Below are 56,880 nucleotides of genomic sequence, written 5' to 3' on the forward strand. Positions count from 1 at the left end.
TACGGGGATCGAATGGATCACGGTTCCGTACGTCGCGCCTATTGCGGCAGTTCCAGATGTCGCGGAAAGCGAAACGGAGTGGCTGATCGACATCGGCCCGTTCTTTGACCGTTTCGATGCTTCCGGCGCATCCACAATGAGCATCCTGAGTAGTGTCGATGTTCAAGTGCAGGCGCTGGTCAAGAACGTCATGGCGCGCAAGTGGATTGACTTGAAGCGCGCCGATCTACCGCAGATGATGGACTTGCTCATCTCGAAAGGTCTGCTGACGGCGGAGCAGAAGAGCTACATCCTGATGACGCCGTTGGCGCCGGAAGAAAACCTGGCACTGCGTAGACTTTATTTCTCTTAGGATCCCGCCATGAAGATCGCCTTCTACAAAGGACGTACGCGCCTCTTCAATCGCTTCGTCAGCTGGTGGACTAGCGGTCCCTACTCGCATGCCGAAGCGGTGTTCGATGGCTTCCGCGAGCTGAGCGGCCCGGTCCTCTGCGGATCGTCATCGTTCCTGGATGGTGGCGTGCGGCTGAAGATGATCGAGCTGCAGCCGGATCACTGGGATGTGATCGAGGTGCCGTCGCTCGATGGGTCGCGCGCGCTTGATTGGTTCCATGCGCACCTGGGAGCCAAGTACGACGTGATCGGCTTGTTGTCGACGTCGTGCCCGATCCGGCAGGACGGGCGCCGCTACTTCTGCAATGAGGCGATCGGTACCGCCGGCGGCTTGCGCGACGCCTGGCGGTTCAATCCGAATAGCTTCGCGCGGATCTGCGAGCTGCTGCCCGGCAGCAAGTGGGTTCGGGGCGGACCAGTCGCCTAGAAACAGATTCCCACCCATCCATCAACCGAACCGCCGCAAGGCGGTTTTCTTTTTGGTGCCCGCATGCTCAGCGACGAAGAGAAAGCCCTTATCAAAGATCTGTCGGATCAAATCTCCGCCATGCGTGGCGAGCTGGCCGATAACACCCGCAAGACAGACCAGATTCTCAAAGGCTTTCCGCAGGGGGATCCGGATGGCCATCGACGGTATCACGAGGAGGTGATCCAGAAGATGGCCGACAACCGCAAGCTCCGCCAGGATCTGATTACCCATCTCGCCAAGACCGGCTCATGGCTGGCATTTGCCGGGGTAGTGACGATCCTTTTCAAATACTTCAAGGCTCAAATCTTGGGAGGGTAATGTGAAAAATTCAAATCGATTCGACAAACTGCGCATGGTGCAATGGCTGCTGCTGTCCGTGCTGGCATATGTGCTGGCCACTGCCCTCGCCGGCATTCCGACAGGCATCGAGCCGGAGGCGGGATTGTGGCCGCGCCTGCAGACGATCCTCTGGAAGTGCGGACATCTGAACCTTGCCGCGTACATCGGCTACTGGATCGACCGGCGTGCGTTTCACACGCTGCGCATCACCCGCTCCAGCCATCCGACAGAACAGGTCCGGCGCGCAATCATCATCGGCGCCACCATGTTGGCGTTCGGGATGGCGCTATGAAGACGGCCTATCAACGCAAGGTCGGCCTGTTCCGGATCTTCGCGAACGCGACTTTGGCGATCGTCGCGGTGCTTTGCATTGCGGCGATTGTCACCAGTCCCGCGTTCGGTGCAGACGTCTGCACGCGCTACGCGGCAATGGTGACCCGCGAGGCGCAAGCGGTGAACGGGATCAACACACCGGTACCGATGTTTCTCGGCCAGATCCGGCAGGAGTCGACGTGCCGGGCAGATGTCACCGCATCGGACAACGGCCGCGGGCTCGCCCAGTTCATGGACGGCACCAGTAGGCAGGTTGCCAGCCTTTACCCGGAACTGGGTCCGCCGGATCCATACAACCCGCGCTGGGCGATCCGCGCCCTGATCCGTTACGACACATGGATCTACAGCCGCGTGAAGGGCAGGAATGCCTGCCATCGATGGGCGGCCGCACTCAAGGGCTACAACGCCGGGCCCGGGTACGTGCAGCAAGCGCAAGCGAAGTCGCCGGATCCGCTGACCTGGTTCGGCGTGACCGAGTTCGTGCTGACCAGGCAGAGCCCGCAAAACTTCGAGTACAGCCGGACGTATCCACACAAGATCCTGTTCAAGCATCAGCCGCTCTTCGCGGCATACGGAACGACGATCTGTCTACCGAGGCCGACAACATGAATATCCCGACATTCTTGCTGGATCCGCGCTTCTGGCTGGCGATCGTCATCTGGACCGCCGCGGTCGCTTTCGTCTCACACGATCGCGGCGAGCGCCTGGCGATGAAAGAGGCCGAGCGCAAGGAACTGAAGGCCAGCGTTGGTGCGCTGGAAGACAAGATCCGGATCGATGCCGAGACGCGCGAAAAAGAGCGTCGACTGGTCCGGATCCTCGATAACCGGTACGACAAGTACCAACAGGAGGAACTCGATGCAAAAGCCAAAGCTGATCGCCTTATTGCTGATCTGCGCTCCCATGTTCGCCGGCTGTCCATCCCCGTCAGTTACGCGTCTTGTGCGGCCGGAGCCAATCCAGCTGCCGGCGCTGCCGGCGGATCTAGCCAGGAAGGACGCGCCGACATTACTGCAGGAGCTGGAGAGTTTCTTGTCCGTCTCGCCGATCGAGGCGACACAGCCATCCGAAAACACGCCGAAGTAGTCGACCGCTACGAGCTGCTGCGCCAAGCCTGCACGCAAGGTATCCCTGCGGAGGTGACGCCATGAAATGGTTGCTGATGCTGTCGTTCATCATCTTCCTGGGTGTGGCGCTGGCCGGAAAAATGATCTGGGACCGCAGCTATGGCCCGAGTCGGCCGCTGGAAGCGCTCGGCATGTGTGCTGTGGGACTCCTCGGCCTGCTGGGCACCGTGCTTGCGGGAATTGTTGGTTTCTTCTTCTGAGCGCGGCGCAGTAAAAAGACAGAGCGCCTGTCCTGGTTGTTGGAGCAACCAGGATAGGCCTCAATCCACTGAGTAAGCAGTGAACCAAGCCAAGGCTCTGCCACCTCGCGAGGCGGGCCGGATTCTAGCACATTGAAAAGGTTCACAATGGCAACACCGATCATCCCCTGGATCGGCGGCAAGCGTCGTCTTGCTGACCGGCTCATTCCCCAATTCCCTCCCCACATCTGCTACGTCGAGGTGTTTGCTGGTGGAGCGGCTCTCTATTTCATGCGGCCGCCGGCACCTGTCGAGGTTATCAATGATGTCAATGGCGAGCTGGTCAACCTGTATCGCGTGGTCAAGCATCACCTTGAGGAGTTTGTCCGCCAGTTCAAATATGCGCTGTCCAGCCGGGATGTCTTCAAATGGCTGCAGGACACGCCGCCGGAGACGCTGACCGACATCCAGCGTGCCGCGAGATTCTTCTACCTGCAGCAGCAGGCATTCGGCGGTAAGGTTGAGGGGCAGAACTGGGGCACGGCAACAACGGCGCCACCAATCAACCTATTGCGGATTGAGGAAAATCTATCTGCAGCGCACTTGCGCCTGGCGCAGGCCTACATCGAGAACCTGGACTGGGCGGCGTGTATCGATCGCTACGATCGGCCGCATACCTTCTTTTACATGGATCCGCCGTATTGGGAGACCGAAGGGTACGGCGTCGCGTTCGGACTGGATCAGTACGAAAAGATGGCGGGCAAGCTGCGGAGCATGAAAGGCAAGGCGATCGTCAGCCTCAACGACCATCCTGATATCCGGCGGATCTTCGCTGGTTTCCAGATCGATACGGTACCGATCCAGTACAGCGTCGCCGGCGGCGGAAAAGCCGTCGACCGCCAGGAGGTGGTTATCTATAGCTGGAATCGAGAGAGCGAACCTGCCGGATTATTCTGAGCGGGATATACTGATGTTTTGTACAGTATATTCCCATGGAATCCGAGCAAACCGAGATCGTCTATTTCGTCCGATATTTTGACCCGGTACGGAAGAAGCGGGTCACCACATCGTACAAGTTGACCGAGGCGGAAGCGCGGTCCAGATACGGTGTATATGAACTGGTCCTTCCGTCGCGGGAGACGCGCAAGATTGGTGGGGATTGCATGCGCGATTCAGCTGCGCATTTTCATACTGGAAGCCCGGATAAGCGATAGAAATGCCGCATCTCATTCTTTTCTTTTTGGAATTGAGTGATACGGAAGTGATACGAGGTCGGCGCTAAGCCAATGTTTATGCGGGATTTCTCCCCTTGAACTACGGCGAGACGCTGAGAAGCGGTGAAAGTGTTTTTCACCACGCCCGAGATTATAGCCGAGACCGTTCCATAAATAACTTTCTGTTCGCCGCTATCGGTACAATGCGTGCTTCATTTCCTTCTTCGGGTCCGCGCTTCCTGCATGGAGGCGATTTTGTTTATGGCAGTCATTTCACTTTCTAACGCCCAGCTCGCCTTCGGGCATGTCGCATTGCTCGATCATGCGGAGTTTTCTCTTGAACCAGCGGAGCGGGTCGGATTAATCGGGCGCAACGGCACCGGCAAGTCGTCCTTGCTGAAAATAATTGCAGGTATTTCCAAGCTGGATGACGGCTTGCTCGTGATGCAGCAAGGGCTGAAGATTGCTTATGTCGAACAGGAGCCGCAGTTCGCTCCCGACCTCAGCGTATTTGATGCGGTCGCCGCTGGCATGGGAGAGTTGCAGGGCTTGCTGTCTGAATACAACACGCTGACGGAGCGTCTGGGCGGCGAGAATGACGATGCCGTGATGGATCGCATGCATGCCATTCAGGCAAAACTGGATGCCGCCGATGCATGGAATCTCTCCAATCGGGTGGAAACCATCCTGGCGCGCCTCAATCTGGACAAGACGGCGCTGATGGGGACCTTGTCGGGCGGCACGCAAAAGCGCGTGGCGCTGGCTTGTGCGCTGGTCAGTGCACCTGATGTGCTGTTGCTCGACGAGCCGACCAATCACCTCGATTTCACGTCCATCCTCTGGCTTGAGGGTCTCCTGCGTGATTACAAGGGAAGCATTCTTTTCATTACCCACGACCGTTCATTCCTCGATAACGTGGCGACACGCATCGTCGAACTTGATCGCGGCAGACTGCTTTCGTTTCCCGGCAATTTCAGCGCCTATCAGGCACGCAAGGCGGAACAGCTTGAAGTCGAAGCGATTGAAAACGCGAAGTTTGACAAATTTCTTGCGCAGGAAGAAGTCTGGATCCGCAAGGGCGTGGAGGCACGCCGGACACGCAACGAAGGGCGCGTCAGGCGCCTGGAAGAGCTGCGCCGCACCCGCAACGCGCGACGAGATCAACAAGGGCAGGTCAAGCTTGATGTGTCGGCCGGCGAGCGCTCAGGCAAGATCGTTGCGGAGCTGACCGACATCGAAAAACGTTACGGCGACAAAGTCATCGTGCGTGGGTTTAGTGCGACCATCCTGCGCGGCGACAAGGTCGGCCTGATCGGGCCGAACGGAGCTGGCAAGACGACGCTGCTGAAGCTCATTTTGGGCGAGGAACAACCCGATGCCGGCACGGTCAAGCAGGGAGCCCGCTTGCAGATTGCCTACTTCGACCAGATGCGCGCGCAATTGAATGAGGAAGCCAGCCTGGCCGATACCATTTCGCCCGGCAGCGACTGGGTCGAGATCAATGGGCAGCGCAAGCACGTGATGACGTATCTCGGCGATTTTCTGTTTGCGCCGGAACGCGCAAGATCGCCCGTCAAATCCCTCTCGGGTGGCGAGCGCAACCGCCTGCTGCTTGCGCGGCTGTTTGCCAAGCCGGCCAATGTGCTGGTGCTGGATGAGCCGACCAACGACCTGGACATCGATACGCTCGAGTTGCTGGAAGAGCTTCTCGAAGACTATAGCGGCACGGTCTTCCTCGTCAGTCATGACCGCATGTTCCTCGACAACGTCGTCACGCAGGTGATCGTCGCGGAAGGCGACGGCCTGTGGCGTGAGTACATCGGTGGCTATAGCGATTGGGAACGCGTACGCGCATCGACAGCGCAAGCACCGGCGAAGTCGGCTCCGAAAGCGGAAAGCAAGCCAACAGCCAAGGACGCTGCACCCGCCGCGGCAAAGGCGAAGAAGCTGAGTTACAAGGAGCAGCGAGAGCTGGAAAGCCTGCCGGGCGTGATTGCTGCCCTGGAGGTCGAACAAAAAGCCATCTCCGAACAGTTGGCCGATCCGGATCTGTATCGTCAGCGACCCGAGGAAGTGCAGCGACTCAACCAGCGATTTGCCGAGATTGACGAACTGCTGATGGAAAGTCTCGAGAAATGGGAGGCGATCGAAGCCAAGGCGAAGGGTTGATGTCTTGGCTTTGTCGCGGGGTCAGTCAGTTCATGCGCCTGCTGGCATCGCGTAATTCGGGTAATTTGCTGCGTAACAGTTCGGCGTCAGGAGCGTACGGCCGCTCCGCCAGATAAGCTTCCAGATCGTCGAGTGCCGCCTGCGGGCATTCAAGATTGGCATAGGCCAGCCCTCGGTCGCGGCGTTCGGTGATCTCGTCGGGCAGTAAAATCAGCAGACGCTGTTGTACGCCCAGCACCCGTTGCCATCGCATGTGCTCGACAAACAGCGTCTTCAAATTGCGCAGCATGCGCACCAGGATTTCGCGCGGATGGGCTGCGTGCAAATAATAGGAAAGCGGAATCGCTCCGGGATAGCTCTGCTGCTCGAAGTAGGGTTCCAGCCGCTCTTCCAGGTCTTCGCGCGACAAGCTTGCGCCATTGAAGGGGTCGAGCACAATATCCCCGGACTGTACCGACAGCTTCATCAGGAAATGACCTGGAAAGGAAATGCCTTTCATGGTCAAGCCGATCTGCTGCGCCAACTCCATGTACAGCACTGCCAGGGAAATAGGAATGCCGCGGCGCGTGCGGATTACTCGGTGCAGGTAACTGTTATCCGGGTCGTAATAATCGTTGATGTTGCCACCGAAGCCGAGCTCGCGGTAAAAGAAGTGATTCAGCATGCGCAGCTTCTGCACGCTGGAGGCGTCCGATGGGAGTCGCCGTTGCAGTTTCGCTGCAAGCGTGTCGACCTCTACTTGTGTCGCTTCCAGATCGAGCTGTGGATCGACATCCTGTGCGATAGCCAATGCCGCCTCGAACAGCGGAATGGAATCGTCCTGTTGAACCAGCGACGCAAAGTAATCGAGAGATTTGATCACCATACAATAGCCATCATAAACCATCGTGCCGTCAAATAAAGGCCGGGATAGAAATCGAAGGCGATTTTAGATAACGGGATCAGTCCGACACGCGTTTGAAATCACGCAGGCGGAAGCCCATGATAAAAAGTGCGCCGAAGTATGTTACTCCGCATGCAAGCATGACCAGAGCCAGCGCGCCAACTCGATGGAGGGGATTGGCGCGCAAAGCCACCCAATCGAAGTGTCCGGCAGTCCAAAGCGCGACGCCCGCCAGCAAGAACAGTGCGCCTGCCAGCTTGGCGAGAAAGATGCCCCAGCCTTGATGGGGCACATAAATTCCCCGCTTGCGCAATCCCCGGTACAGAAACGCCGCGTTCAAGCAGGCACCCAGGCCAACCGAGAGCGCGAGCCCCGCGTGAGCCAATGTCGGTACGAACATCAGATTCATCAACTGTGTCGCGATCAGGACGACGATGCCGATCTTCACCGGCGTTCTGATGTCCTGCTTTGCGTAGAAACCCGGTGCCAGAATCTTGACGACGATCAAGCCAATCAATCCAACTCCATAGGCCACGAGCGCCCGACTGGTCATGACGACTGCCTGGGTGTCGAACTTACCGTAGTGGAACAGGGTTGTGGTGAGCGGCTCGGACAGAGTAGCAAGTCCGACGGCAGAGGGAAGCGCCAAAAGAAAAGTCAGGCGAAGACCCCAGTCAAGCAAAGAAGAATATTCCGCATGATCGCTGTCCGCATGCGCCTTCGACAGGTTGGGAAGGAGAATCGTCCCAAGCGCCACGCCGAGCAAGGCTGTGGGAAATTCCATCAGTCGGTCAGCATAGGTGAGCCAGGAAACGCTGCCACTGGCAAGGTGCGAAGCGATATTGGTGTTGATGATGATGCTGATCTGCGCGACGGAGACGGCAACAATGGCAGGCACCATTTGCCGCAGCACGCGCTGCACACCGGGATCCTTCAGGGCGAACGTCGGATTGAGCCCAATACGAGGCAGCATCCCAATCCTGAGCAGGGCTGGAGCCTGAATTCCGACTTGCAGAACTCCGCCCAACACAACCGCAAATGCCAATGCGTAGACCGGCTGTGCGAGATGAGGGGCCAGAAACAGGGAGGCGGCGATGAATGAGATGTTCAGCAGTACCGGAGTAAATGCCGGAATCTGGAATTGCCGCCATGTATTCAGGATGCCGCCGGCGAGTGCGACAAATGCCATGAACCCAATGTACGGGAACATGATGCGCGTCATGACGACAGAACTCGTAAACGCTTCCGCGTCCGATTTCAGTCCGGTAGCAATGAAATACACGACGATCGGCGCGGCCACGATCCCGATAATGCAGGTGAGCACCAATGCCCACATCAACACAGTCGCGACGTGATCGATCAGATCCTTGGTCGCAGTTTCCCCTTTCTGGTTCTTGTACTCGGCAAGAATGGGGACGAAGGCCTGGGAAAATGCGCCTTCCGCAAACAGGCGGCGCAACAGATTCGGGATGCGGAAGGCAACGTTGAATGCGTCCGTGTAGGCTGATGCGCCGAATGCGCGCGCAATAAGGAGTTCTCGCGCCAGGCCCGTTACCCGCGACAGCATCGTCATGCCAGAGACGGTGGCAAGCGTTTTATGCAGATTCATGGTGCGCAATTATAGCTGCTGGGGTCCCGTAATCCGGGGCATAAATGGACGCGGTTGTGTAAGCTTTTATTTCCGGTGGAAAATCGCTGCATGGCGACCTGCGCGCCGCTTCTTGGTCTGTTTTCCGGGGACGCTGATCTCAGAATATTGGCGATTGAAACGTCCAATTGCTCATTTTCCAAAAAAACGCTATAATCCGCAGCTTTACAGAATTCCGTCTCGCAGACCGCGAACGCAATCCGATTTCGTTTTAGGAACTATTCATGGCAAATACCGCACAAGCGCGCAAACGTGCTCGTCAAGCAGTCAAGCAAAACGCACACAACTCCAGCCAGCGTTCGACGCTGCGCACGGCAGTCAAGGCCGTCCGCAAGGCGATCGAAGCCGGCGACAAGGCAGCAGCTACGCAAGTATTCCAGGCTTCTATTTCGACGATCGATCGTATTGCCGACAAGAAGATCATTCACAAGAACAAGGCCGCTCGCCACAAGAGCCGTCTGGCCGCTGCCCTGAAGGCACTGGCTGCGTAATCAGCAGTTGTCCTGAGAGCTGTTCGCCTCAGGAAGCGAATTAAAAAACCCGGGTGACGATGTCACGCGGGTTTTTGTCGTTTGTGCGCTGGAAGTTCAAGGCCGGTGGATTGCAACATAAATAATCCACTCGGCCGTGCGAATGCATTCATTTGATCCGCGCCAGCTACCGAACCTTGTTCGCGTACTGATTTAGCGGGGAAGCCCGTCGATTGCGCTGCCCGGCTTGATGTTCTTCTGCTTGAACCACCCGAGATTCATTTCCAAAGCATAGCGAACCGGCTTTTTTGCACAGTGCGAATCGGTGGTTTGTGGTTGCATGTCTTCGATATTGACGATTTTGCCACTGTCGTCGATAAAAGCTACCGACAGCGGAATCAAGGTATTTTTCATCCACATGCATACGCCAGCCGGTGCTTCGAACAAGAATACCATCCCTTCGTTCGGCCCCAGTTTCTCCCGGAACATCAAGCCTTGCTGACGCTCTGCATCTCTTGCAGCGACTTCCGCCTTGATGAGGTGAATTCCCGCGCTCAATGAAATTACCGGAAATTTCATCGGCTGCTGGCTTATCGCAGATGGGCTGGCAGTGACAAGAGCGGCGGCCAGTAAGGCCGAAACCGAAAAGAGTGGTCTGGAAATCATTTGGAGTTGGCGGCAAATTAAAACGCTTCAGAAGCTTATCCGATAACAATGCAAAACGCATCGCAACAGTTGCGCGTCCGGACTTTGCATTATCCTCGCCATGAGGCAGCGAAATTACAATAAAAAAGGCAGGACAAGCCTGCCTTTTTCTTTCACGAAAGCGTGAATTAGTTCGAAGCGGCCGGAGCTGCAGCGGCTTTCTTTGCTTTCTTGGCTTTCTTTGCCTTTTTGACTTTCTTGGCTTTCGGAGCGGATGCCTCAGCCGATGCAGCAGCCGGAGCGGAAGCAGGAGCAGGATCAGCAGCGAAGGCGGAAGCGGCGAACAGACCAGCGATCAGAGCGGCGATCAGGTTTTTCATTTTATGTCCTTCAAATTGGCATGTTGATAAAAACGGTGATTCTGTCGAATCAATGTGAATAACGAAGTGCAAGATTATTGGTTGACAGAGTTCTCCGGGAAATTTTCAACAGGCCCGAAAGTCGCGGCCCATGGCTATGTCAATTGTTTTGCTGCGCGACTCTTGTCAACGTTCCCTTTTTTCCAGCTCTGCGGCTGAGACCTCGCGCCATTCGCCCGGCCAGAGCGGATGTGTGGCCAGGGAAAAGGGTCCGATCGCAATTCTGATCAGCCTTAAGGTCGGCAGGCCGACCGCCGCGGTCATGCGACGAACCTGGCGGTTTTTCCCTTCCGACAGGGTGATTGCCAGCCAACTGGTTGGCTTGTTCTCGCGCTCCCGGATCGGCGGGGCGCGCTTCCATAGCCACGACGGTGGTTCGATTTGCCTTGCCTCGCAGGGCTGAGTCACGAAATCGCCCAAATCCAACTGTCCCCGCAGGCGCAGCAATGCTGTCGCATCCGGAACGCCCTCCACTTGCGCGATATAGGTTTTCGGCTGTTTGCTGTCAGGATGGCTGATGCGATGTTGAAGTTTTCCGTCGTCGGTGAGCAGGAGCAAGCCCTCGCTGTCCGCGTCGAGCCTGCCCGCCGGATAAATCCCGGGAATATCCAGATAATTTGCGAGTGTCTCCCGGGTAGGATGTGGTGAAAACTGGCACATCACCTGAAAGGGTTTGTTGAAGAGAATAAGTGACATGCGCTGGCGATTCCGGGTAAAAGTGCGGCGCTATTTTACGCTTTGTATATTGGCGCATTAGGAACTAACCTGTAGATCCGCGCCGGCGTCCGCCGTTTTCCGGATGCGAGGAACGTGTTCCGCTCAACGCGGCCAAAGGAAAATCACTCGATTGACAACTTGATAAAAATATTGCCAATGGCAAAAGTTATGGCATCCAGTAAAATAGTAGTGCATAATACGAAATGCTGTCTTATGTCTTATATAAGACTGAGAGTCGACTTTAAAACAAAAATTTAAAGTGCAACCGCCTTCTTTTCCTCCTCAACCCCCGGAGCCTACGATGTATCAACATATCAAAGTGCCTGCCGAAGGCAACAAGATCACCGTCAATGCCGATTTCTCGTTGAATGTTCCCGACAATCCGATCATTCCTTATCTGGAAGGTGACGGCACTGGTGTCGATATTACGCCGGTCATGATCAAAGTCGTTGACGCAGCTGTTGCAAAGGCATACGGCGGCAAGCGCAAGATCAGCTGGATGGAAATTTTCGCAGGTGAGAAGTCGACCAAAGTCTACGGCCCGGATGTGTGGCTGCCCGACGAGACGCTGAAGGTGTTGAAGGATTATGTTGTTTCCATCAAAGGCCCGTTGACCACCCCGGTCGGCGGCGGCATCCGCTCGTTGAATGTGGCGCTGCGTCAGGAACTCGACCTGTACGTCTGTTTGCGTCCGGTGCGTTACTTCAAGGGCGTGCCTTCGCCGGTACGCGAGCCGGAGAAGACTGACATGGTGATCTTCCGCGAGAACTCGGAAGACATTTACGCCGGCATCGAATGGCAGGAAGGCACCGAAAACGCCAAGAAGGTAATCGATTTCCTGATCAAGGAAATGGGCGTCAAGAAGATTCGCTTCCCGGGGTCGTCCGGTATCGGCATCAAGCCGGTCTCGCGTGAAGGCACGGAGCGCCTGGTCCGCAAGGCAATCCAGTACGCGATCGACAACGACAAGCCGTCGGTGACCATTGTCCACAAGGGCAACATCATGAAGTACACCGAAGGCGGCTTCCGCGATTGGGCCTACGCACTGGCACAGAAGGAGTTCGGTGCGCAACTGATCGACGGCGGTCCGTGGTGCAAGTTCAAGAATCCGAAGACCGGCAAGGAAATCACGGTTAAGGACTCGATCGCTGACGCATTCCTGCAGCAAATCCTGCTGCGCCCGAACGAATACAGCGTGATTGCCACGCTGAACCTGAATGGCGACTACATTTCCGACGCTCTGGCTGCACAAGTCGGTGGTATTGGTATTGCTCCTGGCGCCAACCTTTCCGACTCCGTCGCGATGTTCGAAGCGACTCACGGTACCGCGCCGAAGTACGCCGGCAAGGATTACGTGAATCCGGGCTCGCTGATCCTGTCCGCAGAAATGATGCTGCGTCACATGGGCTGGGTTGAGGCTGCCGACTTGATCGTCTCTTCGATGGAAAAATCGATCACGTCGAAGAAAGTGACCTACGACTTCGCGCGCCTGATGGAAGGCGCAACACAAGTGTCGTGCTCCGGCTTCGGTGACGTCATGATTTCGAACATGTAGTTCGTTCGATGGAAGAACAAAATGGCCGGAGCGATCCGGCCATTTTTTTATCCTTTTACTTGATCTGGGTCTGTTCCAGCGCGAAACGAATCAGGTCGGCTTGACCTTCAATACCCAGTTTACGCTTGATGTTGAGGCGATGCGTTTCTACCGTGCGCACGCTCAGGCTCATGTCGCGCGCAATATGCTTGTTCGATTTTCCCGTCGCAATGCACTTCAACACCTCACGCTCGCGGGGTGTCAGCAGCAAAGCGGGGGGCATAGGGCGGGACAGTTGCTTTGCAAGGCCGGCGCTGTAATAGATTCCGCCAGACATGACGGTGTCAATGGCCGTGATAATGTCCATCGCCGGGGCATCCTTCAGTACATAGCCGCGCGCTCCTGCCTGGATTGCCTGCATGACATATTCCGCCTTGTCATGCATGCTCAGCATTAATACCGCGATCTCGGGATATAGCGTGTTAAAGCGGCCGGTAAGCTCAATGCCGTTCATCCCCGAAAGATTAATGTCCATCAATGCGATGTCGATCATCTCGGTCGCAGCGTGTTGTAATGCCTCGTCTGCATTGCCAGCTTCGGCCACGATTGTGAAATGCGGTATGGTTTCGAGGCGGGCACGCAAGCCGTCCCGAACCAGGGGATGGTCGTCGATCAGCAGGATGTGAACATACGGTTGACTAAGCATTTTTTGATTTACATTCGATACAAGCTGGCGGTTACTCGGGTGCCTTCAGCGGATGAAGCCAGATTCAAGCTGCCCCCGACGGCATCAACCCTTTCATGCATATTGCGCAATCCGATGCCGCGCTTGGGATGCTGCGCGACGCCGGCGACGTCGAAGCCGATGCCATCGTCGGAAATAATGAGTGCGACACTGGACTTGTTGCCAATCAGCCGAACGTTGACGTTCTTTGCGCTTGCATGCCGTTTGATGTTGGTCAGTGCTTCCTGAGCGATACGGAATAGTACTGTATTCGCCACGTCGCTCAGCCCGTCAACCGAGCCGTCCGAGCTGAATCGTGTCGTGATCGCGGTGTGTTCGCTGAATTCCTGAACGAGATGGTCGAGCGCTGCCGCCAGTCCGAGATCATCAAGCAAGGCGGGTCTAAGGTCGTGCGAGATGCGCCTGACCTCACCTAACACATCATTGAGTTGTCCGGCAGCGCGGTCGAAGGATGATCTTGCCAGTTCCGGTTGTGCCGCATTGGCGATCAATTTGGCAATTCCCGACTCAACCTGTAATTTGATCGATACCAGCCACTGGCTGATTCCATCATGCAAATCGCGCGAAAGACGTGCGCGTTCCTCTTCTTGTGATCGCACCACGCGTTGTGCCAATGCGCGCAGCTTGGCATCGGCAACCCGGTTTTCGCTGATATTCAATGCTAGGCCGGAGAGTCCTATTGCGAGTGCGCTAGCGATGGCAATACCGGTAATCCAGATCATCGTGTTATCGATATTTCCCGAAATCTGTGCATCGATCTTTGCGAGGGCGGCGTCGACATCGTCCAGATACAGCCCGGTTCCAAGCATCCAACCCCACCGTTCAAGCTCGACCACATAGCCGAGCTTGGGCGCCATCTTGCCCGACGATGGTTTCTCCCATAAGTAGCGCACGAATCCGCCGCCCGCCTTTGCTTGAGCAATCAGCCGCTGTATCGTCGGGCTGCCGCTCGGGTCGCGAAGGTCCCAGAGATTGCGCCCAACCAGTTCCGGCTTGCGAGGATGCATGAGATTGCGACCCTCAAGATCATAGAGAAAGAAATACCCGTCGTCGCCATAATCAAGTGTCGCCAGAATCGCTTTCGCTTCATTTAACGTCGCTTCGTCATGCCGGCCCGATTGATAAAGATGCTCGATGGAGCGGGTCGCAAGCACAACAAAATGCTTGAGCTCCGCTTCCTTGCTGGCCAGGTAAGCCGCCTCGACCGAGGCGCGCTGTTGATGCGCCAGGAGCGTCGCTTGATAGCGTACCGCAAGCGCAATCGCAAACAACGCAACGATGAGCGGAGTGATTGCGAGCAGCAGAATTTTTTGCCGGAGTTTCATGAAGCATTACTTTACAGCTATTTTTGCTCGTGGCGATCATTTGCGGCGACGAAGGGCTCACGCGTGATGGTGATTGCTACGAGCAGCTTGTAAAGTTATCACGGACCGCAGGGCCAGTGCCGATACGCAACGAATGGATCGGGCGAGAGCGAAGAGACGAAAAAAAACCCCGCGTATGCGGGGTTTTTGGTACTCTTGCTAATCGATGTGATTAGGGCGACTGAATATTGGAAGCTTGCTTGCCTTTGGGGCCTTGCGTGACTTCGAATGAGACCTTTTGACCTTCTTTTAGAGTCTTGAAGCCTTGCATCTGGATTGCGGAAAAATGGGCGAACAAATCTTCACCGCCGTCATCCGGAGTGATAAATCCGAAGCCTTTGGAATCGTTGAACCACTTGACGGTACCTGTTGCCATAAAAGCGTCTTTCATTAATAGCTAATCACACGAGCCGTATAAGCAAGAAGCCTCGCGTCACGCTGCCGCCCCCTCCTAAAACCTGCTCACTTCTATTGACAATCCCATAACGCTATCATTGTCAATAAGTACCATTGTTCCTGCAAAAATTATAAAAGTCAAGGCGGTTTTCTGGTCATTTTTGACATATTACAAGGAATCCTCGGCTCGACGTTCTTGAATTCAGCGGCCGAAGCATCATCTGCGAATTACGCGGAAAAAGCGTAATATCAATACCTAGTTGGAATACCCTTACTTTTGCGAATTCGGCAAAGTTGAACCCATTAGAATCAGACGTATGGCAACTCAGCATGAAAACGGTACGGTCCTTGCTAGGCAAGAGCAGAAGCTGAAGCCGCCGCCGATGTACCAGGTCCTGCTTTTAAATGATGACTATACGCCCATGGAATTTGTCGTAGCGATCATTCAGGAGTACTTTAATAAAGATCGTGAAACCGCGACGCAAATCATGCTTAAGGTTCATCGCGACGGAAAAGGTATGTGTGGCATCTATCCAAAAGACATAGCGTCCACTAAAGTAGAATTAGTTTTAACCCACGCTCGAAAAGCAGGACATCCCTTGCAATGCGTGATGGAGGAAGCATGATTGCGCAGGAACTTGAAGTTAGTTTGCACATGGCTTTTGTCGAAGCCCGCCAGGCGCGACACGAGTTCATTACAGTCGAGCATTTGCTGCTCGCGTTGCTCGATAACCCATCAGCCGCGGAAGTATTGCGCGCATGCGCCGTCAATATTGAAGACCTGCGCAAAACGCTGACGAATTTCATCAGCGACAATACGCCGACAGTGCCGGGAACCAGCGAGGTCGACACGCAGCCGACACTCGGTTTCCAGCGCGTGATTCAGCGTGCGATCATGCACGTGCAATCCGCGTCCAACGGCAAGAAGGAAGTGACCGGCGCCAACGTGCTTGTCGCCATCTTCGGTGAAAAAGATTCACACGCCGTGTATTACCTGCATCAGCAAGGCGTCACTCGCCTTGATGTGGTGAATTTCATCTCCCACGGCGTGCGCAAGGATCAGCAGCTCGATTCGCAGAAAGCGCCGGAAGGTACGGAAGATGCGCAGGCTGAAGGTCAGCAGAAGGAAAGTCCGCTCGACCAATTCACCCAGAATCTGAACAAGCTGGCTGCCGAAGGCAAGATCGATCCGCTGATTGGCCGCGAAGCCGAAGTTGAGCGCGTGATCCAGACCTTGTGCCGCCGTCGCAAGAACAACCCCTTGCTGGTTGGTGAGGCCGGCGTTGGCAAGACCGCGATTGCGGAAGGGCTGGCATGGCGCGTCACGCAGGGCGATGTGCCGGAAGTATTGCAGAACGCGGTTGTCTATTCGCTGGATATGGGGGCGTTGCTGGCTGGTACCAAATATCGCGGCGACTTCGAACAACGTTTGAAGGCGGTGCTCAAACAGTTGCGCGATAACCCGCACGGCATACTGTTCATCGACGAGATCCATACCATTATTGGTGCGGGATCCGCATCCGGCGGAACGCTGGACGCATCCAATCTGCTGAAGCCCGCGCTCTCGAGCGGCCAGCTAAAGTGCATTGGCGCAACAACCTACACCGAGTTCCGCGGTGTGTTCGAGAAGGACCATGCGCTGTCACGTCGCTTCCAGAAGATCGACGTGAACGAGCCGACTGTCGAGCAGACGGTGCAAATCCTGCGCGGGCTGAAGTCGCGCTTCGAAGAGCATCATGGCGTGAAATATTCGGCCTCGGCCCTGACATCGGCTGCGGAGCTTGCTGCGCGATTCATCAATGACCGCCATTTGCCTGACAAGGCGATTGATGTGATCGACGAGGCGGGTGCCGCGCAACGCATTTTGCCGAAGTCGAAGCAGAAGAAGACGATTGGCAAGTCGGAGATAGAGGACATCATCTCAAAGATCGCGCGCATTCCTCCGCAGAGCGTCAATCAGGACGACCGCACCAAGCTGCAGACGATCGAGCGCGATCTGAAGAATGTTGTATTCGGGCAGGATCCGGCCATCGAGGCTTTGGGTTCGGCGATCAAGATGGCGCGCGCCGGTTTGGGCAAGATGGACAAGCCCATCGGCTCGTTCCTGTTCTCCGGTCCGACCGGTGTCGGCAAGACCGAGGTAGCGAAGCAGTTGGCGTTCATCCTCGGCATCGAGCTGATCCGCTTCGACATGTCCGAGTACATGGAGCGTCACGCCGTGAGCCGTTTGATTGGCGCGCCTCCGGGCTACGTCGGTTTCGACCAGGGCGGTCTGCTGACCGAGGCGGTCACCAAGAAGCCGCATGCGGTGCTGCTGCTTGACGAAATCGAGAAGGCGCATCCGGATATCTTCAACATCCTGCTGCAGGTGATGGACCATGGCACGCTGACCGACAATAACGGTCGCAAGGCGGACTTCCGCAATGTGATCATCATCATGACCACAAATGCGGGCGCCGAAAGCCTCCAGAAGCGCTCGATCGGCTTCACCGACAAGAAGGAAGCCGGCGACGAAATGGCGGACATCAAGCGCATGTTCACGCCGGAATTCCGCAATCGGCTGGATGCCACCATCAGCTTCAAGGCGCTGGACGAGGAAATCATCCTGCGTGTGGTGGACAAGTTCCTGATGCAGCTCGAGGAGCAACTGCACGAGAAGAAGGTCGAGGCGATCTTCACGGAGAACTTGCGCAAGTTCCTCGCGCGCAAGGGTTTCGATCCGCTGATGGGCGCACGACCGATGTCACGGCTAATCCAGGACATGATCCGCAAAGCACTGGCAGACGAGTTGTTGTTCGGCCGCCTGGTATCCGGCGGACGTGTGACGGTCGACCTGGACGAAAACGAGCAAATCAAGCTCGATTTCGCGGAAGGCGATGCATCGCCTCCGCCGGCACCCGAAGAAACGCTGGAAGTCGAATAGGCTGGTCTGGCTTCAAACGAGCCCGAATCCATTCAAGTGGATTCGGGCTTTTTTACGTTTTTACGTGCAGGGGGCTGTTGCGGCAGGCCCGGACCTATTGGGCCGGGTTCGCGATTTCGGAATGAATGGTGTTGATGTTGCTAATCACTTCATCGGATAAGGTCACGGAGAACGCGTCAATATCCTCCTGCAATTGCTGCATGGTGGTGGCACCAATGATTGTCGATGCAACAAACCAGCGCGAATGGCACCATGCCAGTGCAAGCTGCGCCGGCGTCATGCCATTTTTTCGCGCCAGGGCGGCGTAAAGTTTCACGGCTTTCGCTACCGAGTCACGCAGGTAGCGAGGGCTCCAGCTTGGCGGGAAAATGGTCAGGCGACCATGTGCTTTCGGACTATCGAGATACTTGGCCGACAGCTGGCCGAAACCGAGCGGACTGTACGCGAGCAGCCCGACATTTTCGCGGAAGCAGGTTTCGTCGAGACCCGATTCGAAGCTGCGATTCAACAGGTTGTACGCATTTTGAATGGATACGATGCGTGGCAAGCCCTTGGACTCGGATTGCTTGACAAATTCACATACGCCCCACGGCGTTTCGTTTGATACGCCGATGTGGCGGATTTTTCCAGCCTTGACCAGATCCGCAAGTGCTTCCAAGGTGTTTTCAATTGCCGCGTGGGGGCGTTCCTTTTGCGGATTGAACGCGATCTGGCCAAAAATCGGTGCATTGCGGCTGGGCCAGTGCAATTGGTAGAGATCGATGTAATCCGTCTGCAAGCGTTTCAGACTGCTGTCAACAGCGGCCCGCAGATTGACAGCGTCGAAATCGCTTTCGCCATTGCGTATCCATGTTATTCCGCGTGAAGGGCCGGCGGCCTTGGTCGCCAGAACGACATCGCGCCGCTTGCCGGATTTCTTCAGCCAGGTGCCGATGTATGCTTCGGTACGTCCTTGCGTTTCGGCGCGTGGCATCACCGGGTACATTTCCGCAGTATCGATGAAGTTGATGCCACGCTCGATCGCATAATCGAGTTGACTGTGCGCGTCGGCTTCGGTGTTCTGCTCACCGAAGGTCATGGTGCCAAGGCAAATCCTGGAAACGTTCAGATCGCTGGTGCCGAGAGTAATCTTTTCCATGTACGGGTATCGGTTTAGTTCGGGAGATCATTCGCCTGGTTCGGCGAACGTGACAGAACTTTAACGCGATTTGCGCAAGGCTGCTGCGCACTCCGTGACCAAGGCCGGGCCGCGGTAGATCAGCCCGGTATAGAGCTGGACCAGCGATGCGCCGGCGTCGATCTTGGCCTGCGCATCTTGTCCCGACAGAATTCCGCCGACACCGATAATCGGAATTGCATCGCCCAATTCCGCTTTCAGGCCACGAATCACCTTGTTCGATGGTTCAAATACCGGCGCACCGGACAAACCGCCGGTCTCCTCCGCGTGCGGCAGCCCTTTGACGGCATCGCGCGTGATCGTGGTATTGGTGGCAATGACCGCATCCATCTTGTGGCGAAGCAGGGCGGAAGCGATAGTCTTGATCTGCTCGCTGTCGATATCAGGTGCGATCTTGAGTGCAATCGGCACGTAGCGCATGTGACGGTCCGCAAGGCGATGCTGTGCGTCCTTGAGTTGCGACAACAAGGCGTCCAGCTCGGAGCCGCCCTGCAATTGCCGGAGGTTTTTCGTATTGGGGGACGAGATATTGACGGTCACGTAACTCGCATACGGGTAGACCTTTTCCAAGCAATGCAAATAATCCTCGGCGGCGCGTTCGATGGGCGTATCCGCGTTCTTGCCAATATTGAGACCGAGGATGCCTTCCTTGTTCTGGTAAAACTTCGATGCCTGCACATTGGCGACGAACGCATCGACGCCGCCGTTGTTGAATCCCATGCGATTAATCACCGCACGCGCTTTAGGCAGGCGGAAGATGCGCGGCTGCGGATTGCCGGGTTGGGCGCGTGGAGTCACTGTGCCCACTTCGATGAAGCCGAAACCAAGCGCCGCCAGCCCATCGATATAGCCGCCATCCTTGTCCAGTCCGGCCGCCAGTCCAACGGGATTGGGAAAGTTAATGCCCATGACCGTTCGCGGATCAGGCGCGGGGCGCGCGATAAGCTGAGTCAGGCCGAGACTGGCGGCACGCTTCAGCGCCGGCAAGGTGAAGTTATGCGCGGTTTCGGGATCAAGCGAGAACAGGAAAGGGCGGGCGAGCGCGTAGAGGAGCTTGTTGGACATGACACTCAAGAATTAGGCAATGGCGTGCGGGACGCCATTCATGCGCCGCCGCGGAAGGCGCTATTTTACTCTTGCAACTTGTTAACGACCGCTGGCGGACTGATGGTCGGCGTGCCATTCTACCCATCTGCCTCGTTGAAGTGCTTCCAGCGGCTTGAAATTGACCTTGTAAGCCATTTTCTGACTGTCCCTGATCCAATAACCGAGATACACGTAGGACATGTCCAGATGCCTGGCCTGTTCAATTTGCCACAGCACGTTGAAGGTCCCGTACGACGCACCCTCCACATCCGGGTCGTAAAAGGTATACACCGATGAAAGGCCGTCGTTGAGGATGTCGATGATGCTGACCATGCGCAGCATACCGTCGCTTTCACGGAATTCGACCAGGCGCGTGTTGACCTTGCTCTGAAGCAGAAACTGCGCATATTGGTCGCGGCTGTCCTGGTCCATGCCGCCGCCTGCGTGGCGTGCCGCCTGGTAGCGAAGGTACAACTCATAATGTTCCGGAACGTAGGCCAGGTTGGTGACCCAGGTCGTCAGATCCTGATGACGTTTCCATGCGCGGCGCTGACTGCGATTGGCGGAAAACTCCTTCACCTTGACCCGCACGGGAATGCACGCCTGGCATCCATCGCAATACGGGCGGTAAGTAAAGATGCCGCTGCGACGGAATCCATTCTTGACCAATTCGGAATAGACATCGGCGTTGATGAGGTGCGAGGGCGTCGCGACTTGTGAGCGCGCCTGCCGGCCGTCGAGATAACTGCAGGGATACGGAGCCGTTGCGTAGAACTGCAAGGTGGCAAAGGGCAGGTCTTTAAGATGCGTCATATGCAGATAGCCGGACTGCGATAGTCATAATTTACACCCTATGTCATGGAGGACATAAGGGATTTTTTCCGCGTGCTCAAAATAATGGCAGCGGTTGCCATTTTTCTATCGGGGCCAGATCGACGGCCTCGCGCAGATGCGCGATGAATTCCTTCCGCGGTATCGGCGAAGCGCCCAGTGAGGCAAGGTGGGACGTCTCCTGCTGGCAGTCGATCAGCGTCACCCCATTCGCATGAAGAAAATGCACCAGATAGGCGAGAGCGATTTTGGACGCGTCGGACACACGCGCAAACATCGACTCGCCATAAAACATTTTTCCGATACAGACACCGTACGCGCCTCCGACCAGTTCGCCATCGAGCCACAGCTCCGAAGAGTGTGCATAGCCTTGACGGTGCAGTGCGCCATAACCGCGAATGATGTCCGGTGATATCCACGTGCCTGAACTATCCTTGCGCGGTTCTGCGCATGCGCGCATCACCTGCTCGAATGCGCTGTCGAAGCGAATTTCCCAGCGCTTATCGGTGCGCATGCTGTTGTCGACTTTCTTCAGCGTCTTTTTCAGACTGTGGGAGATGACAAAACGTTCGGTCAGCAAGACCATGCGGGGATCGGTGCTCCACCAAAGGATCGGCTGGCCTTCCGAAAACCAGGGGAAAATGCCGTGGCGGTAGGCTTCCAGCAAACGCCGTGGCGACAAATCTCCACCGGCAGCGAGCAAACCCGGTGCGCCATCGGCATCGGTCAGTGCTTTGGAAACGTCGGGAAAGGGGGAGCGTGCATCCAGCCAGGGAATCATTGCGCCTCCCCAAACTGGACCATGGTTCCGCACACTATCAGTGCAAAAACTCGTGTTTTTTGCATTTCGTGAAAATTAATCCTTGAAATTCAATACCTTGTATTTCCGCACCAAAACGGAATGATTTTTGCTTATGTGTTGTCCATCGTCATTATTTTGCACACTTATAGGGAGATCTTCCGCATGGACGCGCTTAAAACCGGTACCGACGCATTATTTATATTGCTCGGTGCCATCATGATTCTTGCGATGCATGCCGGGTTTGCATTTCTGGAACTCGGTACTGTACGCAAGAAAAACCAAGTCAATGCCTTGGTCAAAATCTTAGTCGATTTTGCGGTATCCACGATTGCCTATTTTTTCGTCGGATATACCGTCGCCTACGGCATCGACTTTTTTACGGATGCGAACGCATTGTCGGCAAAGAATGGTTTTGAGCTAGTGAAGTTTTTCTTCCTGTTGACATTCGCGGCTGCGATTCCCGCCATTATTTCCGGCGGCATTGCTGAGCGCGCGAAGTTTTATCCTCAATTGTTTGCGACAGCGCTCCTGGTTGGCCTTGTCTATCCGTTTTTCGAAGGCATCGCATGGAATCATCAACTCGGCATCCAGGCGTGGCTCAAGGCAGCGTTTTCCGAAGAGTTTCATGATTTCGCCGGTTCGGTGGTGGTGCATGCAGTGGGCGGTTGGGCCGCCTTGCCTGCGGTGCTGCTGTTGGGAGCGCGGCGTGGTCGTTATTCGAAGGATGGAGCGGTCGCCGCGCATCCGCCTTCAAACATCCCGTTCCTTGCGCTTGGCGCATGGATCCTGACAGTGGGATGGTTCGGCTTCAATGTAATGAGCGCGCAGACGCTGGACAAAATGAACGGCTTGGTGGCGCTGAACTCGCTGATGGCCATGGTGGGTGGAACACTGGTCGCGGTCCTGATGGGCAAGAACGATCCTGGGTTCGCCTACAATGGGCCGCTTGCGGGCTTGGTTGCGGTTTGTGCAGGATCGGACCTGATGCATCCACTCGGTGCGTTGATCACCGGCGGGATTGCGGGCGCAATCTTTGTCTGGATGTTTACGCGCACGCAGAACAAATGGAAGATCGACGACGTGCTTGGCGTCTGGCCTTTGCATGGGCTGTGCGGTGTGTGGGGCGGCATCGCGGCGGGCATTTTCGGACAGAAGGCGTTCGCGGGTGTCGGCGGCGTTTCCTTCATGTCTCAGCTGATTGGCACGATCATGGGGGTGAGCATCGCCTTGATTGGATCGGCAATTATTTACAGCGTCTTAAAGAAAGTCGTTGGCATTCGACTTGATCCAGAACAGGAATTCGACGGAGCAGACCTGTCGATTCATAAGATCAGTGCGACTGCGGAGCGCGAGACAAGCTGGTAGTTGAGCGTTATTGGCGGTTTGCCGAAATGAAAAAAAGGGCAGCAAAACGCTGCCCTTCCTTTTTTCGACTGCGGATTCACCGGGGCGGCAGGTTTATTCGCTTGGCCGCATCGGCTTCAGAATGTCTCGCGTATGCAAGGAATATGCGCCGCCTTCGCCGCGAATGCGCGCGAGGTCTGCAAAGAAAAACTTCAGCGTGTGCGCGACAGTTGGGAAGGCGATGTCTTCCCAAGGTATCTGTGCTTCCGAAAACAATTCGACTTCGAGGCTCTCGACGCCCGCCTGATAGTCCAGGTCAAGGAGAGTGGCGCGATAGAACATATGTACCTGGTGCACATGCGGCACGTTGAGCAGGGAGAATAGCTCATGCAGTTCGATGCGTGCGCCGGCCTCCTCCAGTGTTTCGCGCATGGCGGCCTCACCCGTCGTTTCATTGTTTTCCATGAAACCCGCCGGCAGTGTCCAGTAGCCATGGCGCGGCTCGATAGCACGCTTGCATAGCAGGACTCGCGTTTCACCGTTCTGTTCCCAAACTGGAATAGAGCCGATCACCATCTTCGGATTCTGGTAGTGAATCGTGCCGCATTGTTCGCATACATACCGCGGACGATTGTCATCGGGCGGAATCAGCAGCGAAACAGGATGCGCGCATTCTGAGCAGAATTTCATAAAAGAGTATGCGATTAATAATGTTGATCGTGGCCGGTTGAGAGTGTGCATGGCCCTCGAAGAGCCGCATCGCAAGTGTATCATCGCGCACGGCAATCAATATTGCATTTGCGTTGATCGCCGATACCGGATATACTTCATGCCTTCAGACGCGGGGTGGAGCAGTCTGGCAGCTCGTCGGGCTCATAACCCGAAGGTCGCAGGTTCAAATCCTGCCCCCGCAACCAAGTCTTTAAGTCTTATAAATTCCCGCCCGCCATTAAACCTCCAATAAATCTGGGCGTCGGAATAGTATCAACTGGTTCTCTAACCGGACGACATCGTCAGATGCCTGTCGTTGACGAAAATTCTGCACATTGTTAGTAAAAAACAAGACGCATAAAAATGAATACTATTGAGGCGAAGAAAGTCCTCGAAACGGCATTGCTTTGCGCCCATGAGCCTCTGTCGATCAACGACATGAAGAAGCTCTATGCGGAAAACGGCGACGCCGGTGAAGAAGTGATCGGCGCTGACACTATCAAGTCGATGCTCGAAGAATTACGCAACGACTGGGCTGACAAGGGTATCGAGATCGTCAGTCTGTCGACTGGTTGGCGGTTTCAGAGCCGCCCCGAAATGAAGAAGTATCTCGAACGGCTGAATCCGGAAAAACCCCCGAAGTATTCGCGCGCCACCCTTGAAACGCTCGCCATCATCGCATACCGGCAACCTGTGACGCGCGGCGATATCGAAGAAATTCGCGGCGTGACTGTTAATTCGCAGACCATCAAGATGCTCGAAGACCGGGGCTGGATCGAGGCGATCGGGCATCGGGATGTGCCAGGGCGCCCGGCGTTGTTTGCAACTACCAAACAGTTTCTTGATGACCTCGGACTGACCTCGCTCGATCAACTGCCGCCTTTGCAGGACGTGGCGAAAGAAGAGGTCCAGGGGGGCATGTTGCCGGAAATGCAGGCGCTGGAAAGCGGGATGCAATCCAGCCTCGACCAGGCCGCTATGGAATTTCCAGGGCAGCCATGCGCAGAAGACGCGCAAACCGAAACCGCACAGAATCCCGAAGCAGCCGAGGCGATTAATACCGGCCTTGAGGCATTTGTGCCAACCGTCGCGGAAGAATCGAATTCTTTTGGCGATGCCGACTCTATACCGCTTGTTTCTTCGGAATCCGAAGCGGAAGAGATCCCTTCCGTTGATGTCGCGCCCATAGAAGAGGCGCAAGACGACATCGCAACAAGAAGCCAGCATGATCAAGAACCGAACGATGAATCTGCCTACCCACGATGAGACGCCAGTGGCCATAACCACCGATTCCTCCGCAAGCGCGGACTCCGGCAAGAGCGACGATCTGACGCCAGATAGCGCTTCCTCCGGCTCCGCTCAAGCGGAGGAAGGCAAGAAGAAGCCCGCCAAACGTGGCGTACGTGGTCCGCGCAGCCTGAGGCGTGCAAGATCGCCGCGCCAATCCGACGCCGATGGCTCTCCCACCCAGGAAGTTGCATCGGAAGGTGCCGGCGAACAGGCATCTGCTGTTGATACGGCGCCTGATACGGGCAAGACCCAGCGGAAAGCCGTGGATGGACGCAAGCGAGACGAGCGTCAAAAGGGAAAGCCGGCCCAGAAGCAAAGGGGCAAGCAGGCTAATTCCGCCAACAAGGCGCAACAGCCGCGCGCCAAGGGTGGCAACGACGACGACATATTTTCCTTTGTTACCTCCGATGCATTTGACAGCTCCGTTGCGGACGAAGATGCGAAAGGTGCGCGTCGCGGCCAGGCGGCAGTGAAGACCGTTCGGCGCGATCTGACGGCCGAAGACGATGCGCCGAAATTGCACAAGGTGCTGGCTGATGCCGGCCTCGGTTCACGTCGCGACATGGAAGAATTGATCATTGCCGGGCGGGTGTCCGTCAATGGCGAGCCGGCGCACATCGGTCAGCGGATTCTGCCGACCGACCAGGTGCGCATCAACGGCAAGCTCATTCAGCGCAAGATCAGCAAGCGTCCGCCGCGGGTTCTTGTTTATCACAAGTCGGCGGGCGAAATCGTGAGCCATAGCGACCCCGAAGGGCGTCCATCCGTATTCGAGCACTTGCCCACGATGAAAGCGGGAAAATGGCTTGCTGTCGGCCGACTCGACTTTAATACCGAGGGCTTGCTGCTCTTTACGACCTCGGGTGACCTGGCGAATCGCCTCATGCATCCGCGTTATGGCATCGAGCGCGAGTATGCGGTGCGTACGCTTGGCGAACTCGAAGAAGGCATGCGCCAGAAGCTGCTCAGTGGTGTTGAGCTCGAAGATGGTGTCGCGCAATTTTCAAAGATCTCCGATGGTGGCGGGGAAGGAGCGAACCGCTGGTATCGCGTGACTATTGGCGAAGGACGCAATCGCGAAGTGCGCCGAATGTTTGAGGCCGTGGGCCTGACGGTATCGCGTCTGATCCGGACCCGATATGGCGCATTGACCTTGCCCAGTAATCTGAAGCGCGGTCGGTGGGAGGAGCTCGACGAGCAAGCCGTACGCAATTTGATGGCACTGAGCGGCCTTGAAAAGGCTGCTGGTTCGACTCCGGGCAAGGCACGTCCCGAGCGTCAGGCGGTCGATCGCAACGGCAATGGCAACGGTTTTGACAAGAGTCAGGGGCAAAAGCGTGGCCCGGCTCGCGGCAACAGCCGCGGACAGGGAGCGCAGCGCAGCCGTCAGCCGGATCCGCTGCAAACCGCACTTGGGTTCCCTGATGCGGGGCAACCCCGTCGCGGAGGCGGCGGGCAGGCACGAACAGGTGGCGGACAGGCTCGTGCCGGAATAGGAATGCACGCAATTGTGCGCCGGCGATCACGCGGTTAAGTGGCGCCGGCCGGTTGGCTCGGCGCGAAAACTTCTGATTTGAAATTATTTGACCCTCTGTTCTGCGGAGGGGCCTTATTGCCATTGCGATGCACCAAATAATTGTTTATAATTAGAGAGTTAACAAAAGTCGGCCCGCAAGAGTGCTTGTCGGGAACTACACCCGCATGGGCTGGAGCGATAAAAAAGATGGGCAGATGCCCATTTTTTTTTTCTTCAACGGATTCTGCGTGTGTTTGCCCCGACTTGGATCGCTACGGAGAATGGTTTTGCGGTTGTTGGATTTAATTGAAAGAACTGTCGTTGGTATGGGCTATGAGCTGGTCGATTTCGAACAGGCTGCTCATGGACTGCTGCGCGTATACATCGACTTCCCGCCCGAAGATGCAGACAAGGGCAGCATTACGGTGGAGGACTGCGAGAAGGTCAGTCATCAGTTATCCCATGTGCTGACGGTGGAAAACGCGAATTACGAGCGGCTCGAGATTTCGTCGCCTGGGCTGGATCGCCCGCTGAAGAAACTGGCCGACTATGCGCGTTTTGCGGGACAGGAAGCGGTCGTGAAGTTGCGGATGCCTATGCCGGGTGCGGCAAATCGCAAGTCGTTTCAAGGTGTTTTGCATATGCCGGACGGCGAAACGCTGAAGCTGGAATTTGAAGGAAAAGATGGGCCGGCGATGCTCGATTTTACGCTCGCCGATGTGGACAAGGCACGCCTGGTGCCGAAAGTGGACTTTAGGAGTCGCAAAGCATGAGTCGTGAAGTATTGTTGTTGGTCGATGCGCTGGCACGAGAGAAAAACGTCGATAAGGAAATCGTCTTCGGAGCGCTCGAGCATGCGCTCGCGCAAGCGACCAAGAAACGCTACGAGGGCGACGTCGATGTGCGCGTTTCTATCGATCGCGAAACCGGCGAGTTCGAGTCCTTCCGCCGCTGGCATGTCGTGCCCGACGAGGCCGGTCTGCAGTTGCCCGACCAGGAGGTGCTGCACTTCGAAGCCAAGGAACAGATTCCGGATATCGAAGTCGATGATTACATCGAAGAACCGATCGAATCCGTCGATTTCGGTCGCCGCTTTGCGCAGGATACCAAGCAGGTCGTCCTGCAGCGTATTCGTGATGCCGAACGCGAACAGATCCTTGCCGACTTCCTGCAGCGCGGCGACTCGCTCGTTACCGGCACCATCAAGCGCATGGAACGTGGCGATGCCATCGTTGAATCCGGTAAGATCGAAGCGCGCCTTCCGCGCGACCAGATGATTCCGAAAGAGAACCTTCGTATCGGCGATCGTGTTCGCGCATATATCCTGCGTATTGATCGCAATGCGCGCGGTCCGCAGGTGATCCTGTCCCGCACGGCGCCGGAATTCATCATGAAGCTGTTCGAGCTGGAAGTGCCGGAAATCGAACAAGGCTTGCTGGAGATTAAATCGGCGGCGCGCGACCCGGGCGTACGCGCGAAGATCGCAGTATTTACCAGCGACAAGCGCATCGATCCGATCGGCACCTGTGTCGGCATGCGCGGCTCGCGCGTGCAGGCGGTGACGGGCGAATTGGGGGGCGAGCGCGTTGATATCGTGCTGTGGTCAGAAGATCCGGCGCAGTTTGTGATCGGTGCACTGGCGCCAGCGAATGTTTCGTCGATCGTCGTCGACGAAGAAAAGCATGCAATGGATGTAGTCGTTGACGAGGAAAACCTGGCGATTGCCATTGGGCGCGGCGGGCAGAATGTACGGCTTGCATCCGAGTTGACCGGCTGGCAGATCAACATCATGACGGCCGAAGAGTCCGCGGATAAATCCGCTGCGGAAGCTGCCGCGATCCGTGCCGTGTTCATGGAGAAACTCGATGTCGACCAGGAAGTTGCCGACATTCTGGTGGAAGAAGGTTTTTCCAGCCTGGAGGAAATTGCCTACGTGCCGATTACCGAAATGCTGGATATCGAAGCATTCGATGAAGACACCGTGAACGAGCTGCGCAATCGCGCACGCGACGCGCTGGTGACTGAAGCGATTGCCTCGGAAGAGGGCCTGGAAGGCATGACGGACGAGCTGGTCAACCTGGACGGCATCGACCGTGTCACGGCCGGCAAATTGGGCTTGGCCGGGATCAAGACGCTGGAAGCGTTTGCCGGTTTAGCCTATGACGAATTCGGCGCGATTCTGGCATTGCCGATCGAGCGTTCGCGTCAATTGATTGAAAATGAATTTGAGGATGTGACGGATGATGAAATGCGGCTCATCGACGCCAAGTACGATGACCGGGCGCGCGCCTTGCAGGCGAAAGCGCGGGAGCTGACCGAGACTAAATGATCCGCAACGCTCCACTATCATCTGAGCCACATAGAAAAGAGGACTGAATGGCGAGTAACAACGTAGCCCAATTTGCCACCGAACTGAAGATGCCCGCAGACCTGCTGTTGACGCAACTGCGTGCTGCAGGCGTCGACAAGAGTTCGGCGTCCGATCCATTGTCCAAAGACGACAAGGATAAGCTGTTGAATCACTTGCGCCGCGCACATGGCGCGTCCCCCGACGGCGAGAAAAAGAAGATTACGCTGACGCGCAAGGAAACAACCGAGATCAAGCAGGCCGACGCCACAGGCAAGTCGCGCACGATCCAGGTTGAAGTTCGCAAGAAGCGCACGTTTATCAAACGCGACGAGCCGACGCTTGAAGAAGCGCCGGCAACAGCGGTGGAAGCTCCTGCTCCGGTTGTCGATGAAGCCGAAACGGCACGTCGGGCGGAAGAGGCGCGCCGACAGGCTGAGCTGATCGCGCGTCAGGAAGCGGAACTGCGTGAAAAGCAAGAGCATCTGGCCAAGCTGGAAGCCGAGAAGGAAGCGCAGGCGCGGGCCGCGCGCGAACGCCAGGCGGCTGAAGAGGCCGAGCGGGTCGCGGCGGCAGCTCAGGCGCAAAAAGCGGAATTGACTGCGGCTGAAGAGAAGACGCGCCAGGCCGACGAAGAGGCCAAGAAGAAAGCGGCCGAACAGGAATCCAAGGCGGCTGCCGAAAGAGCGGCCGCGACCGAGCGCGCGCGCAAGATGGTGGCTGACGAAGTCGCGCAGATCAAGGCGATGATGAGCGCGCCGCGCAAGGTCATGAAGGCGCCTGAGCCTGCTCCGGCAGCACCGGTTGCTAAGGCGGCAGAAGGCACCTTGCACAAGCCGGCCGAGAAAAAGCCGACTGACAAAAAAGAAGAAAAGAAACCGGCGGGCGGTGACAAGAAGTCGATCAAGTCGGCCAATGTCTCTTCAACCTGGCAGGATGATGCTGCGAAAAAACGCGGCGGCCTCAAGACGCGCGGCAACGGTGCGGCAACGACCCCGGGCGGCCGCGACGGCTGGCGCAGCGGCCCGAAGGGACGTCGCGGACATGGCCATGATGACCAGCGCGAATCCAATTTCCAGGTCCCGACCGAAGCCGTGGTGAAGGAAGTGCACGTGCCGGAGACGATTACCGTCGCCGAGCTGGCGCACAAGATGGCAGTCAAGGCTTCCGAAGTAATCAAGCACTTGATGAAGCTTGGCCAGATGGTCACGATCAACCAGGTGCTGGACCAGGAAACCGCGATGATCCTCGTGGAAGAAATGGGCCACAAGGCATTTGCCGCCAAGCTCGACGACCCCGAAGCCATGCTGGAAGAAGTCGGCGCCACGCATCCCGATGCCGAAGCATTGCCGCGCGCTCCGGTGGTGACCGTGATGGGCCACGTCGACCACGGCAAGACTTCGCTGCTCGACTACATCCGCCGCGCCAAAGTGGCAGCGGGTGAAGCAGGCGGCATTACACAGCATATCGGCGCGTATCACGTCGAGACACCGCGCGGCATCATCACCTTCCTCGATACGCCGGGCCACGAGGCATTTACAGCAATGCGTGCACGCGGCGCGAAAGCGACCGACATTGTGATTCTGGTGGTGGCGGCCGACGACGGCGTGATGCCCCAGACCAAGGAAGCGATCGCCCATGCGAAGGCGGCTGGCGTTCCGATCGTGGTTGCGATCAACAAGATCGACAAGCAGGGTGCCAATACCGAACGTGTGACGCAGGAACTGGTCACCGAAGGTGTCGTGCCGGAAGCCTACGGCGGCGATGCCCCGTTCATCCCGGTATCCGCCAAGACGGGGCAGGGCATCGACGATCTGCTGGAAAACGTTCTGCTGCAGGCGGAAGTGCTGGAACTGACCGCGCCGATCGACGCGAATGCCAAGGGGCTCGTCATCGAAGCGAAGCTCGACAAGGGCCGCGGACCGGTGGCGACAGTACTGGTTCAGTCCGGTACCTTGAAGCGTGGCGATGTGGTGCTGGCAGGCTCTTCATACGGTCGCGTGCGGGCGATGCTGGATGAAAACGCCAAAAATATTTCCGAGGCCGGGCCGTCGATTCCAGTCGAAATCCAGGGCTTGACCGAAGTGCCGGCTGCCGGCGAGGAAGTGATGGTCATGGCGGATGAGCGCAAGGCGCGCGAAATCGCCTTGTTCCGTCAAGGCAAGTTCCGCGACGTGAAGCTGGCCAAGCAGCAAGCGGCCAAGCTGGAAAACATGTTCGAGCAAATGGCCGAGGGCGAGGTGAAGAATCTGCCGTTGATCATCAAGGCCGACGTGCAGGGTTCGCAGGAAGCGCTGGTTCACTCGATGCAAAAATTGTCGACCAGCGAAGTGCGCGTGCAGATCGTGCATGCCGCAGTCGGCGGCATCAGCGAGTCAGACGTCAACCTGGCCGTGGCCTCGAAGGCGGTCATCATCGGCTTCAACACCCGTGCAGACGCTGCCGCGCGCAAGCTTGCGGAAGCAAGCGGCATCGATATTCGCTACTACAACATCATTTACGATGCGGTGGACGAGATCAAGGCCGCGATGTCCGGCATGCTGGCGCCGGAGAAGCGCGAACAGACGCTGGGCCTGGTGGAAATCCGCCAGGTGTTCCTCGTCAGCAAGATCGGCGCGATTGCGGGCTGCTACGTGCTCGACGGCATGGTCAAGCGTGGCGCTTCGGTTCGCCTGTTGCGCAACAATGTGGTCGTCTGGACCGGCGAACTCGATTCGCTCAAGCGCTTCAAGGATGATGTGAAGGAAGTGAAGTCCGGCTTCGAATGCGGCTTGTCGCTGAAGAACTTCAATGACATCAAGGAAGGCGATCAGCTGGAAGTCTTCGAGATCCAGGAAGTCGCGCGTACCCTGTAAGCCGGCTGCGGCCGGCAGCTTTGCCGGTCCGGTGAACACGCAACCGCAATCCCGGGGCCTCGCGACGAGGTCCCGCGGTGCAGGTTGCTTCATAACAGGCTCAAAGGTTGCATCATCATGGCTAAACACAGCAAATCCATCCCGGGCCGCGGCGTGCGGGTGGCGGACCAGATTCAGCGCGATCTGGCGGAAATCATTGCCTACGAACTGAAGGACCCTCGCGTCGGGATGATTACCATTACCGAAGTCCAGGTCACTCCGGATTACGCGCACGCGAAGGTGTTTTTCACCACGCTGGTCGACAACGAGGAAGCGGTGCAAAACACGCTGTCCGGCCTGCGCAAAGCGGCTGGTTTCATTCGCGGTCAGTTGGGACGACGCCTGACGATTCACACCATTCCCGAACTGCATTTCGTGCACGACACGTCGACGGTGCGTGGCATGGAATTGTCGAAGTTGATCGACGAAGCGAATGCGACCCGCTCCAAGGACTCGGAGCCGGACTGAGTCTTTCATGTCGGGCGGAATCGCGCGGCATTTTCCTTTTTACTATGGCGCAAATATCGCCCAAGAAAACCCGCGTGCCCGTGCATGGCGTATTGCTGCTGGACAAAGGCGCGGGCCATTCCAGCAACGACGTGCTGATCAAGGCCAAGCGGCTGCTGAATGCGCAAAAGGCAGGGCATACTGGCACGCTCGATCCGTTTGCGACCGGCCTGCTCCCCTTGTGTTTTGGCGAAGCAACGAAGTTCTCGCAGGATCTGCTGGATGCGGACAAGACTTACGAAGCGCTTGTCCATCTTGGCCTTACCACCGAGACGGGCGACACCGAAGGTGTGGTGACTGCAGAACGTGAGGTAAGTGTCACGCGCGAGGAGGTCGAGGCCGCCTTGGGCAAGTTTCGTGGTGAAATCGATCAGGTTCCTCCGATGTATTCGGCACTCAAACGTGATGGCAAGCCTTTATATGAATACGCGCGGGCAGGCGTGACTCTGGAACGCGAAGCGCGGCGGGTGACGATTCATACGTTGGAGTTGCTGGACTATCAGGTGCCCTTCCTGACACTGCGTGTGACGTGCAGCAAGGGGACTTACATACGCGTACTGGGCGAGGATATCGGCGCTGCGCTCGGCTGTGGCGCGCATCTTCGAGCGTTGCGTCGAACCGGCGTGGGAAACTTGTCCGTTGAACATGCCGTGACGCTTGAGGCGCTAGCCGACACGCCGGAACATGAACGGACCGGTCGGCTCGCGGCAGTGGATGCATTGTTGTCGTCCTTCTCGGCGGTGGTGTTGCCGGACGCCTTGGCGCAACGTTTCCTGCACGGTCAGCGTCTAGCCTTGGGGAAGGAAAACGTCGCATTTCCTGCCGAATTCGGCCGCGTGCGCGTCTATCGTGAGGGTGATGGTTGCCTGCTCGGTACTGCGCAGTTGATGGAATATGGCGTGCTTGCTCCGGAACGCCTGGTCGCAACCGCGGCAAATGCGTAAATGCGCCGCAACTCTTTGAAATTTCAATACTTTTATTAAGGTTGAGGCGAGCCGGCATGCTATACTGTTTGGTTCCCCGAATCTTGCACTAAACCACTATGTCAAATACCAAACGCGCTCTGCGCAACATCGCCATCATCGCCCACGTTGACCACGGCAAAACCACCCTGGTCGACCAGTTGTTGCGCCAGTCCGGCACCTTCCGCGAAAACCAGCAGGTCGATACTCGCGTCATGGATTCCAACGATCTGGAAAAAGAGCGCGGGATCACGATTCTGGCGAAAAACTGTGCGGTCGAGTACGAAGGCACGCATATCAACATCGTCGATACGCCGGGCCACGCCGACTTCGGCGGCGAAGTGGAGCGCGTTCTGTCGATGGTGGATTCGGTGTTGCTGCTGGTTGATGCGGTCGATGGCCCTATGCCCCAGACCCGCTTCGTGACCCGCAAGGCGCTGGCGCTGGGCTTGAAGCCCATCGTCGTGGTCAACAAAGTGGACCGCCCGAGCGCACGTACCGAATGGGTCGTGAACCAGACCTTTGAATTGTTCGACAAACTGGGCGCAACCGATGAGCAGCTCGACTTTCCGGTGGTGTATGCATCGGCATTGAACGGTTACGCCAGCCTCGACCCGGAAGCACGTGGCGGCAACATGAATCCGCTGTTCGATGCGATCCTTCAGCACGTGCCGGTGCGTGACGATGATCCGGACGGCCCGTTGCAGTTGCAGATTTCTTCGCTCGACTATAACTCTTACGTCGGCAAGATCGGTATCGGCCGCATTACCCGTGGTCGCGTCAAAGCTCTGCAAGACGTGGTCATCATGGACGGTCCGGGCAGCACACCGCGCAAGGCGCGTATCAACCAGGTACTGAATTTCAAGGGTCTGGAACGGGTGCTGGTGGACGAAGCGGCTGCTGGCGATATCGTGTTGATCAACGGTATTGAAGAGCTGGGCATCGGTACTACGGTATGCGCCGTGGATACGCCGGACGCGTTACCGATGCTGAAGGTGGATGAGCCAACCTTGAACATGAATTTCATGGTCAACAATTCGCCGTTGGCCGGGCGTGAAGGCAAGTACGTTACCAGCCGTCAAATCCGTGACCGCCTGGATCGTGAATTGAAATCCAACGTGGCGCTGCGTGTTACCGATACTGGTGACGACACCACGTTTGAAGTGTCTGGCCGTGGTGAATTGCACCTGACTATTCTGATTGAAAACATGCGTCGTGAAGGTTACGAGCTGGCGGTTTCCCGTCCGCGCGTGGTGTTCAAAATGGTCGACGGCGTACGCCACGAACCGTATGAGATGTTGTCCATCGACGTGGAAGAAGCACACCAGGGCGCGGTGATGGAAGAGCTGGGCCGTCGCCGTGGCGATCTGCAAGACATGCAACCGGACGGCAAAGGCCGTGTACGTCTCGAATACCGCATTCCTGCGCGCGGCCTGATCGGTTTCCAGGGCGAGTTCATGACGCTGACCCGCGGTACCGGCTTGATGAGCCACATTTTCGACGAATACGCTCCAGTTGATACCTCCAAGGGTGAATTGGCTGGTCGTCGCAACGGCGTGCTGGTTTCCCAGGATGATGGCGCGGCGGTTGCGTACGCGATCTGGAAGTTGCAGGATCGCGGCCGCATGTTCGTCAGCCACAACGATCCGGTGTACGAAGGCATGATCATCGGCATTCACTCGCGCGACAATGATCTGGTCGTCAATCCGATCAAGGGCAAGCAGCTCACCAACGTGCGTGCTTCCGGCACCGACGAGGCAGTGCGTCTGGTACCGCCAATCCAGTTGTCGCTCGAATATGCCGTGGAGTTCATCGAGGATGACGAGCTTGTCGAAATCACGCCGAAGAGCATTCGCCTGCGTAAGCGTTACCTGAAAGAGCACGAGCGCAAGAAGGCATCGCGCGACGCAGCATAATCGCAAACGTCCTGAATGTATCGGGCGGCTGATCTGGCCGCATGAGCAAGTTGGATCATCTTCAAGCCCGGTCGCCCTTGCGGTTACCGGGCTGATTTTTTGTGGATTGGTCATGCCAATATTGAATTCGCATCAGCGGGCGATACTGCTGATGATTATTGCGCCGACCATGTGGAGCATGGCCGGCGTACTCACCCGCCATCTCGATGCGGCGCGTGGGTTCGAGATCACGTTCTGGCGCAGTTTTTTCTCGGCCACTTTCGTCGCAGGCGCCATGATGATGACGCTGGGATGGGGCAAGGCGGTCGCAACGGTTTTGGCCGTTGGGCGCCTCGGCGTGTTGAGCGGTCTGATGTGGAGCGTGATGTTCATGTGCTTCATGATCGCGCTGACCAAGACAACGGTCGCGAATACGCTGATCGTGATGAGCATCTCGCCTTTGCTGACGGCATTTCTTGCGTGGCTGTTTCTCAAGCAGCGGATCGCTCAGCGTACCTGGGCCGCGATCATCGCGGCCTTCATCGGCATTCTCTGGATGTTCATCAGCAGCATGAGCGGTGTGCAGGGGCAGCATCTGGTCGGGATGATGATTGCCACGGCGGTGCCGATCGCCGCCGCGGTCAACCTGATCGCGATCAAGCGGGCGGGCCACGGCGTTGACCTGATTCCGGCCGTGTTGTTAGGAAGCGTCTTTTCGGCGGCCATGATGCTGCCGTTTGCGTGGCCTTTGCAGGCGTCGCTGCACGACATTGTCATCCTGGCGATTCTCGGCTTTTTTCAGCTGGGTCTGCCCTGCATGTTGATGGTACGCGCGGCCAAGCGTTTATCGGCGCCGGAAGTATCCTTGCTCGCCCTGCTGGAGGTCTTGCTCGGGCCGCTGTGGACCTGGCTGGGTGCCGGTGAAGTGCCCGCACGGGAGACCCTGATCGGCGGCGCGGTTGTCATGCTTGCGCTTGTATTCAATGAGCTGGCGGCCATGCGGACCGTTGCCGTGGCCAGGAATTAATCACATTCGCCGCCAATGGCCGCACACGATCATCGTGCCGCAAGCCAAGCCGGTAAAATACTTTCCCATGACGATCCCCACCCAAGAAATCGCCACGCTGCCTTCCCGCCGCCTGTCCGTTGCACCCATGCTGGATTGGACGGATCGCCACTGCCGCATGTTTCATCGGCAGATCACGCGTCATACTTGGCTCTATACCGAAATGGTGACGACCGGCGCCTTGTTGCACGGCGACGTGGAACGTCATCTCAATTTCAACGACGAGGAGCATCCGGTTGCGCTTCAGCTGGGCGGCAGCGAGCCCGCCGACCTTGCAAAAAGCGCGAAGCTTGGCGAGCAGTGGGGTTACGACGAGATCAACCTGAATTGCGGCTGCCCGTCGGAGCGCGTGCAAAAGGGGGCATTCGGTGCCTGCCTGATGGCCGAACCGCAACTGGTGGCCGACTGCGTGAAGGCGATGCGCGATGCGGTCAGTATCGATGTGACCGTCAAGCATCGGATCGGGATCGACCAGGTCGAGGCTTATGATTTTGTGCGCGACTTTGTCGGCACCATTGCGGAGGCCGGATGCACGACCTTCATCGTGCATGCGCGCAATGCGATTCTCAAAGGCTTGAGTCCGAAGGAAAACCGCGAGATTCCGCCGTTGAAAGCCGAATACGCCTATCGCCTCAAGCGTGATTTTCCGCAACTCGAAATCATCATCAATGGCGGCATCAAGACCATCGAGGACATCGACGCGCATTTGCTGCATGTCGACGGCGTGATGATCGGCCGCGAGGCGTATCACAATCCCTACCTGATGGCCTCCTTCGACGCGCGCTATTACGGTGATGCGACGCCGGTGAAATCACGGGCCGAAGTGCTGCAGGCGATGCTGCCCTACATGCGCGAACAACTTGCGCGTTATGGCAAGAGTCATGTTGGCGGCGGCTTGCGTCTCAATAGCATGACGCGTCACATGCTCGGGCTGATGGCCGGCATGCAGGGCGCGCGCGCATTCCGCCAGATACTGTCCGATTCGAAAAAGCTTGCAGCCGGCGATCCTGCCCTGCTGCTGGAAGCGCTTGCCCGGACGCAGCCGGTCGCGGCCTGATTCATCCTTTTCTCCTCTGCATCCTGCTCTGTGCCTGCACGACAATGGCACAGAATTCGCTCGTCTCTTTGTTCCTTGTGATGATCGCAAACCACGATCATTTCCATCAACGAACCATGGAGAGACGACCATGCCATTGAAAGGCGGAAAGAGTCAGGATGCGGTGAAGAGCAATATCAAGACGCTTGTGCATGAATGGGAAGACGAAGGCAAGATCGGCAGCAGTCATCCCAGGTCGAAAAGGAAGGCGATCAAGCAGGCGGTGGCGATATCGCTGAAGAAAGCCGGCAAGAGCCGCACGCAGCAGAAACCCCGGAAGCATTGAGTTCGACGCAGTGCATTGGAAAGGATGACCATGTCTAATCAGGAAGCCAAGCCCGATATTCCACCACAGCATCAGGAGCATCAGCCAGGTTCGGAGGCTGCCATGCGGCCGCGGCCTGAATCGGAAATGCGCAATTACAAGGGCAGCGGAAAACTCAAGGGCAAGGTGGCACTTGTGACAGGCGGCGACAGCGGCATCGGCCGCGCCGTCGCCATCGGGTTTGCCAAGGAGGGGGCGAATGTGGTGATCGCCTATCTTGACGAACATGATGATGCGAAGGAAACGCAGCGCCATGTCGAGGCGGAAGGGCGCGAATGCGTGATTCTCGCGGGCGATGTCGGCGATGCCGGGTTCTGCGGCAAGATGGTGGAAACCGCGATGTCATCATTCGGCAGGCTCGACATTCTGGTGAATAACGCCGCGCAGCAATATCCGCAGAAGAGCATCGAAGACATCACGGAAGAGCAATTGCTGAAGACCTTTCGCACCAACGTGTTCTCGATGTTCTTTACGGTAAAGGCTGCGTTGCCGCACCTGAAACCCGGCGCGCGCATCATCAATACCACCTCGGTGACCGCCTATCGCGGCAGTGCGCATCTGCTGGATTATTCGTCGACCAAGGGAGCGATCGTCGCATTCACGCGCTCGCTGTCGCAGCAGTTGATTCAGCGAGGCATCCTGGTCAATGCGGTGGCGCCGGGGCCGGTGTGGACGCCGCTGATTCCGTCGAGCTTCGAGGAAGAAGCGGTCGATCATTTCGGCGAGAAAGCGCCGCTGGGCAGGCCGGGGCAGCCGGATGAAATCGCGCCGTCCTATGTCTTCCTTGCGAGCGAGGATGCATCCTTCATGTCAGGACAGGTCCTGCATCCGAACGGCGGCGAAGTGGTCAATGCATGATGCGGCCTGCCGCAATATGACGCTCAATATTCCTTGAGGCGGTTGTACAAGGTCTTCAGGCTGATGCCGAGTGCTTCGGCGGTCAGGCGTTTGTTGCCGCTGTAGTGTTTCAATGTCGCAAGGATGATTTCCTTTTGCGCATCGGCCAGAGGCGTGCCGACGAAAAAGTTCAGGTAGCCTTCGTGCTCGGTGGGCTTCTTGGTCGAGAGGTCGGAAATGCAGTCCTCGATGTTCAGCGTATCGGTTGCCAGGATGAAGGCGCGGTGCACCACGTTCTTCAGTTCCCGCACATTGCCGGGCCACGAATAGGAGCGAATCACGTCCAGCGATGCACGCGAAAAAACTTTCTTCGCATTTTCCTTTTCATTGAGCAAGTCGAGGAAGTGCTGCGCCAGCAGTTCGATATCGGCGCCGCGCTCGCGCAAGGGTGGAATGCGAATCGGAAAGACGGCGAGACGATACATCAGGTCGGCGCGCAGGCTGCCATCCTTCACCGCGACGTCGAGATCGCGATTGGTGGCTGCCAACAGTCGCACGTCGACTTTCACTTCCTCGTCGCCGCCGACACGCAGAAAGGTGCCCGACTCGAGCACGCGCAGCAATTTGACTTGCATGTCGACCGGCATTTCGGTGATTTCGTCGAGGAATAAAGTGCCATGCGATGCATGCTCGAAATAGCCGATGTGTTGCCGCACCGCGCCGGTGAAGCTGCCTTTCTCATGCCCGAACAACGCCGCCTCGATCAGGTGCGCCGGGATCGCGCCGCAATTCACCGCAACGAAGGCTTGTTCGCTGCGCGCACTCGACTGATGGATCGCGTTGGCGATCACCTCTTTGCCGGTGCCGCTTTCGCCCACGAGTAATACCGTGGCGTCGGTTGCGGCCACTCTTTCCACCTGCTGGTAGAGCTGCTCCATGGCTGGAGAGGTGCCTTGCAGAATGCCGAGGCGGTTGAGTGATTTTTCGAAATTCATTTCGGGTTCCAGCCGGTCAGCGGGAGGCAGGGCGTCGTCGTGCCCTGCCATGAGCGTCTGATTCGATGCCATGATTTTTACATCAATCCCTGAAGTAGCGCTTGCGTAAATTCAGTTCCTTCACGCAAACGCGTGGGGTTTCGAGATAGGTCAAATGTGTTGAAGGCGACGCGACCGACCAAGGTGAGGGACTCGCGCGAAGCATGGTCTAACAATACACGATATCGTGCAGCGCGTCTTCGCATAGTGCGTTGCAGCGAGCCCGCATCGGCAATTCATTCTGAGAGGAAAACTCAGGGAGCCGATATTTCTGCGCATCAAACGCATCGCGCCCTGAGTGTAAGCATTGCGCCGTGCGCGTAACAATGACACGGTATTGCCGATGCGACTTTCGATGTCGCTCCGCGGTGCTTTCGTTTTGCGAAAAAGTTAAGAACTTATCGTGTATGCCATGGTCAAGGTACGAGGGCAGCGTTAACTTTTCATGAAAGGAACAAGAATGAAATCACTCAAGACTACGTCGAAAATCTTGTTGATTCTTGCCGCATTGAGCATGACAGCTGTCGGTTGTGAGCGGCGCGCCGGCGATCAGAGTTCGGGTGCAAGCGGCGCACCGGGCGGCACCTCCAGTTCCTCGGGTGGTTCCGGTTCCATGGGTTCGGGTTCCTCCGGTACATCGGGCAGCAGCGGCTCGAGCGGAACCTCGAAATAAAGAGTTCGGCATGAAAGCAATTGCCGCTACTTCCAGAGTCGTTCTGCTGGGCGCCTTGTTGAGTGTGGCAGTTGCTGGATGCGGCCGCAAGGAAGCGGACCAGGCCTCCGGCGGCACCACATCGGGCGCATCCGGCAGCAGTACCGCCGGAGCGTCTCGCGGGTCCGCCGGTACTTCGGGGAACACGGCCACCCCATCTTCCGGCAGCTCCGGCTCGTCCGTTGGCGCTGCAATCGATGACAGCATCATCACCACGAAAATCAAGAGTGCCTTGCTCGCTGACGAGCAGGTCAAGGGCACTGACATCAGTGTCGAAACGAAGAAGGGCGAGGTCATGCTGAGCGGCTTCGTTCGCGACAAGGCGCAGATCGACAAGGCGGTGAAGATCGCCAGTTCGGTGGAGGGTGTCAAGAAGGTTGATAACAAAATGACCGTCAAGCAATAGCTCAACAATCTCTGCCATATCCTGGCAACGCACGCATCGGAACATCGACGGGCGCAATGCGGAAAGGCGCATTGCCCGCCGCAAGTTCATGTTCATCAGGACAAGCGCGTGGCCGACTGTTTTGGCTCAATAACACGGTAAATGCTGGCTTGGACAATGGCAGTCCGAGGCATATGCTGTGAAGAGTTTATTGAACACGTAATCCGAAGCAGCACTCAAATACAAAAAACATTTTTTGCAAACCTGAATGGGTTTTTTGCATGGAGGCCGCTCGCGGCGCGACGCCGCAGACTGGCCCGACGAGATGCCGCATCCGAGGATGCGGCATGTTTGTCTGCGCGATATCCCTTCAACTCTTAAAACCGGAAAGAGATTGTGCATATGCCCCATGTATTGATCGTCGATGACGATGAGAATACCCGCGAGGCGCTCGCGGCGATTACTGCTGAAGAAGGATTTACTACCGCGGTGGCGGGCACGATACGCGACGCGCAGGCGCAGATCGTGCGACAGCGACCGGATGTCGTGTTGATCGACATCAAACTGCCGGACGGAAGCGGAATGGATTTGTTCAACGATATCGAATCCCGCGCCACGACCGAGATCGTCCTGATCACAGGGCATGCAAGTGTCGAGACGGCGGTGGAAGCACTGCGGCTTGGTGCAGCGGACTACCTGACCAAGCCGATCAATTTTCGACGTCTGAAAGGCTTGCTGTCGCGGATCCCGCGCACGGTCGACCTGAAGGAAGAAATCGGCGTGCTGCGCAGCGAGTTGCGCAGGCTCGGGCATTTCGGCCAGATGCTGGGTGCTGCGCCTGCGATGCAGAAGCTGTACAACCATATCGCGCGGGTTGCACCGACCGAAGCGACCGTGTTGCTGCTTGGCGAGAGCGGCACCGGCAAGGAACTGGCCGCGCAGACCATCCATGACCTGAGCCTGCGGCAGAAGCGCCCTTTCCTGCCGGTGAATTGCGGCGCCATCTCGCCGCAACTGATCGAAAGTGAAATATTTGGCCATGAGAAGGGAAGTTTCACGGGCGCTGACCGGCAGCACAAAGGCTATTTCGAACGTGCGAACGGCGGCACGCTTTTTCTCGACGAAATTACCGAGATGCCGGCGGAGTTGCAGGTGAAATTGCTGCGCGTGCTGGAAACCGGTTCTTTCATGCGCATCGGCAGCAACCAGGAAATCGAAACCGACGTGCGGGTCATTGCCGCAAGCAATCGCGATCCGGAAGCGGCCGTGGCGGAAGGCAGGCTGCGTCTTGATCTATATCATCGGCTGAATGTCTTCCCGCTCAAGATTCCGCCGCTTCGCGAGCGCGGCGCTGATATCGAGCTGCTGGCCCAGCATTTCCTGGAAGAGTTGAACGCGGCGCATGGGACGAACAAGGTGCTGGCGCCCGACGGGCTGGCATGCCTGAGCAATTATCACTGGCCCGGCAACGTACGCGAACTGCGCAATTACATACAGCGTGCGTTCATCCTGTCGGATCAGACGATTGATGCCGCAGCACTGGCGCCGGTGATCACGACCCACTCGCCGGTCGGGCTGACGCTGGCGATACCAGTCGGCACCTCGCTGGCCGATGTCGATCGCAAGCTGATTTATGCCACGCTGGAGCTCTGCGGCGGCGTGAAGAAGCGTGCCGCCGACATTCTCGGGATCAGCCTCAAGACCTTGTATAACAGGCTGGAAGAATATGGTCCGTACGAGGGAATGCAGAAGAAGGAAGGCGCTTCTTCGATGCACGGCGGCAGCGATTCCTATCATTGAAGGCGTTGCATCCCCGGTGAGCCGTCACCGGGGAATGAATCGGCCTTTCATGCCCGTGCGGCCATCGCGTCAATCACGACAATCAGCTCCTCCGGCGCGACCGGCTTGGTGACGTGCATCTGAAAACCTGCCGTCAGCGCCCTGATGCGGTCCTCGCGCTGGGCGAAGGCGGTCAGCGCCAGCGCGGGCATGCGCTGCAAGGGGGTATCACCCGCCACCGATTGCCATGCGCGGATTTTTCGCAGCACTGAATAGCCGTCTTCGCCAGGCATGGCGATATCGCAGACCAATACGTCCGGAAGATCATTGCTGGCGAGCGTACGCAGCCATTCCATCGCTTCCTGGCAGGAGCCGGCGGCGAACACCGAGCCACCGGCGCCTGCGAGGACGACGGTCAACGACTCGCGCGCTTCCTCCTGATCGTCGATCAGCAGGATGTGGACGCCTTTGAGGGAGGGCAGAGGCAGACTGTTGACGCTGCCATCTTCGCCGGCGCCGAGGGTGAGGTATTTCTCGGAGCGCATGCGCAGCGGAAAATAGACATGGAAGGTGGTGCCTTTACCTTCGCCTTCGCTCTCCGCATGGACATGCCCGCCATGCAATTCGGCCAGGTGGCGTACCAGGAACAGGCCCAGTCCCAGACCGCTATGGTCGCGCGTGCTGGAGGTGTCTTCCTGGCTGAAACGATTGAACAGATGCGGCACAAAGTCGGGTGAAATGCCCACGCCATCATCGCGCACGGTCACGGCAATTTCATCGTCGAGCTGCTCTGCATTGAGCCACACATTGCCGCCGTCCGGAGTGAACTTGATGGCGTTCGACAGCAGGTTCCAGAAGATCTGCTGCACGCGATCGGCGTCGCCTTCGATCTGCTCGCTCGTGATGCGGTACGTGCAATTGATGCTGATGTGCTTGGCGGCGGCCATCGAGCGTACGCTTTCGACGGCGGCCTGCAGCGCAGGCAGGAGCGCAAGCGGCTGCTTCACCAGTCGCAGCTTGCCGCTCATCATGCGAGTCACATCCAGCAGGTCTTCGATCAGGCGCACCTGTTGTCCGACGCCGGTCTTGATGCCCTGCAGCGCGCGCTGCGCCAGCGGCGCGGTCGAGACATCCTTTACATAATTCTCCAGCACATGCGCCCAGCTCTGAATACCGTTCAAGGGTGCGCGCAGCTCGTGCGAGACGATGGCAAGGAACTCGTCGCGCGCGCGTGCCGCGGTTTCCGCCTGGATGCGCGCGGTGCGTTCGCGCGCCAGCAGTTCGTCGCGCTCCTTCTCCATCCTTGCGCGCTCGGTTACGTCGTAGGCGATGCCGATCACCGATTCGATGTGGCCGTGGCGATCAATTTCCGGAATGATGCGGCCGGAAAAATAGCGCATCTGGCCGTCGATCACATAGTCGAAGTCGAGCCGTTGCTCCGTTCCGGTATCGAAAGCGGCACGTGCCGCGGCTTCCCAGGCTTGCACCACCGACAAAGGCAGGCCGAGCTCGCCCTTGGTCTTTCCGAGGTAGGCTTCGGGCTTGATGCCGGCCAGCTTTTCGATGGCGGGATTGACATAGACATGCCGCATGTCGCGGTCGATGCGCGAAATGATGTCCGGCGAATTTTCCACCAGGGTCTTGAATTCGCGTTCGCGGCGATGGAGCTGTTCTTCCGCCTCGCGCAGCTGGGTGGTATCGCTGATGGCGGCGAACAGGCCGCACACTTCGCCATGCTCGTTCAGCTCCGGCATATACATCATGTGCAGGTAGCGTTCCTCGCCTTGCGGCAGGCGCACCCTGGTTTCATGCTCCTGCGGCGCGCCACGCAGGGCGGCGTCGAGGTACTGGCGGATGCCGGCAAACATCTCCTCGCCGACAAGGTCGGAAATGCGCTTGCCGATCATGGACTCCGGATGATGGCCGAAGCGGTCGATATAGGCATTGTTGACGAACCGCAGGCGGTAATCGGGATCGCATTGGGCGATCAGCACCGGGAAGGCATCGGTGATCAGGCGGAGCTGTTTCTCGCGCTCGCGCAGTGTCTGTTCCGCGTTGCGGCGTTCGGTGATGTCGGTCACCATTGCGGAAAATCCGCTCACGCTGCCGTCGGCTGCGATATCGGGTGAGTACGTCGTCATGACGTGGCGTTCGCCCAGCATGTTGTGGACAGTGAGTTCATAGGTTACCTGTTCGCCGCTGAGCGCGCGCGTGATGTAGGGATAGGCCTGCGGATAGAGCGGACCAAGCACCTGGTTCAGTGTCTTGCCCACGATCTCGCTGGCCGGACGGCCGAACCAGGAACTGTAGGCGGCATTGACGAAGCGGTAGTGTTCATCCGCATCGATGTACGCGATCAAGGCCGGCACCATGTCGGTGATCAGGCGCAAGTACTGATCCTGCTCGAACAGGGCGGCGGCAATGCGTTTGCGTGCGCTGACGTCGCGCAGCACGATGAGGCATCCGTCCGGCGTGCTGGCATCGAGGCAGGGCGTGACGATGATTTCGGCATCAATCAGGCTGCCGTCGGGCAATTGCAGTTTGTGTTCGAATGAGGCCGGGCACTCCGCCGGCAGGGAAATGTTGTGTGTTTCCTGCGCGGCTGCGCTACGTGCCTGCAGCACGTCGCCCAGCGTACGGCCATTCACCTGATCCTGGTTGCTGTATCCGAGCAGCTTCAGCGCGGCACGATTGGTGCCGACGATACAGGCATTCCGTATCAGCAGTACGCCTTCCGAGCAGCGCTCGATCAACTGGCGATAATGCTCTTCGTCGGGTCGCGGCGCATCGTTTGAAGGAGATGTACGCATTGCGTAGGGCGAGGTGTCCTTCGGCTCCGTAAGTGAGTGATATTCATTGCCACGATTAATCAAGACCTGGTTGCTTGAGACAGCCATGGTAAAAACGTACTCCTGTTTTCCAAACGCTGTGGACGCGGGACGGAACATACGGCGCTAAATGATGCAATCTGCGCCACGGCCACGGCACGATAATGCTAATGCATGTTTCGTCGCATGCACCCGGGAAACCGCAAGCAAGCCGGCGCGCTTCCTTGACGGGCGACAACGCCGCAAGGAAAACGCACCCAGTCAGGCAAGCAAGCTCCATGCTCGCATGCAGACCGTTCCACAATCCGCTTTGCGTCGCCCGCGTTCAGGCGGTCTTGCCGCCGACTTTCTGTTTCAGATCAGGCAACTTCAACTGCGCAAGAAAGCGGCTGAACTCTTCACCCACGGCAGGATGTTTCAGCGCAAACATGACCGCCGCTTCCATATAGCCGATCTTGCAGCCGCAGTCGTAACGGTGCCCCTTGAATTCATAGGCGAGGACGGGGTGTTCGGCGAGCATGGCGGCGATGGCGTCGGTCAGCTGGATCTCGCCACCGGTACCCGGCGTGACGTTCTCCAGGTAGTCGAAAATGTCAGGCGTGAAAATGTAGCGCCCGACCACACCGAGCGTCGATGGCGCGTTCTCGGGCTGCGGCTTCTCGACGATATCGGCGATGCGATGGATGCGCACGCCCATCGACTGCGGTCGGACGATGCCGTAGCTGGAAGTCTGGTCGAGAGGAACGTTCTGCACGCCGACCACCGAGCTGCCGTGCTGCTCGTACAGGTCGATCATCTGCTTGAGCACAGGCACGTCGGCGTCGATCAGGTCGTCCGCCAGCACGACGGCAAAGGGTTCGTCGCCGACCAGCGGACGCGCGCACAGCACCGCATGGCCGAGGCCGAGGGCTTCGCTCTGACGCACGTAGGAATAGTGCAGGTTGGCTGGCAACAGCGACTGTATCTCCTTGAGCAGTTTTACCTTGCCATGCGAAGCCAGCTCCGATTCCAGTTCATATGCCTTGTCAAAATGGTCCTCGATGGAGCGCTTGCCGCGCCCGGTCACGAAAATCATTTCGGTAATGCCTGCTGCTGCCGCTTCTTCCACGGCGTACTGAATAAGAGGCTTGTCAACGATGGGCAGCATTTCTTTTGGCGATGCCTTGGTGACGGGTAAAAAGCGCGTGCCTAAACCGGCGACAGGAAATACTGCTTTGCGAATCTTGGTCATTGTCGTCTCTCTTCGTACAGTGGTTGATCAAAGTCGGGAGGCGGCGAACTCTGACAGACGCAATGGGCGAGAGCAAGGAATCGCCGCGCCATGGAACGCAAACCGCATCGGCGAAAAATCCGCTGGGCGGATCTGTCAAACCAGTTGCCAGTTGCGAGAGGCGCTGTCATCTCCCATGTCCATCTGTCGCGCCTCACTTCGCCGAACTCCACGCCATGCATGGGTAACGATTACATCTGCTAGCTGTTTTTACATGTTGTTACACGTGTTCGGTATCCGCTTCCGGGCGGACCGCCGCAGTCCATCAAGGACGGCGCCTGCATCCACCTTCGCGGGCATTCCGATCAAGCAGGAAACGTACCGAGGCGGACAAACTTGGCGAACGGAAAGGAAAGCTGTACGTGTTGCGGAGAAAGTTTCTTTCCCGGGAAAAAGAGACTTGAAATGCCGCATCGAGCACAGGCGGCTCTTGCGCCTGATCATCACCTGCCGGCATTCAATAAGTATGCTGAAGGAAACTCCATCCATGATGCGGTTTCATCTTGCCGTGCGAGGGGGTAGGGTGGCGATATGCCGGTGTAGCTTTTACCAGTGCCTGTAAAAATTACGGAAATGAAATCCCTACGGTGCAAGCACTTACCTCGTCGAAGCCGCGCCGGATTGCTCGGCACAGCTCTTGCGTCAGCAAGTCGCAATGCGTTGACCGTGTGCGAAGCAACAGACTCGGCGTTTGCACGTTCTCTGCAAGGCTTTGCCGCACTGCATTCCGCCATCGCATGCAGACGGGTTTCCGTGCGTGTGCGTCAGCAAGCTTCTTTCAACACCCACATATTGCATCCGACATGATGATCGCTGCTTCCGACAGACCGCCTTGCCTGCGCTGGATGCGTGGCGCTGTGGAATCGCAGTCTTTCATGCATTCGCATGGCGCGCGGCGCGCAGCGCTTGCCGTGCGTCCCTCCACGACGTCATGCGCAGGGGCTCGACCGACATTTTCGACATTTCATGGCAAGGAGATAGCATGGCTTCTGCAATTATCGTTTTTTCGCATCTGCGCTGGGACTTCGTTTTTCAGCGCCCGCAACACCTGTTGTCGCGCCTGGCCGCGCAATATCCGATCGTATTCGTCGAAGAACCAGTCTGCCACGAGAGCAACACCTTCCTGACCACCTATTCGCCGGCACCCAATGTCCTGATATGCCAGCCGCACACGCCGGTGAACATGCCCGGTTTTCACGACGATCAGCTGCCATATCTGCAGAAGCTGCTGCGCCAGCTGGTGCGCGACTACCACGACCACATCGCCTGGTTCTATACGCCGATGGCGCTGCCGCTGCTGCAGGAAATGCAGCCACGCCTGGTGGTCTACGACTGCATGGACGAACTGGCCTCTTTCAAGAATGCGCCGAAACAGCTTCTGCAACGGGAGAGCGCCTTGCTGAAGGTGGCCGACATCGTCTTCACCGGAGGGCAGAGCCTGTATCGCTCGAAGCGCGACCGCCATCCGAATGTGCACTGCTTTCCCAGCAGCGTCGACGCGACGCATTTCGTGCAGGCGCTGGACCGAAGCAATTCGCATCCCGCACACAAGGACATTCCCGGCCCGCGCCTGGGGTACTACGGGGTCATCGATGAGCGCTTCGACACGGAGCTGATAGCCAAGCTGGCGGACGCGCATTCGTCCTGGCAGGTGGTGCTGGTCGGTCCGGTGGTGAAGATCGATCCCGCCACGCTGCCACAGCGCACGAATATCCATTATCTCGGGCAGCAACCCTATCACTCGCTGCCGAATTTCCTCGCGGGTTGGGACGTCTGCCTGCTACCTTTTGCGCTGAACGAGGCGACGCGTTTCATCAGCCCGACCAAGACGCTGGAATACATGGCCGCGGAACTGCCGATCGTCAGCACGCCGGTCACCGACGTTGCCGAGGCATACAGCGATATCGTCACCATCGCGGATGATGCGCCGGCTTTCATCGCGGCCTGCGAAGCGGCGCTGCTGGCGTCCCCGGAAGAGCAGGACAGAATGATCACAGCGATGCGCCGGGTGCTGGCATCGACATCCTGGGATTCGACCGTGGAGAAGATGCGCGCGCTGCTCGACAGCACGCCGCGCCGCCAGCCGGGAACGCTCACGGTGTCGACACCCGACGAGCCGGTGGTCAACCTCAATCGCCTGCGCCAGCATGAAGCGCTCAAGTTCGCCCGCACCGCCATCATTGGTGCCGGTCCGACCGGCTTGAGCGCGGCTTATCACCTCGGGCATGACGCGGTCCTGCTGGAGCGCAATTCCATGGTCGGCGGATGGTGCCGCTCGATCAAGGACAATGGCTTCACCTTCGACTACGCCGGGCACATCATGTTTTCCAACGACCCTTATGTGTTGGAGTTGTACGACCTGCTGCTCGGTTCCAACGTGCACTGGCAAGACCGTGAAGCCTGGGTGTACAGCAAGAACGTCTACACGCGCTATCCCTTTCAAGGGGCGCTGTACGGCTTGCCGCCCGACGTCATCAAGGAATGCATCACCGGCGCAATCGAGGCGCGCTTCGGCAGCCTGAGCAAGTCCGGTGCCGGTACCGGGCCCGCCACCGGTCCTTCAAAAGCGCGCGCACAGGATTGCTGCGCCGACGGCGGCGTCGCCTTGCCGGATTCGAAGGTTGCGGCGCTGGAGCGACGCAACCCGGCCAATTTCGAGGAATTCATTTATCAAGTGTGGGGCGCGGGCATCGCGAAGCATTTTGCGATTCCCTACAATCGCAAGCTGTGGGCCGTGCCTCTGAACGAGATGGAAACTTCATGGCTGGGCGGGCGCGTACCCTTGCCGAACCTGGAGGAAATCATCGACGGCGCGCTGCAGCCTGTCGGCAAGCCGATGGGGCCCAACGCGCGCTTCGGCTATCCCTTGCGCGGCGGCTTTCAGGCGCTGATGTCCGGCTTCGTGCCGCACATCAAAGGCACCGTCGAGCTGAATGCGGAAGTGACACACATTTCGCCGAAGCAGCGCATCATCGCGCTGGCGGATGGCCGCCGCTATCAGTACGACAATCTGATCAGCACCATGCCCTTGCCGGAACTGGTCAGGATGATCGGCGATGAAGCGCCCGACGAGGTCAGGCAGGCGGCCAAGGGGCTCAAGCATATCTCGGTGCGCTGCGTGAATCTGGGGGTGGCGCGCGAGAACATCACCGACAAGCATTGGATCTACTATCCGGAAGACACGATCTTCCATCGCATTTTTGTCCAGGGCAACGCCAGCCCCGAATGCAACGCGCCCGGCGGTTTCGGCATCACCTGCGAGATTAGCTATTCGCCGAAGTGGAAGCCATTGCCGGCCAGTGGCAAGGAATTGATTGATCGCTGCATTCAGGATTGCATCAAGGTCGGCATGTTCCGTCCGGACGACAAGATCATTGCCGCCAACGAAATCGACATGCCTTACGGCTATGTGGTGTATGACCATGCGCGCGCCAAGAACGTGGACATCATCAAGTCCTGGCTGGCCATGCACGACATCATCCTCGCCGGGCGCTACAGCGAATGGGAGTATTACAACTCGGATCATGCCTTCATTGCGGGCAAGAAGGCAGCCGAGGCAGTGAAGTGGGTCGAGCCGAAGAAAAGCGCGCTCGCCGCCGAGTAGGGCGGTGGCACGCGGCTTGCTGCATGGTTCCACATGAACGCCTCTGGTGGGAACCGGATGTTTGCAAAGGAGGAAGCATGAAAGTCTCGCTTCGCATTGGATTGCTTATCCTCACTGCTGTCGGATTCGGCACAGCCGCCATGGCGCAACCTTCCGCCTTGTCCGGAAGCACGGAAAACATTTCAGGACAACCGAAAGGCAACTCAGTACGGCAACAGCATCTGTACCGCGGCAGCAAGATCATCGGCGCCAACGTCAGGAATCCGCAGAACGAGAAGATCGGTGTCATCAGGGATCTCATACTCGACAGCCGGCGCGGCGAGATTGCCTATGCGGTGGTGAGTTTTGGCGGCGTGGCCGACGCCGGCAAGAAATATCACCCCATCCCGTGGCAGGCCTTGCAGCCGAGTGACGACGGAACGTTTTACACGCTGCAGGCGGACCGCGAAACGCTGGGCCATGCGCCCGGCTTTGACAAGCGGAAATGGCCGGACATGGCGGACCAGCAGTGGAGTGCCGATGTCGACCGCTTCTGGAGCCGCAGGGTGGGCCGCGGCACGGCCGGCATCAACAATCTGTCGCCCGGCGGTGCTGCGTCCGGCGCAAGTGGAGCAAGCGGCAAGGGGGCGAGCGGCAAGTCCACCCCCGCACGATAGAACCTGTCTTGAATAGTGTGAGGAGCGTGTGCGGGCATCGCCCGGCGCGAAGGAGAACCGAGCTCCCGACACGGATTCATGACGGGCACTAACAGGGAGTCAATCGAAAAGCGTCTGCATCGGTTTATCGGATAAAACATCAACAGGCCGCTCTGCGGAACGCGCAGGCAGTTATTGAAAGGAAAGACTCATGAGCAATTACCCTTCTTCCACCAGCACGGGCGGTGGCGGTGCACGCGTGGTCGGCGGACAGGCAAACATGTCGGGACCAGGTCCTGAAGTGATGGCGGCCGATACGCTGCAAGGCGACAAGGTCATCAACTCGCGCGGCGAAGACCTCGGTGAAATCGAGGACATCATGCTCGATGTGCCGAACGGCCGCGTCGCTTATGCGGTGCTGTCGTTCGGCGGCGTGATGGGAATCGGCGACAAGCTGTTCGCCGTGCCCTGGAGCGCACTGACGCTGGATGCCGACCGCAAGTGCTTCGTGCTGGATATCGACAAGGACCGGCTGAAGAATGCGCCGGGCTTCGACAAGGACCACTGGCCTTCCATGGCCGACACCACCTGGGCCAACGAAGTGCATTCCTACTACAACAGCAGGCCATACTGGCAGTAGTGCAAAAAAAACGGGATTCAAGGAAAGCGCACCGGGGCGGTATTCCCCGCAAGGAGATTCCGTTACGGGAGCTGCCAACCGGATCAGGCGCTTCCTGAGTGCCGCAACCGGAGACGGAAATGGCGTCGGCGAACGGCGCCATTTTCACGTGGGCGCCTAGGCTCTCATTGAGCGAGACACGACAATGGAAAACTTCTTATCGATCGATTGGGGAGAATTGTTCGGCCTGAGCCTTCCCTTGTCAGAGATCCTGATTCGCGGCTCGGCGATGTACTGGTTCCTGTTTCTGATCTTTCGCTTCGCGGTGCGCCGTGAAGTCGGCGCGGTAGGTATCGCCGACATGCTCGTGCTGGTGATCGTGGCCGACGCGGCACAAAACGCCATGGCAGGCGAATACCGCAGCATCTCAGATGGCATGGTGCTGGTGGCGACGCTGATCGGCTGGAACGTGTTCCTGGACTGGCTGGGCTATCACGTGCCCGTGTTTCGCAAACTGGCCGAGCCCGGCCCCCTGCACCTGATCCAGGACGGCATCATCCTCAAGCGCAACCTGCGCCGGGAGTTCATCACCGAAGATGAATTGTGGAGCAAGCTGCGCGAGCAGGGCGTCGATTCGCTGCCGCAGGTGAAATCGGCGTTCATGGAGAATGACGGACAGATCAGCGTGATCAAGCGGGAGAAATGACTCTTTGCAGCAGCCGTCGCGCCCGCGACCGGAAAGCCTCTTTCCGGCCACGGTGTTTAGTGAAGCGTGCGGCGGGTCCTGGCCCGGGCCATTCGTGCGGGATGCCGCTGCCGGCTGGCCGGCCTTGGCGCGCCGGCATGCGGATTGGACGGGATGAGGAACAACAGCGAATCGCCGTCATCCGCATCATTTTCCTCGAGCCAGTCGTCAAGCTCTTCCACCTCGATTTCCGTGCCCTGGCCGATGGTGAGCATGCGGTCGCCGAACGGCGACGCATCATCCGTGCAGAGATCGTCGCGAAGACTCTCGGCGTCGTCTTCGTCGCCTGTGATGGTCCAGCCTTCCTGCGCCCGTGAGATGAAAGAGGGCGGCAGCGCGAGTTCGCTCTCGCTTGTCTCGCCTGTAGCCGGATCGGACAACGCCACATTCAGGCGCGGATGGAGCGACTCGCTTGCCCAGCGCAGCGTCTGGAGCACGAGCGACTGGCCCCGCGGCACCACAGCCGCCAGGTGCTGGCGCGACTGGATGACGACGCAGGCGATGCCGATCTTGCCGGTGGTGCGCAGCAGCTCCCGGAGCAGCGCGTAGAGCTTCTCGCCGCCCGGCGCAGGCGTCAGGTAATAAGGCGTTTCAAAGTACAGAGACGGGATCTCCTGCACGTCGACGAATGCAAGGATATCCACAGCATGGGTTGATTTCGCATGGGTTGCGCGTACTTCCTGGTCAGGCAGAATCACAACAAACCTTTCTTCAAAGGAGGAGGCTCTCTGCAAGAGCGTTCCATGACGCGTTCGCCGCGCGCGCCTTGTCCAGTCGTTGCAGAGGCTTGCGCGGGGCGTGCCGCGCCACTTCGTTTTGTGCCAGGGCGGGTCAATGTATGTTCCGGTGCGACTTGCCCTTGGCGCTGCTGTCTTCGTCTTCCTCGACATCGAGGTCGTCGGTCGGAACGCCGAGCTCTTCACGCAGTTCGAGCTTGCGTTGCCGGATTTCTTCACCAAGTTCGTCGAGATCGATTTCCGCCTTCTTCAGTTTGGGGAAAAGCTCTTTCTCTTCTTCCTGGATGTGGTGCTTCACATACTCGCCCAGCACCGTGAACTTGGCGTCGTACAGGTCATCATCGGGCTCCATCGCGGCCAGCTCGGTAATGAGTTGCCGTGCCGATGCATGTTCCACCTCGGCTTCGTCCAGCAGATCCATTTCGTCGATGACTTCGCGCGCGGCGGGATAGAAAATTTCTTCTTCCACCTGAGCGTGTATGGTCAGCTCGGCGCAAGCGGTTTCGATCAACAATTGTTTCGCTTCCTCATCCGGGTCGTTCTTGATTTCCTCGAACTCTTCGAACATGTCGAGCACCTTCTTGTGATCTTCCGCAAGAACATGCAATGCATCGCTGGACGAGCCCTTGGAAGATGCGCGGGGGGATGATTTCGAGGTCTTGGACGATCCCTTGGATGTCGCATTACGTGGCATGGTGTTTCCTTTCATGGTTGGGCAGCGTGGAGGTTCTCCGCAAGCTCCATGCCATGCGTCCGCAGGCCAGAAAGACGCGATATGTGCAAGGACCCCGGCGAGGCTGCAAGACGTTTTTGCAATGCGATGTAAAAAATGCAGTTGGAAACTTTAGTTTGCGAGAAGACGCCGTGCCGGCATGTGTTCCTGCAGCAATTCCCGCGCCGCGGCGATGACGCGTTCCGGCGTTACTTCCGAGAGGCAACGATGATGTCCTTGCGGACAGACACTCTTGTAGCAGTAGCGGCAGGGAACGTCTTGAAACAGTACACGACTGGGCACCTGCCAGGGCGTGTGCTGCGGATTGGTCAATGCGTACAGGTCGACGATCGGTGTGCCGACGGCTGCGGCGATGTGCGCGGGGCCGGTATTGTTGCAGATGACCAGCGGCGCGAGCGACAGCAGCGCCGCCAGCCTGCCGAGGTCGAGACGGCCGGCCAGCGAATGCGTCTCTGCTTCGCCGCCGCGTATCTGCTCGACCAGCGCCGCTTCATCTTCATTGCCGGTAAAGACGAGAGGACAGCCCAATTGGGCTGACAGGCCGCGCGCGAGTACTGCCCAGTGCAGCGGCGGATAGCGGCGCGAGGGGGCGCTGGCGCCGGGATGGAGGACGATCCATGGCCGCGCATCGTCGATATCGAGCGTCCGCAGATAATTCCTTGCCCACGCAAGATCGGCTGGCGGTACACGAAAGGACAGGCGTTCATTGCGCGTTTCGGCGCCGATCGCCGCCACCAGGTCGAGCTGGCGTCTGACTTCATGCCGCACCTGCTCCTGCGGTTCAGTTTCGCGCACCCAGTCCGTCAGCAACTGATACGGATTCTCGCGGCAATGCGCCAGTCGCAGCGGTATGCCGGCCAGATGGCACATCAGCGCGGCCGGCAGCGGGCTCTGGCTGTACACGGTGAAAATCACGGCAGCATCGAAGCGGCGCTGCGAAAGCTGTTCGATCAGTGCGAAGTCGGCAGCGGCTTCCTGTGCTGCGCTGCTCTTCAACCATGGCGCGGCGTACTGAATCGTGTCGTCGATTTCAGGCACGTAGCGCGCCGCCGCCGCGCCGCCGGCGGAGCTGAGCAGGGTGACGTTGCTGCCGGGCAGCGATTCCTTCAGCGCGCGAATGGCGGGCGTGCTCATCAGCACGTCGCCCAGGTAATCGAGACGAATGCACAGGACGCGCCGGGCCTGCTGCCAGCGCTCCACCGTCATGGGACAGCCACTCCGCTGCTGCCGGGCCGCAGGCCGGGAATATGCATGCCCTGTTCGCGTCCACCCTGTTCGACCGACGCGATCATGCCTGCGGCCACATACAGGTTCGGCGCCGTCAGGTCCGGCATGCGATGCGCCGAGATCTTCCACTCGGTCTCGTTTCCGTTGTCGATCAGAACGGTGCGGCAGCCGGCGCGATGGCCGGCTTCCACATCATTCAGGATGTCGCCGATCATCCACGAGGCGCCGAGGTCGATGTCGTGTTCGTGCGCCGCGCGGTACAGCATGCCGGGCATCGGTTTGCGGCAGGTGCAGGGGACGGCATAGCGTTCCACCATGCCGTCAGGGCTGTGCGGGCAGAAGTAGAAACCGTCCAGCGTGACGCCGTATTGCGCAAGCTGTTGTGCCAGGCGCCGATGCACGCCATCGAGCGCGGATTCGGTGAAGATGCCCTCGGCCACGCCGGGCTGGTTGGTGACGACGAACAAGGCATAGCCCATGTGGGTGAGCAGTTGCAGAGCCTCGGCCGCCTTCCAGGTGAGCTGCACCAGGGCGGGGTTGACGTTATACGGCACGTTCTCTACAAGTGTGCCGTCCTTGTCAAGGAAGATTGCGCGCATGATTTCGCCTTGTCGTCATATCGTTCTTGTTATGCCGTCACTTCCTGCTCATGGCCACGAGGTTTCCTGCATCGGGATGACCATGATCTCCGGTATCACCGTCTGCGCCGGCATCAGCAGCACGGCCTTCACCGCCTGCGCGACATTGGCCGGGTCCTGCAGCGTCGAAACATCGATGCCCGGAAAGCGGTCGAGCAGGAACGGCGTGCTCATGCCGCCCGCGATGAGCGCGGTGACCTTGATCTTTTGCGGACGCAGTTCGGCGTGCAGCGCATGCGACAGGCCCAGCAGGCCCCATTTGCTCGCGTGATACGCGGAGGCGTTCGGCCAGGCGCGCTTGGCGGCGGTGGAGGAAATGTTGATGATGTGCCCGCCACTGCCTCTCATGTGCTTTGCGGCGTACTTCGACAGCAGGAATGGGCCGTAGAGATTGGTGCGGATCACGCGGTCCCAATCGGCATGGCTCAGCTCGTCGATGGGGCAGGTGACATCGGTGCCTGCGTTGTTGAGCAGGACGTCGAGTGTCCCGAAGCGTTCGATGGTCTCGTCGACAGCGCGTTCGGCCGCGACCGGGTCGCCGACGTTGAAGCCGATGGCATGGGTTTTACCGCCCGCTGCTTCGAGCAGGGAGGCCACCGTCTGCGCCTTGTCGAGATTGAGATCCCCGATCACGACATTGGCGCCGCAGACAGAGAACATGTGCGACAGCGCGGCCCCGAGGCCGCTGCCGCCGCCGGTGACCAGGACGGTTTTGCCCGCGAACAGCGCGGCTTCCGCGGGATCTGCGACATAACTGGATACGTTCACGTTGCTCAATGCGTTCTCCATGAAAAAATGATTTCGGTTTGTCCTACGCTACGCCGTTCCGGCGCATGCTTGTTGATGCAATCGATGCCGGCCGTCACTTCCGGATTTCAGAGGCTCAGTTCGCCCGATGCGGCGCGCGGATGCAGCGCGTAGCGGGTGGCCGGTTCCAGCACGCTCTCGTAGACGCCGGCGATGCTGGCGGCGACGTTGCGCCAGGTGTAATGCTGGTAGGCGCGCCGCATGCCGGCCCATCCCATGCGTTGCGCGAGGTGGGGATGGCGCTGCAGCCATGACAGCCGCTCGGCCAGTGCTTCCGGATCGTTGGGCGGCACCAGATAGCCGGTTTCGCCGTCGATCACGGTGGTCTTGATGCCGCCGACGGCGGTACCGATCACCGGCGTGCCGCAGGCCATCGCCTCGACCGGCGTGATGCCGAAGGGCTCGTACCATGGCGTCGTGACGAAGACGTTGGCGGCGCTGTAGTAATAGCGCAGCTGCTCGCGCTGCCGCTGG

54 protein-coding genes, 1 tRNA gene and 1 pseudogene (1 of these 56 only partly in view) are annotated in these 56,880 nt (G+C 58.1%); 34 read left to right on the forward strand and 22 right to left on the reverse strand.

The window, feature by feature from the left end:
- The 9 genes and pseudogenes from E6W33_RS26910 to E6W33_RS03570 all read left to right on the forward strand — a co-directional run.
- Positions 1–352, forward strand: a pseudogene (locus E6W33_RS26910) (hypothetical protein); the annotation flags it as partial.
- A 9-nt stretch (positions 353–361) separates the two neighbouring features.
- Positions 362–820, forward strand: coding sequence for a hypothetical protein (locus E6W33_RS03540; protein WP_136414409.1), 459 nt, complete (start codon positions 362–364; stop codon positions 818–820).
- A gap of 63 nt (positions 821–883) precedes the next feature.
- Positions 884–1,180 (forward strand): hypothetical protein, encoded by a 297-nt coding sequence (locus tag E6W33_RS03545; RefSeq protein ID WP_136414410.1) that lies wholly within the window; start codon positions 884–886, stop codon positions 1,178–1,180.
- Position 1,181: 1 nt separating this feature from the next.
- Entirely contained in the window at positions 1,182–1,493 is a 312-nt protein-coding gene (locus E6W33_RS26915; protein WP_168798510.1) for a hypothetical protein, read from the forward strand.
- A complete protein-coding gene (locus E6W33_RS03550; RefSeq protein WP_168798511.1) occupies positions 1,490–2,143 on the forward strand; it encodes a transglycosylase SLT domain-containing protein in 654 nt (217 codons plus the stop codon). The genes E6W33_RS26915 and E6W33_RS03550 overlap by 4 nt, the downstream gene beginning before the upstream one ends.
- Positions 2,140–2,685, forward strand: coding sequence for a lysis system i-spanin subunit Rz (locus E6W33_RS03555; RefSeq protein WP_168798512.1), 546 nt, complete (start codon positions 2,140–2,142; stop codon positions 2,683–2,685). Before E6W33_RS03550 ends, E6W33_RS03555 begins: the two co-directional genes overlap by 4 nt.
- Positions 2,682–2,861, forward strand: a complete 180-nt coding sequence (locus tag E6W33_RS03560) for a hypothetical protein (protein WP_136414415.1) — start codon at positions 2,682–2,684, stop codon at positions 2,859–2,861. The genes E6W33_RS03555 and E6W33_RS03560 overlap by 4 nt, the downstream gene beginning before the upstream one ends.
- Before the next feature lie 147 nt (positions 2,862–3,008).
- Complete coding sequence (locus tag E6W33_RS03565; protein ID WP_136414417.1) at positions 3,009–3,797, forward strand: DNA adenine methylase; 789 nt, start codon at positions 3,009–3,011, stop codon at positions 3,795–3,797.
- 518 nt (positions 3,798–4,315) lie between these two features.
- Positions 4,316–6,223, forward strand: a complete 1,908-nt coding sequence (locus E6W33_RS03570) for an ATP-binding cassette domain-containing protein (RefSeq protein WP_136414419.1) — start codon at positions 4,316–4,318, stop codon at positions 6,221–6,223.
- Positions 6,224–6,248: 25 nt separating this feature from the next.
- Here the strand turns inward: E6W33_RS03570 and E6W33_RS03575 are convergent, their stop codons facing one another.
- Both E6W33_RS03575 and murJ read right to left on the reverse strand, forming a co-directional pair.
- Positions 6,249–7,088, reverse strand: a complete 840-nt coding sequence (locus tag E6W33_RS03575; RefSeq protein ID WP_136414421.1) for a SirB1 family protein — start codon at positions 7,086–7,088, stop codon at positions 6,249–6,251.
- Positions 7,089–7,164: 76 nt separating this feature from the next.
- The gene (gene murJ / locus E6W33_RS03580; RefSeq protein ID WP_136414423.1) at positions 7,165–8,715 is read right to left on the reverse strand and encodes a murein biosynthesis integral membrane protein MurJ; all 1,551 of its coding nucleotides are present in this window, start codon (positions 8,713–8,715) and stop codon (positions 7,165–7,167) included.
- Positions 8,716–8,978: 263 nt separating this feature from the next.
- Between murJ and rpsT the strand changes: the two genes are divergently transcribed.
- Complete coding sequence (gene rpsT / locus E6W33_RS03585; protein ID WP_136414426.1) at positions 8,979–9,245, forward strand: 30S ribosomal protein S20; 267 nt, start codon at positions 8,979–8,981, stop codon at positions 9,243–9,245.
- Between the two features lie 192 nt (positions 9,246–9,437).
- Here the strand turns inward: rpsT and E6W33_RS03590 are convergent, their stop codons facing one another.
- The 3 genes from E6W33_RS03590 to E6W33_RS03600 all read right to left on the reverse strand — a co-directional run bounded on the left by E6W33_RS03590 (position 9,438) and on the right by E6W33_RS03600 (position 10,984).
- Entirely contained in the window at positions 9,438–9,890 is a 453-nt protein-coding gene (locus E6W33_RS03590; protein ID WP_136414428.1) for a DUF192 domain-containing protein, read from the reverse strand.
- A gap of 167 nt (positions 9,891–10,057) precedes the next feature.
- Complete coding sequence (locus E6W33_RS03595; protein ID WP_211097225.1) at positions 10,058–10,321, reverse strand: hypothetical protein; 264 nt, start codon at positions 10,319–10,321, stop codon at positions 10,058–10,060.
- 93 nt (positions 10,322–10,414) lie between these two features.
- Positions 10,415–10,984: a pseudouridine synthase gene (locus E6W33_RS03600; RefSeq protein WP_136414430.1), complete on the reverse strand. Its 570-nt coding sequence runs from the start codon at positions 10,982–10,984 to the stop codon at positions 10,415–10,417.
- Positions 10,985–11,306: 322 nt separating this feature from the next.
- Here E6W33_RS03600 and icd point away from each other — a divergent pair, with 322 nt between their 5' ends.
- The gene (gene icd, locus E6W33_RS03605; RefSeq protein WP_136414432.1) at positions 11,307–12,560 is read left to right on the forward strand and encodes an NADP-dependent isocitrate dehydrogenase; all 1,254 of its coding nucleotides are present in this window, start codon (positions 11,307–11,309) and stop codon (positions 12,558–12,560) included.
- A 55-nt stretch (positions 12,561–12,615) separates the two neighbouring features.
- Here the strand turns inward: icd and E6W33_RS03610 are convergent, their stop codons facing one another.
- From E6W33_RS03610 to E6W33_RS03620, 3 genes are all read right to left on the reverse strand, one after another.
- Complete coding sequence (locus E6W33_RS03610; protein WP_136414434.1) at positions 12,616–13,245, reverse strand: response regulator transcription factor; 630 nt, start codon at positions 13,243–13,245, stop codon at positions 12,616–12,618.
- Positions 13,246–13,253: 8 nt separating this feature from the next.
- Positions 13,254–14,609, reverse strand: coding sequence for a cache domain-containing protein (locus tag E6W33_RS03615; protein WP_136414436.1), 1,356 nt, complete (start codon positions 14,607–14,609; stop codon positions 13,254–13,256).
- Between the two features lie 211 nt (positions 14,610–14,820).
- Entirely contained in the window at positions 14,821–15,024 is a 204-nt protein-coding gene (locus tag E6W33_RS03620) for a cold-shock protein (RefSeq protein ID WP_136415665.1), read from the reverse strand.
- 337 nt (positions 15,025–15,361) lie between these two features.
- Here E6W33_RS03620 and clpS point away from each other — a divergent pair, with 337 nt between their 5' ends.
- Together clpS and clpA are read left to right on the forward strand one after the other, a co-directional pair.
- Positions 15,362–15,670 carry an ATP-dependent Clp protease adapter ClpS gene (clpS, locus tag E6W33_RS03625; protein WP_136414438.1) on the forward strand — a complete coding sequence of 103 codons (309 nt, stop codon included), beginning with the start codon at positions 15,362–15,364 and terminating at the stop codon, positions 15,668–15,670.
- A complete protein-coding gene (clpA, locus tag E6W33_RS03630; protein WP_136414440.1) occupies positions 15,667–17,967 on the forward strand; it encodes an ATP-dependent Clp protease ATP-binding subunit ClpA in 2,301 nt (766 codons plus the stop codon). Before clpS ends, clpA begins: the two co-directional genes overlap by 4 nt.
- A gap of 94 nt (positions 17,968–18,061) precedes the next feature.
- Here clpA and E6W33_RS03635 read toward each other — a convergent pair whose 3' ends face one another.
- From E6W33_RS03635 to aat, 4 genes are all read right to left on the reverse strand, one after another.
- Complete coding sequence (locus E6W33_RS03635) at positions 18,062–19,105, reverse strand: aldo/keto reductase (RefSeq protein ID WP_136414442.1); 1,044 nt, start codon at positions 19,103–19,105, stop codon at positions 18,062–18,064.
- Between the two features lie 60 nt (positions 19,106–19,165).
- Entirely contained in the window at positions 19,166–20,209 is a 1,044-nt protein-coding gene (locus E6W33_RS03640; RefSeq protein ID WP_136414444.1) for a quinone-dependent dihydroorotate dehydrogenase, read from the reverse strand.
- A gap of 81 nt (positions 20,210–20,290) precedes the next feature.
- A complete protein-coding gene (locus tag E6W33_RS03645) occupies positions 20,291–21,043 on the reverse strand; it encodes an arginyltransferase (RefSeq protein ID WP_136414446.1) in 753 nt (250 codons plus the stop codon).
- Between the two features lie 76 nt (positions 21,044–21,119).
- A complete protein-coding gene (gene aat, locus E6W33_RS03650) occupies positions 21,120–21,842 on the reverse strand; it encodes a leucyl/phenylalanyl-tRNA--protein transferase (RefSeq protein WP_136414448.1) in 723 nt (240 codons plus the stop codon).
- A gap of 183 nt (positions 21,843–22,025) precedes the next feature.
- Here aat and E6W33_RS03655 point away from each other — a divergent pair, with 183 nt between their 5' ends.
- A complete protein-coding gene (locus E6W33_RS03655) occupies positions 22,026–23,228 on the forward strand; it encodes an ammonium transporter (protein ID WP_136415667.1) in 1,203 nt (400 codons plus the stop codon).
- A gap of 93 nt (positions 23,229–23,321) precedes the next feature.
- On the opposite strand, the gene E6W33_RS03660 is transcribed toward E6W33_RS03655, so the two are convergent.
- A complete protein-coding gene (locus E6W33_RS03660; RefSeq protein ID WP_136414451.1) occupies positions 23,322–23,897 on the reverse strand; it encodes an NUDIX hydrolase in 576 nt (191 codons plus the stop codon).
- 150 nt (positions 23,898–24,047) lie between these two features.
- Between E6W33_RS03660 and E6W33_RS03665 the strand changes: the two genes are divergently transcribed.
- From E6W33_RS03665 to E6W33_RS03725, 13 genes are all read left to right on the forward strand, one after another.
- A tRNA-Met gene (locus E6W33_RS03665) sits at positions 24,048–24,124 on the forward strand.
- 157 nt (positions 24,125–24,281) lie between these two features.
- Complete coding sequence (gene scpB / locus E6W33_RS03670) at positions 24,282–25,184, forward strand: SMC-Scp complex subunit ScpB (protein WP_136414453.1); 903 nt, start codon at positions 24,282–24,284, stop codon at positions 25,182–25,184.
- Positions 25,144–26,742, forward strand: coding sequence for a 23S rRNA pseudouridine(2605) synthase RluB (gene rluB, locus E6W33_RS03675; protein WP_136414455.1), 1,599 nt, complete (start codon positions 25,144–25,146; stop codon positions 26,740–26,742). Before scpB ends, rluB begins: the two co-directional genes overlap by 41 nt.
- Positions 26,743–27,011: 269 nt before the next feature.
- Positions 27,012–27,497, forward strand: a complete 486-nt coding sequence (rimP, locus tag E6W33_RS03680) for a ribosome maturation factor RimP (RefSeq protein WP_136415669.1) — start codon at positions 27,012–27,014, stop codon at positions 27,495–27,497.
- Positions 27,494–29,053: a transcription termination factor NusA gene (gene nusA / locus E6W33_RS03685; RefSeq protein ID WP_136414457.1), complete on the forward strand. Its 1,560-nt coding sequence runs from the start codon at positions 27,494–27,496 to the stop codon at positions 29,051–29,053. Before rimP ends, nusA begins: the two co-directional genes overlap by 4 nt.
- Before the next feature lie 47 nt (positions 29,054–29,100).
- On the forward strand, positions 29,101–31,926 hold the full coding sequence (gene infB, locus E6W33_RS03690) for a translation initiation factor IF-2 (RefSeq protein ID WP_136414459.1): 2,826 nt from the start codon (positions 29,101–29,103) through the stop codon (positions 31,924–31,926).
- Positions 31,927–32,043: 117 nt separating this feature from the next.
- A complete protein-coding gene (rbfA, locus tag E6W33_RS03695; RefSeq protein ID WP_136414461.1) occupies positions 32,044–32,433 on the forward strand; it encodes a 30S ribosome-binding factor RbfA in 390 nt (129 codons plus the stop codon).
- 44 nt (positions 32,434–32,477) lie between these two features.
- A complete protein-coding gene (gene truB / locus E6W33_RS03700; protein WP_136414463.1) occupies positions 32,478–33,416 on the forward strand; it encodes a tRNA pseudouridine(55) synthase TruB in 939 nt (312 codons plus the stop codon).
- A gap of 98 nt (positions 33,417–33,514) precedes the next feature.
- The gene (typA, locus tag E6W33_RS03705) at positions 33,515–35,350 is read left to right on the forward strand and encodes a translational GTPase TypA (RefSeq protein WP_136414465.1); all 1,836 of its coding nucleotides are present in this window, start codon (positions 33,515–33,517) and stop codon (positions 35,348–35,350) included.
- Between the two features lie 112 nt (positions 35,351–35,462).
- The gene (locus E6W33_RS03710) at positions 35,463–36,356 is read left to right on the forward strand and encodes a DMT family transporter (RefSeq protein ID WP_136414467.1); all 894 of its coding nucleotides are present in this window, start codon (positions 35,463–35,465) and stop codon (positions 36,354–36,356) included.
- A 67-nt stretch (positions 36,357–36,423) separates the two neighbouring features.
- Positions 36,424–37,452, forward strand: coding sequence for a tRNA dihydrouridine(20/20a) synthase DusA (dusA, locus tag E6W33_RS03715; RefSeq protein ID WP_136414470.1), 1,029 nt, complete (start codon positions 36,424–36,426; stop codon positions 37,450–37,452).
- Positions 37,453–37,582: 130 nt separating this feature from the next.
- Entirely contained in the window at positions 37,583–37,777 is a 195-nt protein-coding gene (locus E6W33_RS03720) for a hypothetical protein (RefSeq protein ID WP_136414472.1), read from the forward strand.
- A gap of 30 nt (positions 37,778–37,807) precedes the next feature.
- The gene (locus tag E6W33_RS03725; RefSeq protein ID WP_136414474.1) at positions 37,808–38,674 is read left to right on the forward strand and encodes an SDR family oxidoreductase; all 867 of its coding nucleotides are present in this window, start codon (positions 37,808–37,810) and stop codon (positions 38,672–38,674) included.
- A 23-nt stretch (positions 38,675–38,697) separates the two neighbouring features.
- On the opposite strand, the gene E6W33_RS03730 is transcribed toward E6W33_RS03725, so the two are convergent.
- Positions 38,698–39,720, reverse strand: coding sequence for a sigma-54 dependent transcriptional regulator (locus tag E6W33_RS03730; protein WP_136414476.1), 1,023 nt, complete (start codon positions 39,718–39,720; stop codon positions 38,698–38,700).
- Between the two features lie 427 nt (positions 39,721–40,147).
- Between E6W33_RS03730 and E6W33_RS03735 the strand changes: the two genes are divergently transcribed.
- The 3 genes from E6W33_RS03735 to E6W33_RS03745 all read left to right on the forward strand — a co-directional run bounded on the left by E6W33_RS03735 (position 40,148) and on the right by E6W33_RS03745 (position 42,584).
- On the forward strand, positions 40,148–40,360 hold the full coding sequence (locus tag E6W33_RS03735) for a hypothetical protein (RefSeq protein WP_136414478.1): 213 nt from the start codon (positions 40,148–40,150) through the stop codon (positions 40,358–40,360).
- A gap of 10 nt (positions 40,361–40,370) precedes the next feature.
- On the forward strand, positions 40,371–40,805 hold the full coding sequence (locus E6W33_RS03740) for a BON domain-containing protein (protein WP_136414480.1): 435 nt from the start codon (positions 40,371–40,373) through the stop codon (positions 40,803–40,805).
- A 381-nt stretch (positions 40,806–41,186) separates the two neighbouring features.
- Entirely contained in the window at positions 41,187–42,584 is a 1,398-nt protein-coding gene (locus E6W33_RS03745; RefSeq protein WP_136414482.1) for a sigma-54 dependent transcriptional regulator, read from the forward strand.
- Between the two features lie 47 nt (positions 42,585–42,631).
- Here E6W33_RS03745 and E6W33_RS03750 read toward each other — a convergent pair whose 3' ends face one another.
- A complete protein-coding gene (locus tag E6W33_RS03750; RefSeq protein ID WP_168798513.1) occupies positions 42,632–45,460 on the reverse strand; it encodes a PAS domain-containing protein in 2,829 nt (942 codons plus the stop codon).
- Positions 45,461–45,716: 256 nt separating this feature from the next.
- Entirely contained in the window at positions 45,717–46,622 is a 906-nt protein-coding gene (galU, locus tag E6W33_RS03755) for a UTP--glucose-1-phosphate uridylyltransferase GalU (RefSeq protein ID WP_136414487.1), read from the reverse strand.
- A 1,021-nt stretch (positions 46,623–47,643) separates the two neighbouring features.
- Here galU and E6W33_RS03760 point away from each other — a divergent pair.
- The 4 genes from E6W33_RS03760 to E6W33_RS03775 all read left to right on the forward strand — a co-directional run bounded on the left by E6W33_RS03760 (position 47,644) and on the right by E6W33_RS03775 (position 52,225).
- Entirely contained in the window at positions 47,644–50,265 is a 2,622-nt protein-coding gene (locus E6W33_RS03760; protein WP_136414489.1) for an FAD-dependent oxidoreductase, read from the forward strand.
- Between the two features lie 77 nt (positions 50,266–50,342).
- The gene (locus tag E6W33_RS03765) at positions 50,343–50,921 is read left to right on the forward strand and encodes a PRC-barrel domain-containing protein (protein WP_168798514.1); all 579 of its coding nucleotides are present in this window, start codon (positions 50,343–50,345) and stop codon (positions 50,919–50,921) included.
- Positions 50,922–51,111: 190 nt separating this feature from the next.
- Positions 51,112–51,540, forward strand: a complete 429-nt coding sequence (locus E6W33_RS03770; protein WP_136414493.1) for a PRC-barrel domain-containing protein — start codon at positions 51,112–51,114, stop codon at positions 51,538–51,540.
- Between the two features lie 184 nt (positions 51,541–51,724).
- Positions 51,725–52,225 carry a YetF domain-containing protein gene (locus E6W33_RS03775; protein ID WP_136414495.1) on the forward strand — a complete coding sequence of 167 codons (501 nt, stop codon included), beginning with the start codon at positions 51,725–51,727 and terminating at the stop codon, positions 52,223–52,225.
- A 56-nt stretch (positions 52,226–52,281) separates the two neighbouring features.
- Here E6W33_RS03775 and E6W33_RS03780 read toward each other — a convergent pair whose 3' ends face one another.
- The 6 genes from E6W33_RS03780 to E6W33_RS03805 form a co-directional block, all read right to left on the reverse strand.
- The gene (locus E6W33_RS03780) at positions 52,282–52,998 is read right to left on the reverse strand and encodes a Ku protein (protein ID WP_168798515.1); all 717 of its coding nucleotides are present in this window, start codon (positions 52,996–52,998) and stop codon (positions 52,282–52,284) included.
- 97 nt (positions 52,999–53,095) lie between these two features.
- Positions 53,096–53,695 (reverse strand): hemerythrin domain-containing protein, encoded by a 600-nt coding sequence (locus E6W33_RS03785; protein ID WP_136414499.1) that lies wholly within the window; start codon positions 53,693–53,695, stop codon positions 53,096–53,098.
- A gap of 150 nt (positions 53,696–53,845) precedes the next feature.
- A complete protein-coding gene (waaF, locus tag E6W33_RS03790; protein WP_211097226.1) occupies positions 53,846–54,940 on the reverse strand; it encodes a lipopolysaccharide heptosyltransferase II in 1,095 nt (364 codons plus the stop codon).
- Positions 54,937–55,560: an HAD family hydrolase gene (locus E6W33_RS03795; RefSeq protein ID WP_136414501.1), complete on the reverse strand. Its 624-nt coding sequence runs from the start codon at positions 55,558–55,560 to the stop codon at positions 54,937–54,939. The genes waaF and E6W33_RS03795 overlap by 4 nt, the downstream gene beginning before the upstream one ends.
- A 48-nt stretch (positions 55,561–55,608) precedes the next feature.
- Positions 55,609–56,376: an SDR family oxidoreductase gene (locus tag E6W33_RS03800; RefSeq protein ID WP_247869503.1), complete on the reverse strand. Its 768-nt coding sequence runs from the start codon at positions 56,374–56,376 to the stop codon at positions 55,609–55,611.
- A gap of 98 nt (positions 56,377–56,474) precedes the next feature.
- On the reverse strand, positions 56,475–56,880 hold the end of the coding sequence (locus tag E6W33_RS03805; RefSeq protein WP_136414506.1) for a glycosyltransferase family 1 protein. Its footprint extends 875 nt past the window's final position; 406 of the gene's 1,281 nt are visible here — the last part of the coding sequence; its start codon lies beyond the right edge, outside the window — the gene reads right to left on this strand; the stop codon is at positions 56,475–56,477.

Source organism: Herbaspirillum sp. ST 5-3, assembly GCF_004804275.1.
Taxonomy (GTDB): Bacteria; Pseudomonadota; Gammaproteobacteria; order Burkholderiales; family Burkholderiaceae_D; genus Noviherbaspirillum.

Excerpts from the sequence above, each read along its gene's own strand:
- E6W33_RS03770 (WP_136414493.1), top strand. The coding sequence starts at position 51,112 with ATGAGCAATTACCCTTCTTCCACCAGCACGGGCGGTGGCGGTGCACGC.
- E6W33_RS03635 (WP_136414442.1), bottom strand. The coding sequence starts at position 19,105 with ATGGAAAAGATTACTCTCGGCACCAGCGATCTGAACGTTTCCAGGATT.
- murJ (WP_136414423.1), bottom strand. The coding sequence starts at position 8,715 with ATGAATCTGCATAAAACGCTTGCCACCGTCTCTGGCATGACGATGCTG.
- E6W33_RS03745 (WP_136414482.1), top strand. The coding sequence starts at position 41,187 with ATGCCCCATGTATTGATCGTCGATGACGATGAGAATACCCGCGAGGCG.
- E6W33_RS03785 (WP_136414499.1), bottom strand. The coding sequence starts at position 53,695 with ATGCCACGTAATGCGACATCCAAGGGATCGTCCAAGACCTCGAAATCA.
- E6W33_RS03720 (WP_136414472.1), top strand. The coding sequence starts at position 37,583 with ATGCCATTGAAAGGCGGAAAGAGTCAGGATGCGGTGAAGAGCAATATC.
- E6W33_RS03775 (WP_136414495.1), top strand. The coding sequence starts at position 51,725 with ATGGAAAACTTCTTATCGATCGATTGGGGAGAATTGTTCGGCCTGAGC.
- rpsT (WP_136414426.1), top strand. The coding sequence starts at position 8,979 with ATGGCAAATACCGCACAAGCGCGCAAACGTGCTCGTCAAGCAGTCAAG.
- scpB (WP_136414453.1), top strand. The coding sequence starts at position 24,282 with ATGAATACTATTGAGGCGAAGAAAGTCCTCGAAACGGCATTGCTTTGC.
- E6W33_RS03545 (WP_136414410.1), top strand. The coding sequence starts at position 884 with ATGCTCAGCGACGAAGAGAAAGCCCTTATCAAAGATCTGTCGGATCAA.
- clpS (WP_136414438.1), top strand. The coding sequence starts at position 15,362 with ATGGCAACTCAGCATGAAAACGGTACGGTCCTTGCTAGGCAAGAGCAG.
- typA (WP_136414465.1), top strand. The coding sequence starts at position 33,515 with ATGTCAAATACCAAACGCGCTCTGCGCAACATCGCCATCATCGCCCAC.
- nusA (WP_136414457.1), top strand. The coding sequence starts at position 27,494 with ATGAGTCGTGAAGTATTGTTGTTGGTCGATGCGCTGGCACGAGAGAAA.
- galU (WP_136414487.1), bottom strand. The coding sequence starts at position 46,622 with ATGACCAAGATTCGCAAAGCAGTATTTCCTGTCGCCGGTTTAGGCACG.
- E6W33_RS03655 (WP_136415667.1), top strand. The coding sequence starts at position 22,026 with ATGGACGCGCTTAAAACCGGTACCGACGCATTATTTATATTGCTCGGT.
- waaF (WP_211097226.1), bottom strand. The coding sequence starts at position 54,940 with ATGACGGTGGAGCGCTGGCAGCAGGCCCGGCGCGTCCTGTGCATTCGT.
- E6W33_RS03660 (WP_136414451.1), bottom strand. The coding sequence starts at position 23,897 with ATGAAATTCTGCTCAGAATGCGCGCATCCTGTTTCGCTGCTGATTCCG.
- E6W33_RS03600 (WP_136414430.1), bottom strand. The coding sequence starts at position 10,984 with ATGTCACTTATTCTCTTCAACAAACCCTTTCAGGTGATGTGCCAGTTT.
- E6W33_RS03615 (WP_136414436.1), bottom strand. The coding sequence starts at position 14,609 with ATGAAACTCCGGCAAAAAATTCTGCTGCTCGCAATCACTCCGCTCATC.
- E6W33_RS03710 (WP_136414467.1), top strand. The coding sequence starts at position 35,463 with ATGCCAATATTGAATTCGCATCAGCGGGCGATACTGCTGATGATTATT.
- rbfA (WP_136414461.1), top strand. The coding sequence starts at position 32,044 with ATGGCTAAACACAGCAAATCCATCCCGGGCCGCGGCGTGCGGGTGGCG.
- E6W33_RS03620 (WP_136415665.1), bottom strand. The coding sequence starts at position 15,024 with ATGGCAACAGGTACCGTCAAGTGGTTCAACGATTCCAAAGGCTTCGGA.
- E6W33_RS03550 (WP_168798511.1), top strand. The coding sequence starts at position 1,490 with ATGAAGACGGCCTATCAACGCAAGGTCGGCCTGTTCCGGATCTTCGCG.
- E6W33_RS03735 (WP_136414478.1), top strand. The coding sequence starts at position 40,148 with ATGAAATCACTCAAGACTACGTCGAAAATCTTGTTGATTCTTGCCGCA.
- E6W33_RS03760 (WP_136414489.1), top strand. The coding sequence starts at position 47,644 with ATGGCTTCTGCAATTATCGTTTTTTCGCATCTGCGCTGGGACTTCGTT.
- E6W33_RS03565 (WP_136414417.1), top strand. The coding sequence starts at position 3,009 with ATGGCAACACCGATCATCCCCTGGATCGGCGGCAAGCGTCGTCTTGCT.
- E6W33_RS03570 (WP_136414419.1), top strand. The coding sequence starts at position 4,316 with ATGGCAGTCATTTCACTTTCTAACGCCCAGCTCGCCTTCGGGCATGTC.
- E6W33_RS03590 (WP_136414428.1), bottom strand. The coding sequence starts at position 9,890 with ATGATTTCCAGACCACTCTTTTCGGTTTCGGCCTTACTGGCCGCCGCT.
- truB (WP_136414463.1), top strand. The coding sequence starts at position 32,478 with ATGGCGCAAATATCGCCCAAGAAAACCCGCGTGCCCGTGCATGGCGTA.
- E6W33_RS03540 (WP_136414409.1), top strand. The coding sequence starts at position 362 with ATGAAGATCGCCTTCTACAAAGGACGTACGCGCCTCTTCAATCGCTTC.
- E6W33_RS03725 (WP_136414474.1), top strand. The coding sequence starts at position 37,808 with ATGTCTAATCAGGAAGCCAAGCCCGATATTCCACCACAGCATCAGGAG.
- E6W33_RS03645 (WP_136414446.1), bottom strand. The coding sequence starts at position 21,043 with ATGACGCATCTTAAAGACCTGCCCTTTGCCACCTTGCAGTTCTACGCA.
- rluB (WP_136414455.1), top strand. The coding sequence starts at position 25,144 with ATGATCAAGAACCGAACGATGAATCTGCCTACCCACGATGAGACGCCA.
- E6W33_RS03750 (WP_168798513.1), bottom strand. The coding sequence starts at position 45,460 with ATGGCTGTCTCAAGCAACCAGGTCTTGATTAATCGTGGCAATGAATAT.
- E6W33_RS03575 (WP_136414421.1), bottom strand. The coding sequence starts at position 7,088 with ATGGTGATCAAATCTCTCGATTACTTTGCGTCGCTGGTTCAACAGGAC.
- dusA (WP_136414470.1), top strand. The coding sequence starts at position 36,424 with ATGACGATCCCCACCCAAGAAATCGCCACGCTGCCTTCCCGCCGCCTG.
- E6W33_RS03740 (WP_136414480.1), top strand. The coding sequence starts at position 40,371 with ATGAAAGCAATTGCCGCTACTTCCAGAGTCGTTCTGCTGGGCGCCTTG.
- E6W33_RS03610 (WP_136414434.1), bottom strand. The coding sequence starts at position 13,245 with ATGCTTAGTCAACCGTATGTTCACATCCTGCTGATCGACGACCATCCC.
- E6W33_RS03765 (WP_168798514.1), top strand. The coding sequence starts at position 50,343 with ATGAAAGTCTCGCTTCGCATTGGATTGCTTATCCTCACTGCTGTCGGA.
- E6W33_RS03795 (WP_136414501.1), bottom strand. The coding sequence starts at position 55,560 with ATGCGCGCAATCTTCCTTGACAAGGACGGCACACTTGTAGAGAACGTG.
- infB (WP_136414459.1), top strand. The coding sequence starts at position 29,101 with ATGGCGAGTAACAACGTAGCCCAATTTGCCACCGAACTGAAGATGCCC.
- E6W33_RS03560 (WP_136414415.1), top strand. The coding sequence starts at position 2,682 with ATGAAATGGTTGCTGATGCTGTCGTTCATCATCTTCCTGGGTGTGGCG.
- aat (WP_136414448.1), bottom strand. The coding sequence starts at position 21,842 with ATGATTCCCTGGCTGGATGCACGCTCCCCCTTTCCCGACGTTTCCAAA.
- clpA (WP_136414440.1), top strand. The coding sequence starts at position 15,667 with ATGATTGCGCAGGAACTTGAAGTTAGTTTGCACATGGCTTTTGTCGAA.
- icd (WP_136414432.1), top strand. The coding sequence starts at position 11,307 with ATGTATCAACATATCAAAGTGCCTGCCGAAGGCAACAAGATCACCGTC.
- E6W33_RS03555 (WP_168798512.1), top strand. The coding sequence starts at position 2,140 with ATGAATATCCCGACATTCTTGCTGGATCCGCGCTTCTGGCTGGCGATC.
- E6W33_RS03640 (WP_136414444.1), bottom strand. The coding sequence starts at position 20,209 with ATGTCCAACAAGCTCCTCTACGCGCTCGCCCGCCCTTTCCTGTTCTCG.
- E6W33_RS03730 (WP_136414476.1), bottom strand. The coding sequence starts at position 39,720 with ATGGCATCGAATCAGACGCTCATGGCAGGGCACGACGACGCCCTGCCT.